This is a genomic window from Variovorax sp. GW821-FHT09D05 (genome assembly GCF_059416325.1).
Genome location: NZ_JBWKOZ010000009.1, coordinates 336,134 through 390,625, shown reverse-complemented (window position 1 = coordinate 390,625; position 54,492 = coordinate 336,134). Strand labels below are relative to the sequence as shown.

At 67.5% G+C, this 54,492-nt stretch carries 57 protein-coding genes (2 of these 57 only partly in view); 35 read left to right on the top strand and 22 right to left on the bottom strand.

Annotated features, from left to right (window positions below; all coding sequences use genetic code 11):
- Positions 1–1,624 carry the 3' portion of an acyl-CoA dehydrogenase gene (locus AC07O3_RS25465; RefSeq protein WP_495340622.1) on the top strand. 641 nt of this gene lie to the left of the window's left edge, so only the last 1,624 of its 2,265 coding nucleotides appear in the window; its start codon lies beyond the left edge, outside the window; its stop codon occupies positions 1,622–1,624.
- On the opposite strand, the gene AC07O3_RS25460 is transcribed toward AC07O3_RS25465, so the two are convergent.
- Positions 1,524–2,375 (bottom strand): helix-turn-helix domain-containing protein, encoded by an 852-nt coding sequence (locus AC07O3_RS25460; RefSeq protein ID WP_093050390.1) that lies wholly within the window; start codon positions 2,373–2,375, stop codon positions 1,524–1,526. The two genes, AC07O3_RS25465 and AC07O3_RS25460, sit on opposite strands and share 101 nt — an antisense overlap.
- Before the next feature lie 131 nt (positions 2,376–2,506).
- On the opposite strand from AC07O3_RS25460, the gene AC07O3_RS25455 reads away from it, so the two are divergent.
- Together AC07O3_RS25455 and AC07O3_RS25450 are read left to right on the top strand one after the other, a co-directional pair.
- On the top strand, positions 2,507–2,941 hold the full coding sequence (locus tag AC07O3_RS25455) for a hypothetical protein (RefSeq protein ID WP_495340621.1): 435 nt from the start codon (positions 2,507–2,509) through the stop codon (positions 2,939–2,941).
- Positions 2,942–3,100: 159 nt separating this feature from the next.
- The gene (locus tag AC07O3_RS25450) at positions 3,101–5,965 is read left to right on the top strand and encodes an aconitate hydratase (RefSeq protein WP_495340620.1); all 2,865 of its coding nucleotides are present in this window, start codon (positions 3,101–3,103) and stop codon (positions 5,963–5,965) included.
- A 27-nt stretch (positions 5,966–5,992) separates the two neighbouring features.
- On the opposite strand, the gene AC07O3_RS25445 is transcribed toward AC07O3_RS25450, so the two are convergent.
- A complete protein-coding gene (locus AC07O3_RS25445; RefSeq protein WP_495340619.1) occupies positions 5,993–7,459 on the bottom strand; it encodes a C13 family peptidase in 1,467 nt (488 codons plus the stop codon).
- A gap of 81 nt (positions 7,460–7,540) precedes the next feature.
- Here AC07O3_RS25445 and AC07O3_RS25440 point away from each other — a divergent pair, with 81 nt between their 5' ends.
- From AC07O3_RS25440 to AC07O3_RS25420, 5 genes are all read left to right on the top strand, one after another.
- Positions 7,541–8,035 (top strand): metallophosphoesterase family protein, encoded by a 495-nt coding sequence (locus AC07O3_RS25440; RefSeq protein WP_495340618.1) that lies wholly within the window; start codon positions 7,541–7,543, stop codon positions 8,033–8,035.
- Between the two features lie 143 nt (positions 8,036–8,178).
- Entirely contained in the window at positions 8,179–8,481 is a 303-nt protein-coding gene (locus AC07O3_RS25435) for a FeoA family protein (protein ID WP_093075538.1), read from the top strand.
- Positions 8,474–10,369, top strand: coding sequence for a ferrous iron transporter B (gene feoB / locus AC07O3_RS25430; RefSeq protein ID WP_093049588.1), 1,896 nt, complete (start codon positions 8,474–8,476; stop codon positions 10,367–10,369). The genes AC07O3_RS25435 and feoB overlap by 8 nt, the downstream gene beginning before the upstream one ends.
- A gap of 28 nt (positions 10,370–10,397) precedes the next feature.
- Positions 10,398–10,685 (top strand): DUF6587 family protein, encoded by a 288-nt coding sequence (locus AC07O3_RS25425; RefSeq protein ID WP_495340617.1) that lies wholly within the window; start codon positions 10,398–10,400, stop codon positions 10,683–10,685.
- Positions 10,686–10,690: 5 nt separating this feature from the next.
- Positions 10,691–11,875 carry an FAD-dependent monooxygenase gene (locus AC07O3_RS25420; protein ID WP_495340616.1) on the top strand — a complete coding sequence of 395 codons (1,185 nt, stop codon included), beginning with the start codon at positions 10,691–10,693 and terminating at the stop codon, positions 11,873–11,875.
- A 22-nt stretch (positions 11,876–11,897) separates the two neighbouring features.
- Here the strand turns inward: AC07O3_RS25420 and AC07O3_RS25415 are convergent, their stop codons facing one another.
- The 9 genes from AC07O3_RS25415 to AC07O3_RS25375 all read right to left on the bottom strand — a co-directional run bounded on the left by AC07O3_RS25415 (position 11,898) and on the right by AC07O3_RS25375 (position 20,710).
- Positions 11,898–13,148: an SMI1/KNR4 family protein gene (locus AC07O3_RS25415; protein WP_495340615.1), complete on the bottom strand. Its 1,251-nt coding sequence runs from the start codon at positions 13,146–13,148 to the stop codon at positions 11,898–11,900.
- Positions 13,149–13,218: 70 nt separating this feature from the next.
- Entirely contained in the window at positions 13,219–14,604 is a 1,386-nt protein-coding gene (locus tag AC07O3_RS25410; protein WP_495340614.1) for a reverse transcriptase family protein, read from the bottom strand.
- Positions 14,605–14,845: 241 nt separating this feature from the next.
- Entirely contained in the window at positions 14,846–15,694 is an 849-nt protein-coding gene (gene kynA / locus AC07O3_RS25405) for a tryptophan 2,3-dioxygenase (protein ID WP_495340613.1), read from the bottom strand.
- A gap of 16 nt (positions 15,695–15,710) precedes the next feature.
- A complete protein-coding gene (locus tag AC07O3_RS25400) occupies positions 15,711–16,196 on the bottom strand; it encodes a hypothetical protein (protein WP_093049603.1) in 486 nt (161 codons plus the stop codon).
- A gap of 13 nt (positions 16,197–16,209) precedes the next feature.
- Entirely contained in the window at positions 16,210–17,487 is a 1,278-nt protein-coding gene (gene kynU / locus AC07O3_RS25395) for a kynureninase (protein WP_495340612.1), read from the bottom strand.
- A gap of 10 nt (positions 17,488–17,497) precedes the next feature.
- Positions 17,498–18,148 carry an arylformamidase gene (gene kynB, locus AC07O3_RS25390; protein WP_495340611.1) on the bottom strand — a complete coding sequence of 217 codons (651 nt, stop codon included), beginning with the start codon at positions 18,146–18,148 and terminating at the stop codon, positions 17,498–17,500.
- A gap of 74 nt (positions 18,149–18,222) precedes the next feature.
- Positions 18,223–18,537, bottom strand: a complete 315-nt coding sequence (locus AC07O3_RS25385) for a YkgJ family cysteine cluster protein (RefSeq protein WP_495340610.1) — start codon at positions 18,535–18,537, stop codon at positions 18,223–18,225.
- A 26-nt stretch (positions 18,538–18,563) separates the two neighbouring features.
- Positions 18,564–19,505 carry an ornithine carbamoyltransferase gene (gene argF, locus AC07O3_RS25380; protein WP_093049615.1) on the bottom strand — a complete coding sequence of 314 codons (942 nt, stop codon included), beginning with the start codon at positions 19,503–19,505 and terminating at the stop codon, positions 18,564–18,566.
- Entirely contained in the window at positions 19,502–20,710 is a 1,209-nt protein-coding gene (locus AC07O3_RS25375) for an aspartate aminotransferase family protein (protein WP_495340609.1), read from the bottom strand. The genes argF and AC07O3_RS25375 overlap by 4 nt, the downstream gene beginning before the upstream one ends.
- A gap of 161 nt (positions 20,711–20,871) precedes the next feature.
- Between AC07O3_RS25375 and AC07O3_RS25370 the strand changes: the two genes are divergently transcribed.
- The gene (locus AC07O3_RS25370) at positions 20,872–21,201 is read left to right on the top strand and encodes a DUF3579 domain-containing protein (protein WP_093049621.1); all 330 of its coding nucleotides are present in this window, start codon (positions 20,872–20,874) and stop codon (positions 21,199–21,201) included.
- A gap of 145 nt (positions 21,202–21,346) precedes the next feature.
- On the opposite strand, the gene rpsT is transcribed toward AC07O3_RS25370, so the two are convergent.
- The gene (gene rpsT, locus AC07O3_RS25365) at positions 21,347–21,661 is read right to left on the bottom strand and encodes a 30S ribosomal protein S20 (RefSeq protein ID WP_007831346.1); all 315 of its coding nucleotides are present in this window, start codon (positions 21,659–21,661) and stop codon (positions 21,347–21,349) included.
- A 131-nt stretch (positions 21,662–21,792) separates the two neighbouring features.
- On the opposite strand from rpsT, the gene murJ reads away from it, so the two are divergent.
- The 7 genes from murJ to AC07O3_RS25330 all read left to right on the top strand — a co-directional run bounded on the left by murJ (position 21,793) and on the right by AC07O3_RS25330 (position 28,726).
- Positions 21,793–23,346: a murein biosynthesis integral membrane protein MurJ gene (murJ, locus tag AC07O3_RS25360; RefSeq protein ID WP_093049624.1), complete on the top strand. Its 1,554-nt coding sequence runs from the start codon at positions 21,793–21,795 to the stop codon at positions 23,344–23,346.
- A gap of 75 nt (positions 23,347–23,421) precedes the next feature.
- Complete coding sequence (locus AC07O3_RS25355; RefSeq protein ID WP_093049627.1) at positions 23,422–24,273, top strand: SirB1 family protein; 852 nt, start codon at positions 23,422–23,424, stop codon at positions 24,271–24,273.
- A gap of 1 nt (position 24,274) precedes the next feature.
- The gene (locus AC07O3_RS25350) at positions 24,275–24,703 is read left to right on the top strand and encodes a bleomycin resistance protein (protein ID WP_093049630.1); all 429 of its coding nucleotides are present in this window, start codon (positions 24,275–24,277) and stop codon (positions 24,701–24,703) included.
- 144 nt (positions 24,704–24,847) lie between these two features.
- On the top strand, positions 24,848–25,279 hold the full coding sequence (locus tag AC07O3_RS25345) for a YciI family protein (RefSeq protein WP_495340608.1): 432 nt from the start codon (positions 24,848–24,850) through the stop codon (positions 25,277–25,279).
- A 37-nt stretch (positions 25,280–25,316) separates the two neighbouring features.
- A complete protein-coding gene (locus AC07O3_RS25340) occupies positions 25,317–25,742 on the top strand; it encodes a YciI family protein (protein ID WP_093049636.1) in 426 nt (141 codons plus the stop codon).
- Between the two features lie 70 nt (positions 25,743–25,812).
- Positions 25,813–27,057 (top strand): RNA polymerase sigma factor, encoded by a 1,245-nt coding sequence (locus AC07O3_RS25335; protein ID WP_256328839.1) that lies wholly within the window; start codon positions 25,813–25,815, stop codon positions 27,055–27,057.
- 61 nt (positions 27,058–27,118) lie between these two features.
- Complete coding sequence (locus AC07O3_RS25330) at positions 27,119–28,726, top strand: M14 family zinc carboxypeptidase (RefSeq protein ID WP_495340607.1); 1,608 nt, start codon at positions 27,119–27,121, stop codon at positions 28,724–28,726.
- Positions 28,727–28,732: 6 nt separating this feature from the next.
- Here the strand turns inward: AC07O3_RS25330 and AC07O3_RS25325 are convergent, their stop codons facing one another.
- The 5 genes from AC07O3_RS25325 to purM all read right to left on the bottom strand — a co-directional run bounded on the left by AC07O3_RS25325 (position 28,733) and on the right by purM (position 33,190).
- Positions 28,733–29,734, bottom strand: coding sequence for a GlxA family transcriptional regulator (locus AC07O3_RS25325; RefSeq protein ID WP_495340606.1), 1,002 nt, complete (start codon positions 29,732–29,734; stop codon positions 28,733–28,735).
- Positions 29,698–30,327, bottom strand: coding sequence for a DJ-1/PfpI family protein (locus AC07O3_RS25320; RefSeq protein WP_495340605.1), 630 nt, complete (start codon positions 30,325–30,327; stop codon positions 29,698–29,700). The genes AC07O3_RS25325 and AC07O3_RS25320 overlap by 37 nt, the downstream gene beginning before the upstream one ends.
- A gap of 5 nt (positions 30,328–30,332) precedes the next feature.
- A complete protein-coding gene (locus tag AC07O3_RS25315; protein WP_093075520.1) occupies positions 30,333–30,893 on the bottom strand; it encodes a cysteine hydrolase family protein in 561 nt (186 codons plus the stop codon).
- A gap of 120 nt (positions 30,894–31,013) precedes the next feature.
- Positions 31,014–32,099 (bottom strand): AI-2E family transporter, encoded by a 1,086-nt coding sequence (locus AC07O3_RS25310; protein WP_176928696.1) that lies wholly within the window; start codon positions 32,097–32,099, stop codon positions 31,014–31,016.
- A gap of 50 nt (positions 32,100–32,149) precedes the next feature.
- Positions 32,150–33,190 carry a phosphoribosylformylglycinamidine cyclo-ligase gene (purM, locus tag AC07O3_RS25305; protein ID WP_097199763.1) on the bottom strand — a complete coding sequence of 347 codons (1,041 nt, stop codon included), beginning with the start codon at positions 33,188–33,190 and terminating at the stop codon, positions 32,150–32,152.
- A gap of 130 nt (positions 33,191–33,320) precedes the next feature.
- Here purM and hda point away from each other — a divergent pair, with 130 nt between their 5' ends.
- The 6 genes from hda to AC07O3_RS25275 all read left to right on the top strand — a co-directional run bounded on the left by hda (position 33,321) and on the right by AC07O3_RS25275 (position 38,712).
- A complete protein-coding gene (gene hda, locus AC07O3_RS25300; RefSeq protein ID WP_305367572.1) occupies positions 33,321–34,007 on the top strand; it encodes a DnaA regulatory inactivator Hda in 687 nt (228 codons plus the stop codon).
- A 27-nt stretch (positions 34,008–34,034) separates the two neighbouring features.
- Positions 34,035–35,669, top strand: a complete 1,635-nt coding sequence (gene pcnB / locus AC07O3_RS25295; protein WP_097199762.1) for a polynucleotide adenylyltransferase PcnB — start codon at positions 34,035–34,037, stop codon at positions 35,667–35,669.
- Positions 35,666–36,304, top strand: a complete 639-nt coding sequence (gene folK, locus AC07O3_RS25290) for a 2-amino-4-hydroxy-6-hydroxymethyldihydropteridine diphosphokinase (protein ID WP_093049659.1) — start codon at positions 35,666–35,668, stop codon at positions 36,302–36,304. Before pcnB ends, folK begins: the two co-directional genes overlap by 4 nt.
- 5 nt (positions 36,305–36,309) lie before the next feature.
- The gene (locus AC07O3_RS25285; RefSeq protein WP_093049662.1) at positions 36,310–36,918 is read left to right on the top strand and encodes a trimeric intracellular cation channel family protein; all 609 of its coding nucleotides are present in this window, start codon (positions 36,310–36,312) and stop codon (positions 36,916–36,918) included.
- Positions 36,919–37,043: 125 nt separating this feature from the next.
- The gene (locus tag AC07O3_RS25280) at positions 37,044–37,688 is read left to right on the top strand and encodes a DUF47 domain-containing protein (RefSeq protein WP_012746613.1); all 645 of its coding nucleotides are present in this window, start codon (positions 37,044–37,046) and stop codon (positions 37,686–37,688) included.
- Positions 37,689–37,701: 13 nt separating this feature from the next.
- Positions 37,702–38,712 carry an inorganic phosphate transporter gene (locus AC07O3_RS25275; RefSeq protein WP_093075515.1) on the top strand — a complete coding sequence of 337 codons (1,011 nt, stop codon included), beginning with the start codon at positions 37,702–37,704 and terminating at the stop codon, positions 38,710–38,712.
- Positions 38,713–38,715: 3 nt separating this feature from the next.
- On the opposite strand, the gene AC07O3_RS25270 is transcribed toward AC07O3_RS25275, so the two are convergent.
- Positions 38,716–39,162 (bottom strand): TM2 domain-containing protein, encoded by a 447-nt coding sequence (locus AC07O3_RS25270; protein ID WP_093049669.1) that lies wholly within the window; start codon positions 39,160–39,162, stop codon positions 38,716–38,718.
- Positions 39,159–39,683, bottom strand: a complete 525-nt coding sequence (locus tag AC07O3_RS25265) for a GNAT family N-acetyltransferase (RefSeq protein ID WP_093049672.1) — start codon at positions 39,681–39,683, stop codon at positions 39,159–39,161. Before AC07O3_RS25265 ends, AC07O3_RS25270 begins: the two co-directional genes overlap by 4 nt.
- Before the next feature lie 179 nt (positions 39,684–39,862).
- Here AC07O3_RS25265 and rpsP point away from each other — a divergent pair, with 179 nt between their 5' ends.
- The 8 genes from rpsP (at position 39,863) to AC07O3_RS25225 (ending at position 46,041) form a co-directional block, all read left to right on the top strand.
- Positions 39,863–40,126 carry a 30S ribosomal protein S16 gene (gene rpsP / locus AC07O3_RS25260; RefSeq protein WP_093049676.1) on the top strand — a complete coding sequence of 88 codons (264 nt, stop codon included), beginning with the start codon at positions 39,863–39,865 and terminating at the stop codon, positions 40,124–40,126.
- A gap of 15 nt (positions 40,127–40,141) precedes the next feature.
- The gene (gene rimM / locus AC07O3_RS25255) at positions 40,142–40,696 is read left to right on the top strand and encodes a ribosome maturation factor RimM (RefSeq protein ID WP_495340604.1); all 555 of its coding nucleotides are present in this window, start codon (positions 40,142–40,144) and stop codon (positions 40,694–40,696) included.
- A gap of 16 nt (positions 40,697–40,712) precedes the next feature.
- Complete coding sequence (gene trmD / locus AC07O3_RS25250; protein WP_495340603.1) at positions 40,713–41,459, top strand: tRNA (guanosine(37)-N1)-methyltransferase TrmD; 747 nt, start codon at positions 40,713–40,715, stop codon at positions 41,457–41,459.
- A 110-nt stretch (positions 41,460–41,569) separates the two neighbouring features.
- On the top strand, positions 41,570–41,953 hold the full coding sequence (rplS, locus tag AC07O3_RS25245; RefSeq protein WP_093172085.1) for a 50S ribosomal protein L19: 384 nt from the start codon (positions 41,570–41,572) through the stop codon (positions 41,951–41,953).
- Positions 41,954–42,082: 129 nt separating this feature from the next.
- On the top strand, positions 42,083–42,826 hold the full coding sequence (locus tag AC07O3_RS25240; RefSeq protein ID WP_495340602.1) for a CoA pyrophosphatase: 744 nt from the start codon (positions 42,083–42,085) through the stop codon (positions 42,824–42,826).
- Positions 42,827–42,888: 62 nt separating this feature from the next.
- Positions 42,889–43,890: a CobD/CbiB family protein gene (locus tag AC07O3_RS25235; RefSeq protein WP_093075510.1), complete on the top strand. Its 1,002-nt coding sequence runs from the start codon at positions 42,889–42,891 to the stop codon at positions 43,888–43,890.
- 19 nt (positions 43,891–43,909) lie between these two features.
- Positions 43,910–45,001, top strand: coding sequence for a histidinol-phosphate transaminase (gene hisC / locus AC07O3_RS25230; protein WP_426391855.1), 1,092 nt, complete (start codon positions 43,910–43,912; stop codon positions 44,999–45,001).
- 14 nt (positions 45,002–45,015) lie between these two features.
- The gene (locus AC07O3_RS25225) at positions 45,016–46,041 is read left to right on the top strand and encodes a hypothetical protein (RefSeq protein WP_495340601.1); all 1,026 of its coding nucleotides are present in this window, start codon (positions 45,016–45,018) and stop codon (positions 46,039–46,041) included.
- Positions 46,042–46,054: 13 nt separating this feature from the next.
- Here the strand turns inward: AC07O3_RS25225 and rsgA are convergent, their stop codons facing one another.
- Genes rsgA through AC07O3_RS25210 form a run of 3 tightly spaced genes read right to left on the bottom strand, consistent with a single transcriptional unit; the run spans position 46,055 to position 48,661 of the window.
- Positions 46,055–47,008, bottom strand: a complete 954-nt coding sequence (gene rsgA / locus AC07O3_RS25220) for a ribosome small subunit-dependent GTPase A (protein ID WP_097199757.1) — start codon at positions 47,006–47,008, stop codon at positions 46,055–46,057.
- Positions 47,009–47,020: 12 nt separating this feature from the next.
- Positions 47,021–47,371, bottom strand: a complete 351-nt coding sequence (locus AC07O3_RS25215; RefSeq protein WP_093049703.1) for a 4a-hydroxytetrahydrobiopterin dehydratase — start codon at positions 47,369–47,371, stop codon at positions 47,021–47,023.
- A 30-nt stretch (positions 47,372–47,401) separates the two neighbouring features.
- Positions 47,402–48,661: a M48 family metallopeptidase gene (locus tag AC07O3_RS25210; protein ID WP_097199756.1), complete on the bottom strand. Its 1,260-nt coding sequence runs from the start codon at positions 48,659–48,661 to the stop codon at positions 47,402–47,404.
- Between the two features lie 59 nt (positions 48,662–48,720).
- On the opposite strand from AC07O3_RS25210, the gene orn reads away from it, so the two are divergent.
- From orn to AC07O3_RS25185, 5 genes are all read left to right on the top strand, one after another.
- Positions 48,721–49,317, top strand: a complete 597-nt coding sequence (gene orn / locus AC07O3_RS25205; RefSeq protein WP_426391857.1) for an oligoribonuclease — start codon at positions 48,721–48,723, stop codon at positions 49,315–49,317.
- A gap of 254 nt (positions 49,318–49,571) precedes the next feature.
- Positions 49,572–51,482 (top strand): DEAD/DEAH box helicase, encoded by a 1,911-nt coding sequence (locus tag AC07O3_RS25200; protein WP_495340600.1) that lies wholly within the window; start codon positions 49,572–49,574, stop codon positions 51,480–51,482.
- A gap of 213 nt (positions 51,483–51,695) precedes the next feature.
- Complete coding sequence (locus AC07O3_RS25195) at positions 51,696–52,769, top strand: NAD/NADP-dependent octopine/nopaline dehydrogenase family protein (RefSeq protein WP_097199753.1); 1,074 nt, start codon at positions 51,696–51,698, stop codon at positions 52,767–52,769.
- A complete protein-coding gene (locus AC07O3_RS25190) occupies positions 52,759–53,763 on the top strand; it encodes a 3-hydroxybutyryl-CoA dehydrogenase (RefSeq protein WP_093049717.1) in 1,005 nt (334 codons plus the stop codon). Before AC07O3_RS25195 ends, AC07O3_RS25190 begins: the two co-directional genes overlap by 11 nt.
- Positions 53,760–54,492: the 5' portion of an alpha/beta fold hydrolase gene (locus tag AC07O3_RS25185; protein WP_495340599.1), read on the top strand. It continues 65 nt past the right edge of the window; the window shows 733 of its 798 coding nt (coding positions 1–733); the start codon lies at positions 53,760–53,762; its stop codon lies off the right edge, out of view. Before AC07O3_RS25190 ends, AC07O3_RS25185 begins: the two co-directional genes overlap by 4 nt.

Genomic DNA, 54,492 nt, shown 5'->3' with positions numbered 1-54,492 from the left:
CAAGCGCTACATCACGCTCGCGCCGGTCGCCACCGTGGTCGGGCTGGCCTTCCACGCCATCGACGAAAGCAGGCCCGAGGGCGAGCGCGAACTCGGCATTACCTGCGCGCTGATTCCAGTGCCGCACGAGGGCATGGAGATCGGCCGCCGCCATCGCCCGATGGACAGCGCCTTCATGAACGGCCCGATCCACGGCCGTCAGGTGTTCGTGCCGATGGACTGGATCATCGGCGGCGAGCAGCAGGTCGGGCAGGGCTGGCGCATGCTGATGGAATGCCTGGCCGCGGGCCGTGCGATCTCGCTGCCGGCGCTGGGCTCGGCGATGCAGCAGACCGCGCTCTACGTGAGCAACGGCTACGGGCAAATTCGCGAACAGTTCGGCATGCCAGTTGGCAAGTTCCACGCGGTCGCGGGGCTGGTGGCGCAGATGTCGGCCGAGCTGTATGCGACCGACGCGGCGCGCCGCTTCACGGCGGCTGCGCTCGACAAGGGCGAGCGGCCCAGCGTGGCCAGTGCCATCCTCAAGGTGCAGCTGACCGAAGCCGGACGCCGCGCGGTCAACCACGGCATGGACATCCTCGGCGGCAAGGGCATCATCTCCGGCCCGTCGAACCTGCTCGGCGTGTCCTACCGGCAGGCGCCGATCGCGATCACGGTGGAGGGCGCGAACATCCTCACGCGCGCGCTCATCGTGTTCGGGCAGGGGGCGGTGCGATGCCATCCGCATGTGCTCGACGAAATGGCGGCCGTGCAGGCGAAGGACGAGACCGCGCTCGGCAAGGCGCTCATGGCACACGGCAGGCACGTGGCGGTGAACCTGTGGCGCAGCCTCTTCGGCGCGCCGGTGTTCGGCACGCCGCCCGATGAGTTGATGCACGAAGCGCGGCTCGTCGCGCGCATGAGCGCCAAGTACGCGCTCACGGCCGATCTCGCGATGGGCATGCTCGGCGGCAAGCTCAAGCGCATGGAGCTGCTGTCGGCGCGCCTGGGTGACGTGCTCGCGCACCTGTACCTGGCCAGTTCGTGCATCTGGCGCTATCGCGTCGATGGTGCGCCCGAACTGTTGCCCTTCGCACGGGCTGCGATCCGCCTGCAGATCGACGAGGCCGGCAAGATTCTGCGCGATCTGTATGCCAACCTGCCGACGGCGGGCCGGCGCGTGATCGGTGCGCTGGTACTGCGCCGCACCGCGCACCTGGCGCCGCTGCGCGACGTGCAACTGCTCGAACTGGCCGACCTGCTGCGCAAGGACCCGCGCATCGTCGAACGCCTGGCGCCCGACCTGAGCGAGCCCGCCGCGGGTGGCCTGCGCGACCTGATGTACGCGATGGAGCTGGGCGCGCAGCTAGGCGATGCCACGGCTGCGCTCAACAAGGCGCTGCGCCGCACGAACTCGCTCGAAGAGGCGGCCCGCTCGGCACCCGACCCCGAACTGGCGCTCGCTTATCTGAAAGCGGCCGACAAAGTCATCCAGGTGGACGACTTCGAAGGCCCGCCGCGCGATGCAGACGGCAGGGCCGACCTCAGCCCGCCTGTTGCTGCTGCGCAGCCAGTGCCATCAGCGCCGCAGCCGTCTGCTCATCCGCCGGAAAGAACGACTCCACCGCGAGTTCCTGCAATGTGACGTCGACCGGCGTGCCGAAGATCGTGATGGTGCTGATGAAGCTCAGCACGCCGCTCGGCATGACCACCTGAAAGGGCACGGCCACCGCAGACAGCGCGGTGTCGATGACGGGCGCGTCATGGCTCACGGCGGGCGAGGGATAGGCCGCAAGTTCATCGTGCAGCGCTTGCAGCACCGCGTCGCCCGTGGCGGCAATCTGCTGTTGCAGCCGTTCGAGCAGGTGAGTGCGCCACTGCGCGAGATTGGCAATGCGCGGCGCCACGCCGTCGGGGTGCAGGCTCAGGCGCAGCACGTTGATGGGCGGCTTCAGCAGCTCGGGCGAGGCGCCTTCCATCAGCAGCGGCACCAGCGCGTTGTGCGCGACCAGGTTCCAGTGGCGGTCCACGGCCAGCGCGGGAAAGGGCTCGTGGCCTTTCAGCACCAGATCGACCGCGCGGCGTGCCGCGGCCATTGCCGGATCATCGAGCGAGCGCTGCCGATACATCGGCGCGAAGCCGGCGGCCACCAACAACGCATTGCGCTCGCGCAGCGGCACCTCGAGCCGCTCGGCCAGGCGCAGCACCATCTCGCGGCTGGGCGCGGCGCGGCCGGTTTCAACATAGCTCAGGTGGCGGGTCGAGACCTCGGCCTCCTGCGCCAGGTCGAGCTGGCTCAGGCGGCGGTGGGTGCGCCAGTGCCGCAGGTGGGCGCCGAACGGGTCGCGCGCGCCGGGCTGGCTGGCCTTGGTCGGATGGGAGCGGGTGGTGTTCATGAGGCGCATTCTGGCGTGGCGGCGGCGCGGCGCCATGACCTCCCAGGTCATCGACGCGATCCACGCTGGCCGGAATCATTGGCTCCAACGCGGCAGGACTGGCTTGCCGCGCAACCACCAAGGAGATCCTCATGTCCGTCTTCGCATCCCCCCGCTTCCTGCCCGCCGTGATGTGGGCCGACGCCGCCTCCTGCGCCGCGACCGGCGCGCTGCAGGTGGCATTCACCGGCGCACTGGCCGGGTTGACCGGGCTGCCGGCGCCGCTGCTCATGGGTACGGGCGTGTTCCTGCTGGTCTATGCCGCCGCCGCGGCCTTCATGGCCAACCGCAGCACGCCGCCACGCACGCTGATCGGCCTGGTCGTCGCCGGCAACTTCGGCTGGGCCGTGGCGTGCATCGCGCTGCTGGTGAGCGGCATGTTTGCGATCACTGTGCTGGGCATGGCCTGGGTGCTGGCGCAGGTGGCGTGCGTGGTTGTGCTGGCCGAGCTGCAATGGACTGGCCTGCGCCGCACCCGCGGCAGCGCAGGCGCGGTCACCGGGCTGACGCCCGCCGGTCGTTGGTGATCTGATCTCGCCCAAATGCCGGCGACACCCCTTTACCCGGCATTTTTCGCGATGAGGAACAGGGCGGCAGAAGGCGGGATCGGAGAAGACCGACTACAACGGCTGACATTGATCCCTGATATCTTTGAGAGGCTTCCACGAACAAACAGGAGTCTCTCCATGGCCAAAGCCCCGGCGCATGCGTTTGCGTCCACCCTCAAGACCTTCAAGACCCCGTCAGGCAAGTCCGGCAAATATTGGTCCCTGAAGGAACTGGCCAAGCAATACCCCACCATCGACCGCCTGCCCGTCTCCATCCGCATCGTGCTCGAATCGGTGCTGCGCAATTGCGATGGGCAGAAAGTCTCGGCCAAGCACGTCGAAGAGCTGGCCCACTGGGCGCCCAACGCCGAGCGCGTAGACGAAATTCCCTTCGTCGTCACTCGCGTGGTGCTGCAGGACTTCACCGGCGTGCCGCTGCTGGCCGACCTGGCCGCCATGCGCAGCGTGGCCGCCAAGCTGGGCAAGTCGCCCAAGACCATCGAGCCGCTGGTGCCCGTCGACCTGGTGGTCGACCACTCGGTGATGGTCGACTACTACGGCACGCCCAAGGCGCTCGACCTGAACATGAAGCTGGAATTCCAGCGCAACAACGAGCGCTACCAGTTCATGAAGTGGGGCATGCAGGCCTTCGACACCTTCCGTGTCGTGCCGCCGGGCTTCGGCATCGTGCACCAGGTCAACCTCGAATACTTTGCACGCGGCGTCTACAAGAGCCCGAGCGACAAGGGCGACAAACCAACGTATTACCCCGACTCGCTGGTCGGCACCGACAGCCACACCACCATGATCAACGGTATCGGTGTGGTCGGCTGGGGCGTGGGCGGCATCGAGGCCGAGGCGGCCATGCTGGGCCAGCCGGTCTACATGCTCACGCCCGACGTGGTGGGCTTCGAGCTCACCGGCAAGCTGCGCGAAGGCGTCACGGCAACCGACCTGGTGCTGTACGTCACTTCCATCCTGCGGGCTGAAAAGGTGGTCGGCAAGTTCGTCGAATTCTTCGGCCCCGGCGCCGCATCCATTGCCGTGCCCGACCGCGCGACCATCGGCAACATGGCGCCCGAATACGGCGCGACCATGGGTTTCTTCCCGGTCGACGACATGACCGTGGCGTATTTCGAAGGCACCGGCCGCACCAAGGAAGAGGTCGAGCGCTTCGCCGCCTACTACAAGGCGCAGGGCCTCTACGGCATGCCCAACCCGGGCGACATCGACTACACGAAGATCGTCAAGCTCGACCTGGGCACCGTCTCGCCCAGCCTGGCCGGCCCGAAGCGCCCGCAGGACCGCATCGACCTCGGCCACCTCTCCACCAAGTTCTCGGAGCTCTACAGCAAGCCCAACGACGCCAACGGCTTCAACCAGCCGGCCGACAGGCTCAAGCTGCGCTATCCGCTGGTCGCGGCCGGCAAGGCCGGTGACGAAGAAGCCGCCCCGCCGCCGGCAGGCGCGCCGCTCGACGTGGTCGAGATGGTGGCCAACCGCTCGACCAACGCCGCAGCGCACGTGAGCGCCACCGCGCCTTCGGCGCCCAAGGGCGAAGTCACCATCGGCAACGGCGACGTGCTGATTGCGGCCATCACCTCGTGCACCAACACCTCGAACCCGAGCGTGATGCTGGCCGCCGGCCTGCTGGCCAAGAAGGCCGTCGAGGCCGGCCTCACGGTCAAGCCGCACATCAAGACCTCGCTGGCTCCCGGCTCGCGCATCGTGACCGAATATCTCGAGAAGGCAGGCCTGCTGCCGTACCTCGAAAAGCTCGGCTTCTACCTTGCGGGCTACGGCTGCACCACCTGCATCGGCAACGCCGGCGATCTCACGCCCGAGATCAACGAGGCGATCACCAAGAACGACCTGATCGGCGCGGCCGTGCTGTCGGGCAACCGCAATTTCGAGGCGCGCATCCACCCGAACCTGAAGGCCAACTTCCTGGCCTCGCCGCCGCTGGTGGTTGCCTTTGCCATCGCCGGCAACGTAATGACCGACCTGATGACCGAGCCCGTTGGCAAGGGCAAGAAAGGCAAGGACGTGTACCTCGGCGACATCTGGCCCACGCCGAAGGAAATCGACGACAACCTGCGCTACGCAATGAATGCCAAGTCGTTCCGCTCCAACTACGACAAGGTCAAGACCGACCCGGGCAAGTTCTGGAGCAGCATCAAGGGCACCAATGGCCAGGTGTACGACTGGCCGAAGTCGACCTACATCGCCGAGCCGCCGTTCTTCGAGGGCTTCAAGATGAAGCCGCATGCGTCGGACGCGGGCTTCAAGGGCGCGCGCGTCATGGCGCTGTTCGGCGACTCGATCACCACCGACCACATCTCGCCGGCCGGCTCCATCAAGGAAAGTTCGCCCGCGGGCATCTGGCTCAAGGCGCACGGCGTGCCCAAGGCCGACTTCAACAGCTACGGCTCGCGCCGCGGCAACCACGACGTGATGATGCGCGGCACCTTTGCCAACGTGCGCATCAAGAACCTGATGATTCCGCCGGATGCCAACGGTACGCAGGAAGAGGGCGGCGTCACGCTGTTCCAGCCGGGCAACCAGAAGATGTTCATCTACGACGCCGCCATGAAGTACATGGAGCAGGGCGTGCCCACGGTGGTGTTCGGCGGCGAAGAGTACGGCACCGGCTCCTCGCGCGACTGGGCCGCCAAGGGCACGCAGCTGCTGGGCATCAAGGCCGTGGTGGCGCGCAGCTTCGAGCGCATCCACCGCGCCAACCTGGTCGGCATGGGCGTGCTGCCGCTGCAGTTTCGCGGCGCCGATTCATGGCAGACGCTGGGCCTCACGGGCGACGAGCAGATCGACGTGGTGATCGGCAGCGAGCTGAAGCCGCAGATGGACGTGAAGCTGGTGGTGCACCGCCCCGACGGCACGCACCAGGAGGTGACGGTGCGCCTGCGCATCGACACGCCTATCGAGGTCGACTACTACAAGCACGGCGGCATCCTGCCGTTCGTGCTCCGACAGCTCCTGGAATAACTCCCGGGAGCACGCCCGTCGGCGCTGCTACTTCGAGGCGGCGTCGAGTCGCTGCGCAAGCTGGTCGAGCAACGGGCGGATCTTTTCGCCGACGCTGATCTGCGGGTTCGAGAAGCCGTCTTCCTTGCCGGCCTCGATCTCGCGCTGCTTGATCAGCGGTACGGCCGCTGCGAAGGCGGTTTCGAAGGAGCGGGTCTTGCGCAGTTCCTCGTTGAACATCGCGCGGCCGAAGAAGGTCAGCTCCGACAGCCGGCCGCATCCGTACGAGGTGTGCGTGGCGTCGGCGGCGGTCATCACCAGCGTGTTTTCGTTGGCCAGCGGTTCGATCCACCCCCCTGAATAGCAGGCCGACACCGCCACCACCCGGTGGCGAATGCCGGCTTCGTCGAGCGCTTCGCGCAGTTCTTCCGGCGTGAGCCAGGGCACGGCCAGCGGCCAGTGCGCGGCGGCCAGCTGGTGGTCGCGCGCGCCGTGCGAGGTGAGGTAGACGATCAGCACGTCGTTCTCGCGGTCCATGCGCTCGGCCAGCGCGGCAATGGCACGCTGCAGGTTGAGCGGGGTGGCCCAGGGCAGCGTCTCGGCTGTGGTCGCGTGGTTCATCAGGTGGATCACGCGGCCCTTGGCGTCGAAGCGCTCTTCCAGCAACTGGGTGACCATGTTGCTTTCGCGCAGGAACACGTCTTCAGACGCGTAGGGCGCAAACACCAGCCCGTAGACGTTGGTTTGCCCCGGCTTGCCGGCGGGCAGGGCCGCGACCGTGCGCTCCCACAGCGCCTGTTGCTCCTCGAAGAGTTCCTGCGTCAGCTGCATGCGCGGACGCTCGGGCTGGGTGGATGCGCTGGTGGCATCGGGCTGCCACATGCGGTCTTGTGTGTTGAGCGATTGCCAGAAGGTCAGCGTCAGCAGGGCCACGAACGCGGGCGCGAAGATCGCAAGCCGCCAACGTGCGCCGGCTTCGCGCGCGGTGAACCGCACCAGCGCCAGCACCATCCACGCGCATCCCAGGCCGAAGACGACCCAGTAGCCGGGCGAGGTGGCGATCGCCGACGGCAACCAGCCGCGTGTGTAGCCCAGCGCCAGCATGCCGAGCGCCAGGTTGGCCGGGAACATCGCCCAGGTGGCCAGCACGAACCAGCGCGCCAGTCCGCCGCCGCGGGCCCGCCCGGACAGCGCGAACCAGCCCAGCCACGCGAGCACGCCGAGCACCCAGAGCGTGTTGAGGCCGACGGTTTCGTAGAGCCGTGCGGGGCCGGCGATTTCGAGGCGCGCCAAGCCAGTCCAGACGAGTTCGGGCAGCAGCACGAGCAGCAGCAACTGCCAGGGCGCGGGTCGTGCATCGACGCGCGGCTCCAGCAGGAGCGAGGCGCGCAGGCCGCCGACCAGCCAGTGCAACAGGCTCGCGCGCGGCGGGGTGTCCTGCGTGGGCGGAGGCGAAGCGGATGCTTCTTCGGTGTTCTCGGGAGGCTGCTGCGGTGCGATGATGTCTTCGGGCATGCCGTCGATCATGCCCTTGGGGGCCGTGCTTCTTGCCGGCTGTCGCCCCGGGTTTGCCTGAATAACTTTCTTCTCCTGCCCATGCTTCGCATCGGTCTGATCTCCGACACGCACGGGCTCATGCGGCCCGAGGCCATCGCCTTCCTGAAGGGCAGCGACTTCATCGTGCACGGTGGCGACATCGGCAGCGCCGGCATCCTCGAAGCGCTCGCGGCCATTGCGCCGTTGACGGTCGTGCGAGGCAACAACGACCGCGAACCCTGGGCAGATGCCATTGCGGAAACCGAACTCGCGAAGTTCGGCGGCGTGCACCTCTATGCCATTCATGACCTTGCGCAGCTCGACATCGACCCGCCCGCAGCCGGGGTGCGCGTGGTCGTCTCGGGCCATTCGCACAAGCCGAAAGTCGAAGAGCGCGCTGGTGTGCTCTACGTCAATCCGGGTAGTGCGGGCCCGCGGCGGTTCAAGCTGCCGATTTCCGTCGCCGAACTCGTTATCGACGGTGCGTCAGTAACTGCGCGCGTCGTCTCGATCGACCCGCAGGGTGGTCTTCCCTCTACCGGGGGAGGCACCTGAGACCCGGCCTTGAGCCGGTTTCTTGGTGTTTCTGGGTCGATAGAGCCTGATTTCGAGGGGTTGGTCAGGTATTTGTGAGTGAGAATTGCTAGCATCTAGGTTTTGCTTACCGGCGCGCCCGATATCCCGGGCGTCCTCTCACCGTGCGAACCAACGATTTCGGCGCAGCGCCGACCACCGCCGTCGCCCTGCGCCTCGACCAGCTTCCGAACAACCAGTGGGCCACCGTGCTCGACGTGGCGCGCCCCGACAACGCCGACGACCGGGAACTCGTCCTGCGCCTGACCGAAATCGGCTTCGTGCCGGGAGAGGCCGTGCGCATCGTCGCCAGCGGCATTCCGGGCCGCGAGCCGCTGGCGGTGCGCCTCGGCCACACCACCTTCGCACTGCGCCGCCACGAGGCCGCGCTGATCCACGTCACGCCGGGAGCCACAAACCATGGTTGAAGCCGTCATCCAGGGCCCCGGCCGCCTCGCCGCCACCGCGCAGCCGGGCCGCATCGCCCTGCTGGGCAACCCCAACTGCGGCAAGACCGCGCTGTTCAACCTGCTCACCGGCAGCCGCCAGAAGGTGGCCAACTACGCCGGCGTGACCGTCGAGCGCAAGGAGGGCACGCTGCGCACGCCCTCGGGCCGCCGCGTGTTCGTGCTCGACCTGCCGGGCGCCTACAGCCTGAATGCGCTGAGCGCCGACGAGGCCGTCACCCGCGACATCGTCACTGGCCAGAGCAAGGAAGCCCTGCCCGACCTGCTGGTGTGCGTTACCGACGCCACCAACCTGCGCCTGAACCTGCGGCTGGTGATCGAAGCCAAGCGGCTCGGCCTGCCGATGGTGGTGGCGCTGAACATGACCGACATGGCGAAGAAGCAGGGCATTGTGGTCGACACGGCCGTGCTCTCGCGCGAACTGGGCGTGCCCGTCATCGAAACCGTCGGCGTGCACACCGGCGGCGCGCAAGGCCTGCTCGCAGCGCTCGACACGCCCGTGGCCGCCGCCACGCCGCAGCCCTGGCAGGCGCCGGGCCTCGACGACGTGCTGGCCACGCAGCGCGAGGTGCGCCGCATCCTCGGTCTCACGGTGAAGGAGCCGGTCGGCAGCCTTGCCACCAGCGACCGCATCGACCGCGTGGTGCTGCACCCCGTGTGGGGCATGCTGGTGCTGGCCGTCACCATGTTCCTGATGTTCCAGGCCGTGTTCAGCTGGGCTAACGTGCCGATGGACGCCATCAAGGCCGGCACCGAGGGGCTCGGCAACCTGCTCAAGACGGCCATGCCCGAGGGCATGCTGCAGAGCCTGCTGGTCGACGGCGTGATCGCAGGCGTGGGCGGCGTCATCGTCTTCCTGCCGCAGATCCTGATTCTTTTCCTGTTCATTCTTGCGCTGGAAGACTCGGGCTACCTGCCGCGCGCGGCCTTCCTGCTCGACCGCGTGATGGGCACCGTGGGCCTGTCGGGCCGCTCGTTCATTCCGCTGCTGTCGAGCTTTGCCTGCGCCATTCCGGGCGTGATGGCCACGCGCACCATCAGCAACTGGCGCGACCGCATCACGACCATCATGATCGCGCCGCTCATGACCTGTTCGGCGCGGCTGCCGGTGTATGCGCTGCTCATCGCGGCCTTCATTCCGGCGCGCACCGTGGGCGGCGTGTTCAACCTGCAGGGCGTGGTGCTGTTCGCGCTGTATGTGTTCGGCATCGTCTCGGCGATGGCCGTGGCCTGGGTGATGAAGCGCTTCCGCGACAACACGCAGCATTCGCCGCTGCTGATGGAGCTGCCGGCCTACCGCTGGCCGAACCCGCGCAACCTGGCGCTGGGCCTGTACGAGCGCGCCTGGATCTTCATCCAGCGCGTGGGGACGATCATCCTGACGCTGACGATCCTGCTGTGGTTCCTGTCGACCTTCCCGTCGCCGCCAGAAGGCGCGACCGGTCCGGCCATCCAGTACAGCCTGGCCGGCATGATCGGCCGTGGGCTGGAGCACATCTTCGCGCCCATTGGCTTCAACTGGCAGATCTCGATCGCGCTGGTGCCCGGCATGGCGGCGCGCGAAGTGGCCGTGGGTGCGCTCGGCACGGTGTACGCGCTGTCGGCCACGGGCGACGACGTGGCGGGCCAGCTGGAGCCGCTCATCGCCGGCAGCTGGTCGCTGGCTACCGCGCTGTCGCTGCTGGTCTGGTACGTGTTCGCGCCGCAGTGCATCTCGACGCTGGCTGCGGTGAAGCGCGAGACGGGCTCGTGGAAGTACGTCTGGATCATGGCTGGCTACCTGTTCGCGCTGGCCTACATGGCCTGCTTCATCACCTACCGCGTTGCGGTGGCACTCGGAGCGGGTTAAAACCTGTCATGAAAGGTTTGAAGAAGAAATGGCACAGCAACTGATCGTCGGATTGATCGTCGCGGCCGCCGCGTTCTACGCGGTCTGGCGCTGGATGCCCGCAGGCTGGCGCCGCGGCGCGGCACAGAAGCTCGCGGCCGGCACGCATCGCGCGGGCTGGGTCGACGAAGAACGCGCCAAGGAACTGGCTGCATCGCTCGCCAAGACCTCGGGCTGTGGCTCGTGCGACAGCTGCGGAAGCTGTGCCCCCAAGACACCTCTCAAACAACCGGAAGCCGACCAGGCCACCATCAGCCCGTCCACGCACGGCCGCTGAGACCGATGCCCGCGCACATCCTCGTCGCCGGGGGCGGCATCGGGGGGCTGGCCACTGCGCTGGCGCTTTCCAAGGGCCGGCACCGGGTCGACGTTTTCGAGCAGGCCGCCGTCTTCGGCGAAATCGGTGCCGGCGTGCAGCTCGGGCCCAATGCCACGCGGCGTCTTCAGCAACTCGACCTGGGCCCCGGGCTCGCGGCCATCGCGGCGCGGCCCGATGCGCTGGTGGTGCACCGCGCAGAAAGCGGCTCCGAACTCGCCCGCATGCCGCTCGCCGACGCCATGCAGCAGCGCTACGGCGCTCCCTACTTCTGCGTGCATCGCGCCGACCTGCACGGCCTGCTGCTCGATGCCGTGCGTGCGCGCGGCACCGGCTCACTCGTGACTGGCGCGCAGATCAGGCAGGTGGAAACCAGCGATGACCTCGTCTGCCTGTCGAGCACCGACGCGCGCGCCTGGGAGGGCGAAGCCATCGTCGGAGCCGATGGCCTCTGGAGCATGGTGCGTCGGCAGCTCGATTGCGCGTCTGCCGCGCAGCCACCGCGCGTTACTGGCCACACGGCCTGGCGCGCGCTGATCGAACAATCGAGCCTGCCTGCCGCATTGCGCCGCAAGCAGGTCGATGTGTGGCTCGGCCCACGCCTGCATGCCGTGGCGTACCCGGTGCGCGGCGGCGACTGGCTCAACGTGGTGGTGATCGCCGAATCGGCCCCGGCCGGCGACGCGCGCGACTGGGACCAGTCCAGCAGCATCGCCGCCCTGAAGCAGGCCATGGGCCGCAGCTGCGCCGGCCTGCAGTCGTTGCTCGATGCCATGCCCGGCTGGCGCGCGTGGTCGCTCGGCGACCGCGCCCCCATGACCAGCGCAGCCGAGATGGCGCATGAGCGTGTCGCGCTGGTGGGCGATGCCGCGCATCCGATGGTGCCGTACCTGGCGCAGGGCGCGGGCATGGCCATCGAAGACGCGGTGGCGCTGGCCGATTCGTTAGCCGACGGCAGTGCGGCCGATGTGCCCGCTGCCTTCGCGCGCTATGCCGAGGCGCGCTGGGCGCGCAACGCGCAGGTACAGGCACGTGCGCGCCGCAACGGCGAGATCTTCCATGCCACGGGCGCCGTGCGCCTGGGCCGCGACATGGCGATGCGCCTGCTGGGTGCAAAGCTGCTCGACCAGCCCTGGCTGTACGGCGGCTGAGCGAACGGCGCGCCGGCGCCTTTCAGAGCCGGAAGGTCTGCAGGTGCTCGATGCGTTCCGCGAGCCCCTCTTGCCCGAGGTAGTGCCCGTGCGTGCCGTCCTGCATCTGCGCGAGCGTGGTCTCCAGTTCGAGCAGCATCGCATCGCGCTCCGCAACGAATGCGGGTGCCACATCGATGCCCGCCTGCGCGCAGGCATCCGCGATCAGGTGCGCGCTCGCGGGCGCTCCGCACGCCGCGCACTTGACGATGGCCGTCACGTTGGGCTCCGCGCCGTTGGCAAGCAACGCGCTCGTGAGTTCGGGAGCGATCTGCCCGTCGATGTTGCGCAGGGCGTCGGCCGCCACCGGCGCGCCTGCGCGCACCAGCGCCGCGGCTGCGGCGAAGGCGCCGTGCCCCACCGCGACGTCGGTCGCGAGCGCGCTGCCCTGATGCGGCCCGTCGAAGCCCACGCCCGAGGCGGCGAGTTCGGCGACCAGCCCGGCGTCGTCGGCCGCGATCGCATGGCGCAAGGCCACGCGCGCGATCGACGGATGGTGGCGCAGCGTGCCTTCGGCCAGCGGCGTGTGCCAGTCGACCACGGCGTGGCAATAGAAGGTCACCAGCTTGTCCATCAGGTCGAGGTCGAGCCCGTGGTCCTGGTGGCGGTCGTCGAGGTAGCCGAGCAGCGTCTGTCCCGAGAAGTAGTCGCTCGTGGGCGCCAGCGGGTCTTCGTCGAGCTGCAGCGCCGCGAATGCGCCGCGCAGGTCGGGCGCGATGGTGTTCACGCTGTCTTCATGCAGCGCGTGCGTCCAGGCCGGTGGCAGGCCCTTCTTCCACGCGACGATCTGCCCGTGCCCGGCACCGGGTTCGACCACCGCGTAGACGCGGTCGGTGTACTCGAAGCCGCCGAAGGGCAGGTGTGTGAGCTTGCCGCTCGATGGCTTGCCACCGTCCTCGGCGGCTTCCTTGACCAGTTCCAGTTCGTGCTCGATCCAGCCCTGCAGGTCGTGGTAGCCGTCGCTGCCGTTCCAGAACAGCTCGTTCCAGCTGATGGCTTCGAGGTTGCCGTTCATTTCGAGCGACAGGTCGTAGTCGAGCCGACCGCCCGCCGTCTGCTGCCACAGCGTGAGCAGCGCTTCGGGAATGGGGCCTGCGCACAGGGCCTGCACGGCGTCGATCTGCTGCGGCGGCATTGGCGGCTGCGCGTCGAAGATCACGCGGTCGGCGAACAGCACGACGCCATGTTCGCGCAGGGTGGAGAGCTCGTCGGGTGTGAACCGGATGTCGTGCATGGCGGGGGCCTCCGTTGTTTTCAAAACTGTAGCGCTTTGCGCCGACGGAACAATCAGGTCCACCCCAGCTTCATGAGGGCGTTTGCGTGGTACTCGTCCAGTCGATGCGGTCGAAAAGCCTCATCAGCCGGGCCTTGCGCGTCGGGCTGAACTGGCCGATCCATGCGATGTGGCCCAGCAGGTGACCGCGAAAGTCAGCCGCCTTTGCGTGGTTCTGGCCGGCGGGGCCGTCGAGCGCGCAGCGATGCAGCACGGCCTTGAGCCGGTCGAAGTCTTCGCGCGGCGCGTTTGCCTTGTCGTTGACGACCACGCCGGTCACGCGCTGCTGGCGGTGTTGAGGCATGCAGCGCACCTTGCGCGGGTGCAGCTCGAAGCCCTCGTCGGCCGCGATGCCGTCGACCCAGGCGCGCAAGGCGGTGAACCGCGCGCGCAGCGAGGCCGGCCCGGAGAACACCAGGTCGTCGGCATAGCGCGTGTAGGTGGCGCCGAAGACCCATGCCAGGCCTTCGAGCCGCAGGTCGAGCCGGAATGCGCAGAGGTTGGCCAGCGCGGGCGAGCAGGGCGAGCCCTGGGGCAGGTGCGGCGCGGCGAGGCGCTTGGCGCCCATCCAGTCGAGCCCGCCGTCGTCGCGCAGGCGCTCGATCACGGCGGCATCGGTGCGGTGCGTGCACAGTGCGGTGAGGGCGCGCGCCACGCCTTCGGGGTAGCCCAGCGTGCGCCACGTGGCATGCACGCGCGAGGCGCGAACCGCGGGGAAGAAGTCGCGCAGGTCGAATCCGATCACGACCTCCTTGCCGGCGTGGGCGGCCGCGTGGCTCGCGACCGAGCGGCCCGGCACGAAGCCGTGCGCCGCTTCATGCACGGGCACGTGCTGCAGAAGGTCGTCGAGGATGCGGCGCTGCGCGCGCTTCAGGCCGGCCTTGGGAATCTCGAGCAGGCGCAGGCCGCCGAGGAGCTTGGGCTGCAATTGGTAGCGGTAGTGCGATGAGAGCTGCACGCCGGGATCGCTGGGTGCGCGAAAAGCCTGTGCCGGCGATGTGAGCCAGGCCAGCCGGTCCGCGTCGAGCTCCAGCCACTGCGCGAGGTCGGCGAGCGTCGGGATGTTCGGCAGCGCGAAATGGTCCAGCCCCATCGGGCGGGGGAACATCTCCGCAGGCCGGAGGATGATTCGCCGCACGCGTGGCTCCTCGTCCTGCTCGAAGGCCGCATCGAACTCAGGCATTTCATGGATCGCCTTCGCCAGCGTGGGCAGGTCGGTGCGCCGCCAAGTGGCTCGCGACCGGTTGCCGAGCGCTTCCGCCAGCGGCTTCAGCCAGGGCGCGTCGGCGCCCAGCGTTGCCGCAGCCCGCGCACGTAACGCACCGGGCGCGGTGCCGCCGGGTTGCCTCGCATCGGCAAGCAATGCGCGCGCGAGGCTTTGGGCGATCCATTCGCTGTAGCTCAGTTCACGCGTCATGAATGAAGATGGCGAGGCCTGTGAAGGTGGGTGGCAACCAGCCCTTCAACCAGCCGGTGATGCGCTAGCTGGGCTGCGCGGTAGCGCAGGTCCGCTCACGCGCCGGAATGTGTAGCCATCCATCCACCACGGGGTTCCCCCGCAGTACAAGACCAGGCGACGGATCGCAGAGCCTTGTCGAGTCTTGAAGTGCTGGTGCCGCGCGGATTGTAGGAGCCAACTTCGCGCGCGGCCTCGCGGGCTACAGGTCGGTGCGCAGCTTCCAGATTTCCGGAAACAGCACCACGTCGAGCATCTTGCGCAGGTAGCTCACGCCGCCCGTGCCGCCGGTGCCTCGCTTGAATCCGATCACGCGCTCGACCGTCGTCACGTGGCGAAAGCGCCAGAGGCGGAACGCGTCTTCCAGGTCGGTGAGCTTTTCGCCGAGCTGGTACAGGTCCCAGTGATCGTGCGGATTGCGGTAGACCGTGAGCCACGCCGCTTCGACACCATCGCTCGATTCGTAGGGCTGTGTCCAGTCGCGTTCCAGCCGGTCGGCGGGCACCGGCAGGCCGTGGCGCGCCAGCAGGCGCAGCGACTCGTCGTACAGCGAAGGCGCGCGATAGGCCACCTCGACCTGCGCCAGCAGATCGGCGCGGTGCGCATGCGGCTTGAGCATGGCGGCGTTCTTGTTGCCGAGCGCGAATTCGATGCACCGGTACTGCGCACTCTGGAAGCCGCTGGAGTTCGCGAGGTAGGGGCGCATCGCCGTGTACTCGGGCGGCGTCATGGTCGAGAGCACGGTCCATGCGCTCACCAGCTGTTCCATGATGCGGCTCACGCGCGCGAGCATCTTGAATGCGTCGGCCAGCTTCTCTTCGGCGATGTGGGCGGTGGCGGCGCGCAGCTCGTGCAGCATCAGCTTCATCCAGAGCTCGCTGGTCTGGTGCTGCACGATGAACAGCATTTCGTCGTGCGCGGGCGAAAGCGGGTGCTGCGCGTTGAGGATCTCGTCGAGGTGCAGGTAGTCGCCGTAGCTCATGGACTTGCTGAAGTCCAGCTGCGCTTTTTCCTCGTGGACGATTTTCTCGGGGGACTTGTCGGTGCTCATGATGTTTGCTGGCGGGTCATCGCCAGACCACGGCGGTGTAGGAAGGAAGGCCCATGCCGGACTCCTTCTTCGGATAGACGAAGCGCACGACCTCGTTCTTGCGCTTGTATTCCTGGTAGGTCTCGCCGCCGGGAATGCGGCCCTTCTCGCCCGGCTTGTAGCCGGTGTCGCGTGCCTCCTTCACGAGGCGCTCGAAGGCGGCCTTGTCGGTCAGCGAGAGCTGCACGCCGTCCTCGCTGCGGCGGCTTTCCACGTAGGTGGACTTCATCAGGTGCGTGGTCTGGCCGTCGACGAACTTCTCGTACTCGATCATGCTGACCTCGTCGGTCACGGTCTTGTCGGCATACGAGAAGCCCTGGCTCTTGATCTGCTGGCGAAAGGCGTCGGGCGTCAGTTCGGCGAAGGCCTTCAGTTGCGGCAGCGTGAACGCCGGTTGCTGTGCAAGAGCGGGTGCCGCCAGCATCAGCAAGGCGGTGTACAGAATGATCAGTCGGGATTTCATGGCTGGCTTCGTCTCAGGTTACGGCGTTCTTGCGGTTGAACTCTTCGCGCTTCCACTCGCCCGTCTCCAGCACCTGCGCCAGGTGCTCGACCGAGTTCCACACGTCTTCGAAGCTCAGGTACAACGGCGTGAAACCGAAGCGCAGGATGTCGGGCATCTGCGAGTCGCCGGCGCGGTAGTCGCCGATCACGCCGCGTGCGATCAGCGCCTGCACGATGGCGTAGGCGCCTTCTTCTTGGCTCAGGCAGACCTGCGAGCCGCGCAGTGCGTGGTCGCGCGGGGTGACGAGCGAGAGGCCTTGACCGGCGCAGCGCTCTTCGACCAGTGCGATGAACAGGTCGGTGAGCGCGAGCGACTTGGTGCGCAGCGCGGCCATCGCGCCGTTCGTGCCGTTGAAGGCTTCGGCCGCGAGCACGGTGTCGAGCCCGCATTCGAGCCCGGCCAGCGCGATGATCGGCTGCGTGCCGCAGAGGTAGCGGCCGACACCTGGGGCAGGCCGGTAGTGCGGCGTGAACTCGAAGGGCGCCGCATGGCCCCACCAGCCGGACAGCGGCTGCTCGAACTGGCCCGCATGCTTCGTGTTCACCCACGCGAACGCCGGCGCGCCGGGGCCGCCGTTCAGGTACTTGTAGCCGCAGCCGATGGCGTAGTCGGCCTCGCTGTCGTTGAGCGCGACCGGCACGGCGCCCGCACTGTGCGCGAGGTCCCACACGGTCAGCGCGCCCGCGGCATGCGCGGCGGCGGTGATGGCCTTCATGTCGTGCATGGCGCCGGTGCGGTAGTTGACGTGCGTGAGCATCAGCACGGCCACTTCGTCGGTCAATACTCCGGGCAATTCGCTCGCGTCGATCAGCTTGAGCGTGAAGCCGCGCTCGCGGCACAGCGATTCGGCGATGTACAGGTCGGTCGGGAAGTTGCTGCGCTCGCTGATCACCAGCTTGCGGCCGCTGTCCTTCTGCTGGGACAAGGCAGCGAACAGCACCTTGTAGAGGTTGACCGAGGTGCTGTCGGTGCACACCACTTCGCCGGGCGCGGCGCCGATCAGTCGGGCCACCTTGTCGCCCAGGCGCTGCGGCAGGTCGAACCAGCTCGCGGTGTTCCACGAACGGATCAGGCCTTCGCCCCATTCCTTGGTCACGACTTCGGCGATGCGCGCGGGCGCGGCCTTGGGCATCACGCCGAGCGAGTTGCCGTCGAGGTACAGCACGCCCTCGGGAATGGTGAATTGGTCGCGCAAGGCGCGCAGCGGGTCTTGCGCGTCGAGCGCGCGGCAGTCTGCAAGTGTCGTCATGGTGGAGGTTTCAGCGGGGGAGTTCGCGCAGCACGGCGCGAACGGGGGAGGCATCGGCGCTGACCAGCTTGAGCGGCAGCGCGATGAGTTCGTAGTCGCCCTCGGGCACGTCGTCGAGCACGAGGTTCTCGAGCACGCGCAGGTCGAGGCGGCGAATGCGTTGGTGGCTTTCCAGCGTCTTGCTGTCGGCCGGGTCGATGCTGGCGGTGTCGATGCCGATGAGCTTCACGCCCATGGCCGCGAGGCGCTCGACGGTGGCGGGGGCGTAGGCTGCGAGCTGCGGGTCCCACTGGCCGACCGGCATGGTGGTGTAGGTGCGCACCAGCACGCGCGGGGGCAGGGTGCTGTCGACGGCGTGGGCGATGTGATCCCACTCGACGAGCGGGCCCTTGTCGATCGCGTGGATCACGCGACAGGGGCCGAGAAAGGGCGTGAGGTCGACGTTGCCGATGGTCTGGCCCTCGGGGTCGTAGTGCAGCGGCGCATCGGCGTGCGCGCCGACGTGGGGCGAGAGCTTGATCTCGCTGACATTCACCGGGCAGTCCGGTGAAATGGTCGCCGCCCAGCGCTGCTGGTAGGGCGTGTCGCCAGGAAAGACCGGCGCGCCTTCATACACGGGCGGCGAGATGTCCCAGATGCGTTGCTGATGTGATGGAGCCATGGCGCGAAGTTAGCGCCGGGCGAGGGGTCGTGGTGTCGGTTATTTCCAACACCGAACGTGACGAGTTGAACGGATCAGTGCAACGACGACAGCGCTGGCAACCCGTGCCGTGCCCGCGCCCGCTCGCATGCGTCGCTGCCAGCTTGAAGCTCGTGGCACGGATTGGGGCGCCATTCGTAGATGCCGCAGCCCACGGACTGGCCGACCTTGCCGGTGAGCGCGGCGCAGCGCATGGGCGTGTGGTCGGTGCCGCGCATGCGGCAGATGGCGTCGTTCACCTCGACGGCGAGGCCCGAGGGCACCTTGCCGCCGTTGTCGTCGAGCTCATGCACGCTGAAGTCGACGCGATAGCTGGCGCAGCAGGCGCCGCATTGCTGGCAATCGGACATGCGGCTGCGCCTTGTGCTTCAGGGAGTCAGAGCCTGCCGAGGAGCAGGAACTCCATCAGCGCCTTTTGTGCGTGCAGGCGGTTCTCTGCCTCGTCCCACACCACCGACTGCGGCCCGTCGATGACTTCGGCCTGCACTTCTTCGCCGCGATGGGCAGGCAGGCAGTGCATGAACAGGGCGCCGGGCTGGGCGATACGCATCATGTCCTCGTCGACACACCAGTCGGCAAAGGCCTTGCGGCGCGCCTCGTTCTCGGCCTCGTAGCCCATGCTGGTCCAGACGTCGGTGGTCACGAGGTCGGCGCCGCGGCAGGCTTCCATCGGGTCCTTGAAGACCTTGTAGCTGTCGCCCGAGCGGATGCCAGCGATCGACTGGTCCACCTCGTAGCCGCTGGGCGTGCTCACGTGCACCGTGAAGCCCAGGATCTCGGCCGCCTGCAGCCAGGTGTTGGCCATGTTGTTGCCGTCGCCCACCCACGCCACCGTCTTGCCCTGGATGGAGCCGCGGTGCTCGATGTAGGTGAAGATGTCCGCGAGGATCTGGCAGGGGTGGAACTCGTTGGTCAGCCCGTTGATGACCGGCACGCGCGAGTGCGCGGCAAAGGTGTCGATCTTGGTCTGCTCGTAGGTGCGGATCATCACGATGTCGACCATGCGGCTGATGACCTTGGCGCTGTCCTCGATGGGCTCGGCGCGTCCGAGCTGGCTGTCGCCGGTGGTCAGGTGGACCACGCTGCCGCCGAGCTGGTACATGCCGGCCTCGAAGCTTACGCGGGTGCGCGTGCTGGCCTTCTCGAAGATCATGGCCAGCGTGCGGTCGACCAGCGGCTGGTGCTTTTCGTAGGTCTTGAACTTCTTCTTGATGATCGCCATGCGATCGAAGAGGTAGGCGTACTCGTCGGCCGTGAAGTCCGAGAACTGCAGGTAGTGCCGGATGGCGGCGGGTGCGGTCGTCGTGGCGGTCGTCATTGGGCGGCAGGCTCCGACAGGAAGTTTTTGACGATGGGCGCGAGGATGGCAACGATCTCGTCGGCCTCGGCAATGCTCAGGATGAGCGGTGGCACGAGGCGGATCACCTTGTCGGCCGTCACGCTCAGCAGCAGGCCGGCGTCGCAGGCGCGGTTCAGGATCACGCCGCAGGGACGGTCGAGCTCGATGCCCAGCATCAGGCCCTGGCCGCGGATTTCCTTCACGCCGGACAGGCCGCCGATTTCGCGCTCCAGCGCGGCCTTGAGGTGGGCGCCGACGGTGGCGGCGTTTTCGAGCAGCTTGTGCTCTTCCATGATGCGGATGGTTTCGATGCCGGCGCGCATGGCGAGCGGGTTGCCGCCGAAAGTGGTGCCGTGGTTGCCCGGACCGAAGATGTTGGCGGCCTTGGGGCCGGCCACCACGGCGCCGATCGGCACGCCCGAGCCCAGGCCCTTGGCCAGCGGCATCACATCAGGCTTGATGCCCGCCCATTGGTGGGCGAACCACTTGCCGGTGCGGCCCATGCCGCACTGCACTTCGTCGATCATCATGAGCCAGTCGCGCTCGTCGCAGAGTTGGCGCACCTGCTTGAGGTATTCGACGCGCATCGGGTGGATGCCGCCTTCGCCCTGGATGGTTTCGAAGAACACGGCAACCACGTTGGGGTTGCCTTCGGTGGCCTTCTTCAGCGCCTCGATGTCGTTCAGCGGCACGCGGATGAAGCCCTCGACCAGCGGGCCGAAGCCGGCCTGCACCTTGGGATTGCCGGTGGCCGACAGGGTGGCGATGCTGCGGCCGTGGAAGGCGGCTTCGTAGACGACGATTTCGGGGCGCTCGATGCCCTTGTCATGGCCGAACTTGCGCGCCAGCTTCAGGGCGGCTTCGTTGGCTTCGAGGCCGGTGCAGCAGAAAAACGCGTTGGTGAGGCCCGAAATCTCGGTCAGCTTGGTGGCGAGCTGTTCCTGGCCGGTCACATGGTAGTAGTTGGAGCTGTGGATCAGCTTGGTCAGCTGGTCCTGCAGGGCGGGCACCAGCTCGGGGTGGTTGTGACCCAGCGTGTTCACGGCAATGCCGCCGAGGCCGTCGATGTAGGCCTTGCCCGTGGTGTCCCAGACTCGGCAACCCTGACCGTGCGACAGTGCGATCGGCAGGCGACCGTAAGTGTTCATGACGTGGGGCGAGGTGGGCTGGGCGGTAGCGCTCATTCGGGTTCTCCAGATAGGGAAGGCGGATTCTAGGCGTGCCGTTTGACGGCTTCGTTGAGGATTCCGCATTACAGCAATGCCCCATGTTCAGGATGCAAAAAGTGCCGCGGATAGAATCGCTTGCTGCACCGCAGCACCCGCTCCGGTCGCCTCATTCAACGATGATTTCCCCCACTGCCAAAGAAATCTTCATCCAGGGCATCACCAAGGATGGCCGGACATTCCGCCCCAGCGATTGGGCCGAGCGTCTGGCCGGCGTGATGTGCTCTTTTCGCCCCGGTGGCGCCTATCCGGGCAGCCACCTGAGCTACTCGCCCTGGTGCATTCCGACGACCATCAACGGCGTGAAGTGCGTGATCGTGAACCGCGAGCTGCGCGATGCCGAGCCGATGGCCTGGGATTTCTGCGTGAACTTCGCGAGAGACAACGACCTGCAGGTGGCCGAGGCCTGTCTGGTGCCCGACACGCCCATCCCCCCCAAGAAGGCCTGAGCGGCCTTTTTTCTTGCCCGTCGCCCTGGGGCGCAAATCGAATGGGCATGAAAAAACCGCCCGAAGGCGGTTTTTCACTTTGCTGCAGCGCACCCCGATCAAACGGCGGACTGGAGAATTCCGGTCCGGGCTTGCCTGACAGGTGTCAGGCGGCGGCCTTTTCAGGCGCGAGGGCGAGGGCCTTGACCTTGGCCGACAGGCGGCTCTTGTCGCGGGCTGCCTTGTTCTTGTGGAAGATGCCCTTGTCGGCGACGGTGTCGACGATGCTCTGGGCCTTCGCGAACAGTTCGCTTGCCTTGGTCTTGTCGCCAGCCAGAACAGCCTTTTCGACGTTCTTGACAGCGGTACGGTATTTGGAGCGCAGCGAGGTGTTCGCAGCGTTGAGCTTGGTGTCCTGGCGGACGCGCTTACGGCCGGAGGCGAGGCGCGGGTTCTTCTTCTTGGGCTTGGCGGATGCCATATTTAATGTTCCTTAGGTGTCTGAGGATGATGCAGCAAAGCCCTCCATTATAGGCCGGGTTGGCCCTTTTGCCCAATTCGCGCCCGAATCGGCCCGTTTCGGCACCTTCGCGGGCCCTACACTCGGCCCCCGTGTCCCTGCTCAAATCCGCCTCCACCGTCTCCCTGCTGACTCTCGCTTCGCGGATCACGGGCCTTGTGCGCGACGTGCTGTTTGCCTCGGTTTTCGGCGTCAGCGCGCTGACCGACGCCTTCAACGTCGCATTTCGCATCCCCAACCTGTTCCGGCGGGTCTTCGGCGAAGGCGCCTTCAGCCAGGCCTTCGTGCCGGTGCTGGCCGCGCGCAAGGCCGAAGACGGGGAAGAGGGCGCCCGGCAGCTGATCGACCATGTCGCCACGCTGCTCACCTGGACGCTGCTGGTCGTGTGCGTGGCCGGCGTGGCCGGCGCGCCGCTGCTGGTCTGGGCCATGGCGAGCGGACTGCCCGGCTTCGACCCGGCCGTGATCATGACGCGCTGGATGTTCCCGTACATCGGCTTCATGTCGCTGGTGGCGCTGGCGGGCGGCATTCTCAACACTTGGCGCAAGTTCGCGGTGCCGGCGGCGTCGCCGGTGCTGCTCAACATTGCGCTGATTTTGGCGATCGTGGTCGGGGCGCCGCTGTTCCGCCGGTGGGGCATCGAGCCGATCTATGCGCAGTGCGTGGGCGTGCTGGTGGGCGGTGTGCTGCAGCTGGCCCTGCAGATTCCGGCGCTGCGCAAGCTCGGGCTGATGCCGCGTGTCGGCGCGAGCTTCCGGGCGCTGCGGACCGCATGGACCGACCCTGCCACGCGCAAGGTGCTCAAGCTGATGCTGCCCGCGCTGCTGGGCGTGAGCGTGGCGCAGATCTCGCTGCTCATCAACACGCAGATCGCCTCGCACCTTGCAGTGGGCAGCGTCACCTGGATCACCAACGCCGACCGGCTGATGGAATTCCCCACCGCCATGCTCGGCGTCGCGCTCGGCGTGGTGCTGATGCCGCAGCTGGCCGGCGCCCGCGCCGCCAAGGACGACGCTCGCTATTCGTCGCTGCTCGACTGGGGCCTGCGCCTCGTCGTGCTGCTTTCGGCGCCTTGCGCCATCGCGCTGCTGCTGTTCGCCAAGCCGCTGGTGGCGGTGCTCTTCCACAACGGCGCGTACACCGGCGAGGACGTAGGCCGCACGACCCTGGCGCTGATGGGCTACGGCGTCGGGCTGGTCGGCATCGTGGCCGTGAAGGTGCTCGCGCCCGGCTACTACGCAAAGCACGACACGCGCACGCCGATGCTCATTGCCGTGGGCGTGCTGGTGCTGACGCAGGTGCTCAATATCTTCCTGGTGCCGGTGCTGCAGCACGCAGCGCTGACCCTGACCATCGCCATCGGCGCGCTGGTCAATTCGACCTGGCTGCTTGTCGGCCTGATGCGCCGCGGCAGCTACAAGCCCGAACCGGGTTGGGGCAAGTTCGCGCTGCAGGTGCTGGCGGGCACGCTGGTGCTGGCCGGCCTGCTGTTCTGGGGCTCGGGCCATTTCGACTGGGTCGGCCTGCGCGAGCAGCGCCTGCTGCGCATCGGCCTGCTCGCTGCGCTGATCGCCGGCTCGGCGCTGCTCTATTTCGCCGTGCTGGCGGCCGTCGGCGTGCGGTTGCGCAGCTTCCTGCGCCGCTGAAGCCCGCGCGCAGGGCGTTGGCAATACGCACGTGTTCCGCCTTGACGCTCCCTGAATGCTCCTCTACAAAGACACATGACGTTCAGCTTTCAGGTTCCTACCGCACTGGAGTATTTCGAATCGCTGGTTCGCAGCGACGATCAATTTCCGTTGCTCGAAGCTGCCGCCAGCCTGGCGCAGGACGAATACCCCGATCTCGACGTTCAGCAGGTGCTTGGCGATGTAGACCAGCTCCTGGCCCGCCTGAAGCGCCGCCTGCCGGCCGACGCCGCACCGCTGGCCCGCCTGCGCGCCCTGAACCAGTTCTTCTTCAATGACCTGAGCTTCGGCGGCAACGTCAACGACTACTACGACCCCGACAACAGCTACCTGAACGCCGTGCTGCGCACCCGCCGCGGCATTCCGATCTCGCTGGCCGTGCTGTGGATGGAACTGGCGCAGGGCCTGGGCCTGCAGGCACGCGGCATCGGGTTTCCGGGGCATTTCATGCTCAAGGTGACGCTGCCCAAGGGGCAGGTGGTGATCGATCCTTTCACCGGCAAGTCGCTGTCGCGCGAGGAACTCGGCGAGCGGCTCGAACCCTACAAGCGCAGCAATGGCCTGGTCGGCGATTTCGACGTGCCGCTGGGCCTGTACCTGCAGCCCGCAAGCCCGCGCGAAATCATCGCGCGCATGCTGCGCAACCTGAAGGAAGTGCACCATGCGCAGGAAGACTGGCAGCGCGTCATCGCCGTGCAGGACCGCCTGATCGCCCTGCTGCCCAGTGCCTGGGGCGAGTACCGCGATCGCGGCATCGCGCACGCCGAGCAGGGCAACACGGCGCAGGCCGTGCGCGACCTGGAAACCTATCTGGGGAAGGCCGAGGACGCCCTAGACATCGACGCGATCGCCGAGCGCGTCGCCATGTTGCGCCGAATGGCCAGCTGAAATGAACACCAAGGCCGGTGTGAGCCCGGCGCCCGACCTGGGCACCCTGCATGAATTCCACGGCGTGCAGCCGGTGCTGCCGGTGTCGGACGTGTCGCGCGCCGCGCGCTGGTTTCGCGACGTGCTGGGCTTCGAGCTCGACTTCATCGCGGGGGAGCCGCCCAGCTACGCCCGGGTGAAGAAGGGCGACCGCAGCTACGGCGACCCGGTCTACCTGAGGCTGTGGCAATGCAACTCGCGCGAGGCCAAGCCCTGGCGCGGCGAAATCGTGATCCACGTGGGCAAGGACATCGACGGCCTGCACGCCGCCTACGTGAAGCGCGGCGTGACGGTCATCGAGCCGCCAACCTCCCAGCCCTGGGGACTGCGCGAATTCGCGATCCGGGAGCCCGACGGCCACGTGCTGCGCTTCTGCGGCTACCTGCCCTGAAGCCTCAATTTAAGAAACACAAAATTACAAATAGATCGATGCGATCGTGTCGATCCGTCTTCCGCTCGTCCGACGTGTGAACAGGAGCAGGCAAATTTCATTCGTCAGCCGCTCCCAGTCTCATCAACCTTCAGGAGAAACGACATGCGATTCATGATTCTGGTCAAGGCCAACGCCGATTCCGAAGCCGGCGTGATGCCCAGCACCGAGATACTCACCGCCATGGGCAAGTTCAACGAGGAACTGGTCAAGGCCGGCGTGCTGCTGGCGGGCGAAGGCCTGCACCCCAGCTCCAAGGGCGTGCGCGTGCGCTGCGAAGGCCCGACCAAGCGCACCGTCATCGACGGCCCCTTCGTCGAAACCAAGGAGCTGCTGGCTGGTTTCTGGCTGTTCCAGGTCAAGTCAAAGGAAGAAGCCATCGAGTGGATCAAGCGCAGCCCTTTCCAGGAAGGCGAGATCGAGATTCGCCAGGTGTTCGAGGCCGCCGACTTCGGCGATTCGATGACGCCCGAGCTGCTCGCCCAGGAAGACCGCCTGCGCGCCGAGACCGAGGCCCGCGCGAAGGCCGGCAGCTGAAGCAGCCGCAACCGAATCGAACCCAAGGAGATCCACCATGCGATTCATGCTGCTGATGATTCCCCACGGCTACGAAACCGCCGCGCCCGGCACCATCCCCGAAGACGTCGATGCGGTGTCGGCCATGATGGCCTACAACGAATCGATGCAGAAAGCCGGCGTGCTGATCAGCTGCGACGGCCTGCATCCGCCCTCGATGGGCGCGCGCGTGAGCTTCAAGGACAAGAAGCCCAAGATCGTCGACGGCCCCTTCGCCGAGGCCAAGGAAGTGCTCGGCGGCTTCTGGGTCATCGACGTGCCCTCGCGCGCCGCCGCCATCGAATGGGCTGCCCGCTGCCCCGGCTCCGACAACGAAGTCATCGAGGTGCGCCAGATCCAGGAAATCGGCGACTACCCGCCCGATGTGCAGGCGCTGACCAGCGAGTTCGCGTCGATGCAGACGGTCAAGAAGACCGAGCCGTAAAGCTGTGATCAGGGAAGAGGGCCGCGCGGACGTCGCCGCCATCCACCGCACCATCGAGGCGGTGTGGCGCATGGAGTCCGCGAAGATCATCGCCACCGTCGCGCGCATGGTGCGCGACGTGGGCCTGGCTGAAGAGCTGGCCCAGGACGCGCTGGTCTCGGCCCTCGAGCAATGGAGCGAATCCGGCGTGCCCGACAACCCCGCGGCCTGGCTCACGGCAGTGGCCAAACGCCGCGCGCTCGACCGCCTGCGCCACCTGCAGCTGGCCGAGCACAAGGCCGGCGAAATCGGCCGCGAGATCGACGCGCAGCACGAAATGGCACAGGACGATTTCGCCGAGGCGATCGATGCCGCGCTGGACGACGACATTGGCGACGACCTGCTGCGGCTGGTGTTCACCGCCTGCCACCCGGTGCTGTCGACCGAGGCTCGCGTGGCGCTCACGCTGCGGCTGATGGGCGGCCTCACCACCGATGAAATCGCGCGCGCCTTTCTCGTGCCCGAGGCCACCGTGGCGCAGCGCATCGTGCGCGCCAAGCGCACGCTGGCCGAGGCGCGCGTGCCCTTCGAGGTACCGCGCCGGCACGAGCTCGAAGCCCGGCTCGCCTCGGTGCTCGAAGTGATCTACCTGGTCTTCAATGAAGGCTACTCGGCCACCGCCGGCGACGACTGGATGCGCCCCACGCTGTGCGACGAGGCCCTGCGCCTGGGCCGCATCGTGGCCGAGCTGGTGCCGAAGGAGGCGGAGGTGCACGGCCTCGTGGCGCTGATGGAAATCCAGGCCTCGCGCACCGCCGCGCGCATGGGGCCTTCCGGCGAGCCGGTGCTGCTGCTCGAACAGAACCGCGCGCGCTGGGACCAGATGCTGGTCCGTCGCGGCCTTGCGGCGCTCGCGCGTGCTGAAGCACTCGGCGGCGCGCTAGGCCCCTATGCGCTGCAGGCCGCCATCGCCGCCTGCCACGGCCGCGCGCGCACCGCCGACGAAACCGACTGGGGCCGCATTGCGGCGCTCTACGACGCGCTGGCCGAACTCACGCCATCGCCCATCGTCGAGCTCAACCGGGCGGTCGCGTTGTCGATGGCCTTCGGGCCGGCGACGGGGCTGGAGGTGGTCGATGCGCTCATGGACGAGCCCTCGCTGAAGGGCTACCACCTGCTGCCGACCGTGCGCGGCGATCTGCTCTTCAAGCTAGGCCGCCGCGATGAGGCGCGCAAGGAATTCGACCGCGCCGCAGCGCTCACGCGCAACACGCGCGAGCGGGCCCTGCTGCTCGCGCGTGCGCGGGCCTGCCTCCTCGATGGCCCCGCCGGGTGAGCTGAACGCCGGCTGAAGCTGCGCTGGCCCGCGCGGCCGGTGCCGGGAGAAAATGCGCGCCATGCTGCGCACCCCCTCCCTCCGCCTCCTGTGCGTTTCCTGCCTGGCCCTGCTGCCAGCCCTTTCGGCCCAGGCCCAGTTCGACCCCGCCAAGGCGTGGGTCGAGCCGCAGGCCATCGCCGCGCGTTTCCCCAATCCGCCGGTGAGCTACGCCACGCCGGGCTTTCGTGCCGGGCGCACCGACTTTCCCTCGCACGTCGAGGTGCTGGCCTTCCTGAGCGACCTTGCGCGCCAGTCGCCGAACGTTCGCGTCGAGCGCCTGGGCCTGACGCAGCAGGGACGCGAAATGCCACTGGTGGTGCTGGCCGACCAGGGGCGAATCGATCCCGCGCGGCCTACCGTGATGGTGATCGGCCAGCAGCACGGCAACGAGCCGGCCGGTGGCGAAGCGGTGTTGGCATTGGCGCAGCAGTTCGCCAGCGAGCCCGGCGCCGCGCTGCTGAAGAAGGTGAACCTGGTGCTGGTGCCGCGCGGCAACCCGGACGGCGCCGAGCGCTTCACCCGCGTCACCGCCAACGGCATCGACGTGAATCGCGACCACCTGCTGCTGCGCACCCCCGAGGCGCGCATGCTCGCGGCCGCCACCTTGCGCTACCAGCCGCAGGTGGTGCTCGACCTGCACGAGTTCACCGTCGGCGGCCGCTGGATCGAGAAGTTCGGCGCGGTCATGAAGTACGACGGCCTGCTGCAGCCTGCCACCGTGGGCAATCTCGACTCCGCCATCGCCCTGAGCGCGCAGCGCGACTATGTCGACGCCATCCAGGCCGCATTCACGCAGGCCGGCTTGCAGGGCTTCAAGTACCACACCACCTCCGGCGGCAAGAGCGAAGACCGCACCGTGTCGATGGGCGGCGTGCAGCCCGACACCGGACGCAACGTGAGCGCGCTGCGCCAGGCCGTGAGCCTGCTGCTCGAAGTGCGCGGCGTGGGGCTCGGGCGTGCGCACTTTGCGCGCCGCGTGCACACGCAGGTACTGGCCGCCACCACCGTCATCGAGACGGCCGCGAAGCAGGGGCCGGCGCTGATGCAGCTCACCGCGCAGGCTGGCCAGCGCGCCAAGGCGCAGGCCTGTCATGGCGATCTCGTGGTTGAGGCCTGGCAGACGCCGACGCGGCAGCGCCTCGAATTCCTCGATGCGAAGACCGGGGAAGACAAGACCGTCGACGTCGAATGGCGCGCCGCCGAGCCGCTCAAGATTGCCAACGCGCGCCCGCGCCCGTGCGGCTATCTGCTCGCGGCCAGCGAGACCACGGCCGTGCAGCGCCTGCAGATGCTGGGCGTGCGCGTGGAGCGCATCGACAGCGCGGCGCCCTGGCAGGTGGAGCGCTACGAGATCCTGTCGCAGACCGACGGCCAGCGGCAGGATGCGCGCGGCGCCATCGAGGACGGCGAGGCGATCCGCGCCTTCCGCGTGCGGCCGCGGGCCGGTCGCGCGGTGGTGCAGCCGGGGAGCTTCTACGTGTCGCTGGCGCAGCCGCTGTCGCCGCTGGTCAGCGCGGCGCTGGAGCCCGACTCGCAGAACAGCTATGCGGCCAACCGGCTGCTGGAGATCGGCGACGACAGGCTGCTGCGCGTGCCCGGGCCGGCGCCCGTCGGCGTCTGGCACTGAGCGTTTTTAGGCCTTGAAAGCCGAGCCCGCCTCCGAAGGCGAGCCCGGCAACCCGAACTGGTGCCACGCGCGGCGCAGTTGGGTGTCCGAGCCGAAGCCCGATTGCTCCGCCGCCCGCGTCACGCTCGCGCCCGAGGCCAGCGCGAGTTGCGCAGCTGCGAGCCGCAGCCGCCGCAGATAGGCCAGCGGCGCCACGCCCGCATGCTCGACGAACAGCCGCGTGAGATGCCGCGCCGAGGTGTGCCCCACCTCGGCCATGCGCGGCACGCTCCAGTCCGCCTGTGGCTGTTCGCTGACCGCGTCCTGCACGCGATGCAGCGCGGCATGCAGGTGGTTGCGGTAAGCGAGAAAGGGCGACAGCTCCGGGTCGTGCGGGCCGCGGCGCAGCGCCACCACCATGGTCTGCGCGACCTGCGCTGCGAGCGCTTCGCCGCACAGCCCGGCGATGCGGTGCAGGACGAGGTCGATGCCGGTCGTCACGCCCGCGCTGCTGTACAGCGGCGGATCGATCACGAACACGCGGTTGCTGACCACGTCGCAGCGCGGCTCCACGGCACGAAGTTCGTCGAGGTGCTGGTGGTGCGTGGTGGCGCGCCGGCCCGCCAGCGCACCGGCATGCGCGGCCAGCACCGCGCCGGCGCAGATCGTCAGCAGCTCCAGCCGGTCGCGTTCGAAGCGCAGGCCGCGCAGCCAGTGCAGCAGGTCTTGCGTCTCGGGGTTGTCGATGGCGATGGTGTCGCCGGGCAGGCCGACCAGCACGATCCAGCCGGGGCCGTCCCACTGCGTCGGCAAGGGCGAAAGCCCGGCCAGCGCGACGCCGACCGAGCCCATCGTCGTCGGCCGGGGGCTCGCGAACTCGATGGCAAAACGCTCGGGCTGGCCCATTGCGCGCAGCCGCTGGTTGGCGATGCGCAGCGCCTCGGCCGGGCCGGCCCAGTCGAGCACGATGCTGCCGGGCAGGAGGACGAAGACTACGCGGATGGGTCGTGGCCGGGGTTGCGGGTCCATGCGTAGTCCATCTGGCGCGCGGTGCGCTCGGCCAGTTCGCGTCCGGCCAGCCGCTCGACGAGGTGCAGGCTCATGTCGATGCCGGCGCTGATGCCCGCGGAGCTGACGATGCGGCCGTTGTCGACCCAGCGCACTCCGTCGCGCACGTCGAGCGAAGGAAAGCGCTCGCGCAGGTCGGCGATGTCTTCCCAGTGGGTGGTGACGGTGTCGTTCGTGATCACGCCGCTTTCGGCCAGCAGGAAGGCGCCGGTGCAGACCGAGGCGACGACCTGCGCACCGGCTGCGCTGTGGGCGATCCAGCGCAGGGTGTCGGGGCTGGCCATCGGCGCGTCGACCACGCCGCCGGGAACGATCAGCACGTCGGCCTTCGGGCTGTCGGCCAGCGTGTGGTTGGCCAGCAGCTGCAGACCGGCGCGCGCCTGCACGGGCTGGCCGTGTGCAACGTGGGCCACCGATGCGACATCGAACGGCGCCGCGGTGCCCGGCTGCATCCGCTGGCTGACCCGGCTCGCGGTGGTGAGCACTTCGAAGGGGCCGGCGAAGTCCAGCGCTTCGACGCCGTCGAAGGCGAGGATGAGCACGCGCAAGCTCATGCCGCTCACGCCACGGCCCGCTCGAGCGCCTGCGCCACGGTGCAGACGGTGGCGAAGCGGCCCTGCAGCACGGTGGCGGTGCGGGCCTTGATGTCGGCGGCTGAAAGCGGCTGGCCGTTCGGCTGCACCATGTCGAAGGTGAGCGTGGCGTCGGTCACGTAGTCGACCTCCCAGCCCAGGTCCGAGGCGTGGCGGGTTGTGGTTTCGCAGCACTGCTCGGTGCGGATGCCGCTCACGATCAGCCGGCCGATGCCGTTCTGCGTGAGCCAGATGTCCAGCCCGCTGTTGACCAGCGCGCTGTGGCGGTGCTTGGTGAAGGTGGCTGCTGCGGCAAAGTCGGCAAGCCCGCCGATGGGGCGCACGTGGCCCGATTCGACGGCAAACGGGTTGCTCGCATCGGAGGGCTCGTCGGTGTGAAAGACCCGCGCGATCGGCACGCCGGCGGCGGCGCAGCCTTCGATCAGCGCGTTCTGCGCGGCGAAGTAGGGAGTGGCCTGGCTCTCGGACCAGTACGCGCGCTGGCGGAACGATTCCTGGGCGTCGATCACAATCAGACAGGTTTTCATGGCGGGGCTCGCAGAGGCAAAGTGGATGATGCCGCCTATTCTTCTGCCTTGCCAGCCCGCAGTCCGCTCGCGGCCGGACCAAAACCGATCAGATCAGGACATTGCTGCCCGACGGTTGCCTCAGACCAGCGATGCCGCCTGCAGCTCTTTCTTCAGGTACGCGTAGTACAGCGGCGCCGCCACCAGCCCGGCTGGCCCGAACACCGCCTCGGCCACGAACATCACAGCCAGCAGCTCCCACACGCTCATCTGCGTGCGTGCACCGACCACCTTGGCGTTGATGACGTACTCGGCCTTGTGGATCACGATCAGGAAGATCAGGCACGCCGCCGCCGTGACCGGCGACACCGACAGCCCCACCAGCGTGATCACCGAGTTGCAGACCAGGTTGCCCACGATCGGCACCAGCCCCGCCAGGAAGGTGAGGGTGATGAGCGCCGGCGTGTACGGAAGGTGAGCCCCCCACGTCGGCATGATGAACAGCAGAAAGATCGCCGTGAGCAGCGTGTTGAAGGCCGCGATCCAGAACTGGGCGGCCACGATCTGGCCGAAGGCTTCGCCGAAGGTCCGCACGCGCTGGTGTAGCTGGTCGGCCAGCGGCAGGCGGCGCAGCGGCGCGTGCGCCACGGCGGCCAGGCCGCCCACGATCAGGCCCACGTACGAAAAGAGAATGCCGTGCAGCCAGGCGCGCCCAGCCACGGCCAGCGAGCCGGCCTGCGCGCGCAGGTAATTGGCGATCACCCGCTGCACCTCGGCCGCGCCCTCGGGCAGGTAGACAGCGATCTCGACCGGCAGCTTGGAGCGCAGCTCCAGCACCGTGCGCGCCGTGTAGTCGAGCAGTTCGCGGTACTGGTCAGGCGCGTCGACGATGTATTCGCGGGCCTGCGACAGCAGCAGCGTGATCAGCGCGATCGGCCCCACCAGCACGAGGATGACGGCCAGCACGCCGGCCCAGCCATCGGCGCGCTGGCCGCCGAGTGCCGGAATGCGCCGCATGCCCGCACTCAGCACCCGTGCGAACCACCGCGTGGCCAGGAAGCCGATGCAGACGCACAGCAGCCCCGGCAGCAGGTGCTCCCACATCACCAGCAGCAACGCGGCCAGCATCAGCAGGTAGCTTGCGATCATCACGCCGCGCGAGGCGGCCGGGCGGTGGACGGGGGCCGTTGTCACGGCGGGGCTGATGGGTTGTGGCTTCTTGGCCATCCGGTGCGTCGCGTGCTCTGTTCAGGACATTGTGGATGGGCAGCCGGCGCTCAGCCGACGACTACCGCGGCGCCTTCGCCGCGCTCGGCGATCACGCCGATCTCGTGCACCGATTCGCCAGCGGCGCGCAGCGTAGCGGCGCAGGCGGCGGCTTCAGCCGCGTCGATCACGACCACCATGCCGATGCCGTTGTTGAAGGTGCGGTTCATCTCGATGTCGTCGATGCCGGCCACCTTCTGCAGCCAGGCGAACAGCTCGGTCTGCGGCCAGCTGCCCTTCTTGAGGTGGGCGGCGGTGCCTTCGGGCAGCACGCGCGGGATGTTCTCGAGCAGGCCGCCGCCGGTGATGTGGGCCAGCGCCTTGATCGGGTGCTTGTCCAGCGCTTCGAGCACCGGCTTCACGTAGAGGTGGGTGGGCTCCATCACGGCTTCGCGGAAGGGCTTGCCGTCGAGGGTGGCGGGCAGGTCGGCCCCGGCGCGTTCGATCACCTTGCGCACCAGGCTGAAACCGTTGGAGTGCACGCCGGCCGAGGCCAGGCCCAGCACCACGTCGCCGGGCTTGACGTTCTGGCCCGTGAGGATCTTCGACTTTTCGACCGCGCCGACCGCAAAGCCCGCCAGGTCGTACTCGCCGGCCGGGTACATGCCGGGCATTTCGGCGGTTTCGCCGCCAATGAGAGCGCAACCCGACAGTTCGCAGCCGCGGGCGATGCCGCCGACCACGGCAGCGGCCGTGTCCACGTCCAGCTTGCCGCAGGCGAAGTAGTCGAGGAAGAAGAGGGGCTCGGCGCCCTGCACCAGCACGTCGTTGACGCTCATTGCCACCAGGTCGATGCCGACCGTGTCGTGCATGTTCCATTCGAAGGCCAGCTTGAGCTTGGTGCCCACGCCGTCGGTGCCGCTCACCAGCACCGGCTCCTTGTAGCGCTTGGGCACCTCGAACAGGGCGCCGAAGCCGCCGATGCCGGCCAGCACTCCTTCGCGCATGGTCTTCTTGGCCAGGGGCTTGATGCGGTCGACCAGCGCGTCGCCGGCATCGATGTCGACACCGGCATCCTTGTAGCTGAGAGGAGTGGGCGTAGGGGAAGTCATGGGTGGTCGAGGTCAGGAAGGACGCGAAGAGTAGGAGCGGAAGGCGGCGCCGGTAACCATGGTGGCCGGGCCGATAGAATTCCTCACGATTTTAAGGGCCCTCGCGGCCCCCTCCATGAACCTTCCCGGGATGAAACAGCTCGCGCTCGATATCGGCATTGCGACGGGCCCCAGCTTCGACGCCTTTTTTGCCGGCCCCAACGAGGCGGCGCTGCGGCACCTGCAAGTGTGGGTGGGCGGCGCCGGCAGCCCCGCGCTGCACTCGCCGGTGCCAACCTATCTGTGGGGCGAAGGCGGCAGCGGCAAGAGCCATCTGCTCGAATCGGTGCGTGTCGCACTGCGCGAGCAGGGCGCCAGCGTGGGCTGGCTGCACGCCGGCCTGCTGGAGCCGCCCGAGTTCGACGAGCGCTGGGGCGCCGTCCTGCTCGACGATGTGCACCTCTACACCGCCGTGCAGCAGCACGCGGCCTTCAACTGGTTCGTCAACGCCCAGACCCTGCAGCGTGGCGTGGTCGCCGCTGGCGCCTTGCCGCCGGCCGACCTGCCGCTGCGCGAAGACCTGCGCACCCGCCTCGGCTGGGGCCACGTGTTCCACTTGCAGGTGCTGAGCGAAAGCGAACGCCGCGCGGTGCTGCGCCAGGCCGCCGATGCGCGCGGCGTGATGCTGTCCGACGACGTGCTCGACTACATGCTGCACCGATTCAGCCGCGACCTCGGCAGCCTGATGGAGCTGCTCACACAGCTCGACGGCTATGCCCTGCAGACGCAACGCGCGATCACCATTCCGCTGATCCGCTCCATGCTCGAGAACGAATAAAAGAGCGAACTAGGCTTTCAACCAATAATGATCAAGAAATTCATCGACAAGCTGCTCGGCAAGACCGCCGGCGGCACGCAGGGCAAGAGCCGCTTCGGCAAGCGCCAGGAGGTGCCGGCAGAGGTTCACAAGATCGATCCGGCCCTGGTCGACGAACGCGCGAAGAACGTGGTCACCACACTGCAGCAGGCCGGCTACGAGGCGTACGTGGTGGGTGGCGCGGTGCGCGACCTGCTGCTGGGGCTGCGACCCAAGGACTTCGACGTGGCCACCAATGCCACGCCCGAGCAGGTCAAGTCGCTGTTTCGCCGTGCATTCATCATCGGGCGGCGCTTTCGCATCGTGCACGTGGTGTACGGCCGTGGGCGCGAGCACGAGGTGATCGAGGTCTCGACCTTCCGCGCCTACATGGACAACGCCGCGGCCGAGCAGGTGGCGGGCAACGAGCGCACCAGCAAGGGCGAGCTTGCCAGCATGAAGCACGCCGTGGACGCCAGCGGCCGCGTGCTGCGCGACAACGTCTGGGGCCCGCAGGAAGAAGACGCGGCGCGCCGCGACTTCACCGTCAACGCCATGTACTACGACCCGGCCAACCAGGTCGTGGTCGACTATCACAACGGCATCAAGGACGCCCAGAAGCTCACGCTGCGCATGATCGGCGACCCGGCCACGCGCTACCGTGAAGACCCGGTGCGCATCATTCGCGCCATCCGCTTCTCGGCCAAGCTCGCGGCCCTGGGCTTCAAGATGGAAGCCAAGACGGCGGCCCCGCTGGTCGAATCGAGCAAGCTGCTGGCTGACGTGCCGCAAAGTCGCCTGTTCGACGAAATGCTCAAGCTGCTGCAGACCGGCCACGCGATTGCGACCGTCGAGCAGCTGAACAAGCTCGGCCTCGCCCGCGGCATCTATCCGTTGCTCGACGTGGTGGTGGAGCGCGCCGACCAGCCCTTCGTGAAGGCCGCCCTGCAGGACACCGACCGCCGCGTGGGCGAAGGCAAGCCCGTGGCGCCCAGCTTCCTGCTGGCCTGCGTGCTGTGGGCCGACGTGCGCGACGGCTGGGCCCAGCGCCAGGAAGGCCGCCACGGCCAGCGCCCGCAGCCGCCGTTCCCGGCGCTGCAGGACGCCATCGACGATGTGTTCAACGCCCGCATCGGCGATGTCTCGGGCCGCGGCAAGCTGGCCGCCGACATGCGCGAGATCTGGATGATGCAGCCGCGCTTCGACAAGCGCACCGGATCCACGCCCTACAGCCTGGTCGAGCAGGCGCGTTTCCGCGCCGCCTTCGACTTCATGCGCCTGCGCGCCGACGTGGGCGAGGTGAGCGAGGCGATTGCCGAGTGGTGGCAGGAATTCAGCACCGCCGACGACGTGCGCCGCCAGGACCTGCTGGAGCAGGTGCGTGAGGAGCAGAAGGTGCGTCAGCGCGTGCGGGTGCGCGAAACCCCGGCGCCGAAGCCGCGCGGCGGTGAACCGGCTGCGCGCAAGAGCCAGGCCCCCGATTCGGAGCAGGACGACGAAGTCGAAGAGGTTGAAGTAGAAGCCGGCGCCGTGCCGCCCGATGGCGAGGCGGTACCGCGCAAGCGCCGGCGTCGCCGCAAGCCCCGCACCGGAGGTGGTGGCGGTGCTGGTGGTGGGGGCGGCGGGAGCGCCGGAGGCGCATGAGCACGCCCAACCGGCCGAAGGACGGCAAGCCAGGCCCCAAGGCCAAGGCTGCACCGCCGCGTGCGGGCGGTGGTGCCAAGCCACCGTCTGCAGGCGCCAAGAGCGGACCGCCCGCGCGCCGCGCGCCCACCCGTGCTCCTTCGCGCAGCCCGCGCGGCCCGCGGGAGGACTACCCCACGGCACAGGCTTTCATCGCCATCGGCGCCAACCTGGGCGATGCCGAGGCAGCCGTGAAGGCCGCCATGGCCGACATCGGCGCGCTTCAGCGAACCGTGGTGACGGCCCGTTCGTCGCTCTATCGCAGTGAGCCGGTGGATGCCGAAGGCCCCGATTTCATCAACGCCGTGGTGGCGGTGCGCACCGGCCTGGATGCCGAGCAGTTGCTCGTGGCGTTGCAGCGCCTGGAGGCGCTGGCCGGCCGCGAAAGGCCGTTTCCCAACGCGCCGCGCACGCTCGATCTCGATTTGCTGATGCACGGCAACTCGGTGATCGACACGCCCACGCTGACCTTGCCGCACCCCCGCATGCGCGAGCGCGCCTTCGTGCTGAAGCCGCTCGCCGAAATCGCGCCCGACAAGGTGCCGCGCGCGGCGCTGGCGCGCGTTACGGGCCAGGTGGTCAAGCGCATCGTCTGAAGGCTGTGCTGCTCTACGTCCTCGATCTCGCCGGCGTGGCGGTCTTCGCGGTCAGTGGGGCGCTGGGGGCCGGCCATGCGGGCCTCGACTGGCTGGGCGTGGTGGTGATCGCTTCGGTCACCGCGGTGGGCGGCGGCACGCTGCGCGACCTGCTGCTCGACCGCCATCCGGTGTTCTGGATCCGCGACACCCGGTATGTCTACGTGATCCTCGCGGCTGCGGCGCTCACCATCGTCTGGGTGCACCTGTTGCCAGTGCCGGAGCATGCGCTGGCCGTTGCCGACGCCCTGGGGCTCGGCCTGTTCGCCATCACCGGTGCGCAGGTGGCCGAGGAGCGGCGCCTGCCGGCCGTCATCGTGCTGCTGGTCGGCACCATGACCGGTGCGGCCGGCGGGCTGCTGCGCGATGTGTTCACCGCCCGCGTTCCGCTGCTGCTGAGCAGCGGCATCTACGGCTCGGCCGCCATCGCGGGCATCGCGGCCTACCTTCTGCTGCAGGCGGCTGGAACGCCGCGGCGCTGGGCCTTTCACGCCGGCGTGCTGCTGATCGTGGCGCTCCGCCTGGGCGGAATCTACGGCGGCTGGCACCTGCCGGTGCTGCGCTTGCCAGCCTGAATTGAGGGGGGGCCGGCGGCCCCGAAAAGCCGGCCGGGCCGGGCAGGGGCCGCGCGCCCGTTAAACTTCGCCGGTTTTTCATCAAGGCGTCATGAAACTGTGATTGGCGCTCCCCTGGAGTTTTCATGTTCGGCAAGCTGCTGCCCCGCGAGGGCAATTTCTTCGAGATGTTCAACCAGCACGCCGAGCGCATCGTGGAGGCGGCGAGGGCCTTCGAGCAGCTCGTTGCCAACTACAGCGACGTGCATCTGCGCGAGCAGTACAACCGCGACGTCGACAACGCCGAGCGCGCCGCCGACCGCGTGACGCACGACGTCAACCGGCTGATCCACAAGACCTTCATCACGCCCATCGACCGCGAGCAGATCCACAAGCTCATCAACACGATGGACGACGTGGCCGACCTGATCCAGGACTCGGCCGAGACCATGGCGCTGTACGACGTGCGCCACATGACCGACGAGATCGTTCGCCTCACGGCACTGAGCGTGAAGTGCTGCGACCGCCTGAAGGACGCCGTCAAGTTCCTGGGCAAGATCGCCGACCCGGCCGTGGCCGAGGCCACGCTGAAGACCTGCGAGGAAATCGACCGCCTCGAATCGGACGCCGACCGCGTGATGCGCAGCGCCATGAGCAAGCTGTTCCGCGAAGAGCCCGACGTGCGCGAGGTGATCAAGCTCAAGGCGATCTACGAGCTGCTCGAGACGATCACCGACAAGTGCGAGGACGTGGCCAACGTGATCGAGGGCATCGTCCTCGAGAATTCCTGAGCGGGCAGCGCTGATGGCAACGGTTCAGGTCGCCCTCTGGGTGGTGATAGTGCTGGTCGCGCTGGCGATCCTGTTCGACTTCATGAACGGGTTCCACGACGCCGCCAATTCGATTGCGACGGTGGTGTCCACCGGGGTTCTCAAGCCGGGGCAGGCCGTCGTGTTTGCGGCCTTCTTCAACCTGATCGCGATCTTCATCTTCCATTTGAGCGTGGCCGCCACCGTGGGCAAGGGCATCGCCCAGCCGGGGGTGGTCGACGTGCACGTGGTGTTCGGTGCGCTCGTCGGCGCCATCAGCTGGAACCTCGTGACCTGGTACTACGGCATTCCGAGCAGCTCGTCGCACGCGCTGATCGGTGGCATCGTGGGCGCGGTGATCTCCAAGACCGGTACCAGTGGCCTGGTGGCCTCGGGCATCTGGAAGACGGTGGCCTTCATCTTCGTGTCGCCGCTGCTGGGCTTCCTGCTGGGTTCGATGATGATGGTCGTGGTGGCCTGGGGCTTCCGGCGCGCCACGCCGTCGCGCGTGGACCGCTGGTTCCGCCGGCTGCAGCTTGTTTCGGCCGGCGCCTACAGCCTGGGCCATGGCGGCAACGATGCGCAGAAGACCATCGGCATCATCTGGATGCTGCTGATCGCCACCGGCTATGCCAATGCCGGCGACGCGAGCCCGCCGACCTGGACCATCGTGAGCTGCTACGCCGCGATCGCGCTGGGCACGATGTTCGGCGGCTGGCGCATCGTGAAGACGATGGGCCAGAAGATCACCAAGCTCAAGCCCGTGGGCGGCTTCTGCGCCGAGACGGGCGGGGCGCTGACGCTGTTCCTGGCGACGGCGCTGGGCATTCCGGTGTCGACCACGCACACCATCACGGGCGCCATCGTCGGTGTCGGCTCGACGCAGCGCGCGAGCGCGGTGCGCTGGGGCGTGGCGGGGAACATCGTGTGGGCGTGGATCTTCACGATCCCGGCCTCGGCGTTCGTGGCGGCGATTGCCTACTGGATCAGCATCCAGCTGTTCTGACGGCTACTGCGAGATCTTCCGGCCCTCTTCGACCTGGTGCTCGAAGTAGCGCTGGAAGCTGAACACGATGCTGGCCATCAGGATCGTGCTGCCGAAGAAGAGCGAGAGCACGACGGCACCGATGGTGAACCAGTTCGTGCGGCCGGGTTCCGCGTCGGCCGGCGCGCTGGCGTTGAAGCGGGCATTCCACTTCTCGGGCGTCATGAGGCCATAGATGATGGCCATCAACGCGCAGCCTGCGATGGTGAAGCCCAGCAGCGGGATCAGCGCCCAGCTAACGCCGTCGTCCACGCCGTACATGCGCACGCGCTCGATGCCGTAGATGCCCAGCGCCGTGGGAATGGGCAGCAGCCAGCCGAGCAAGTCGCCCATGCCGCGCAGGTAGAAGCGGTGCAAGCCGAGCGGGCCGCCGAGGAAGGAGAGCCAGGCGGCAACAGTCTTGTTTTTCATTCGGGTTTGGTGGTGCTGCCTTCGCCGAGCACTTTTTCCATCAATACGACATCACGCCATTCGCCGAACTTCCAGCCGCAGTCTTTCAGCACGCCCACGTGCGTGAAGCCCTGGCTGCGGTGCACGCCGACGGAGCCGGCGTTGGCCGAATCGCCGATCACCGCGATCAGCTTGCGCACACCGGCCGCCTCGGCAGCCTGCGACAGCGCTGCCAGCAGCTTGGCGCCCAGACCCTTGCCGCGTGCTGACTCCGACATGTAGATCGAGTCTTCGGCCGAAAAACGGTAGGCCGGGCGCGGCTTGAACCAGTTGCAGTAGGCAAAACCCAACACTTCGCCATTTTCTTCGGCAACCAGATACGGCAGGTTCTTGCCCAGTACGTCGGCCCGGCGGGCGGCCATGTCGGCGGGGGAAGGAGGCTCCGTTTCGAAGGTGCCGGTGCCGTGCAGCACGTGGTGGGCGTAGATGGCGGCGATGGCCTCGACGTCTTCGTCGCGGCTGGGGCGGATGGTGAGGGGCATGCGGTGGAAACGGGTGGCGCAAGGCCGGAATTCGGAGAAAACGCGGGTCGGGCTATAATCGCGGGCTTTTCAGCGTGTCGCTGGCCGGGTGGCCATGTCGCGTGTCTCGACGCTGGAAGAACATTGTGAGCGGGCCTCTTCTTCATCCATAAGGCCTGCTGACCACCCAAGGATAAATCATGGTCGTCATTCGACTCTCCCGCGGCGGCTCCAAAGGCCGTCCGTTCTTCAACATCGTCGTGTCGGACAAGCGCGTTCGCCGCGATGGCCGTTTCATCGAGCGCCTGGGTTTCTACAACCCGACCGCCAAGGAAAACGAAGAAAGCATCCGTATCGCCCAGGACCGCCTGGCCTACTGGAAGAGCGTCGGCGCACAAGCTTCGCCCACCGTTCTGCGCCTGATCCGTCAAGCCGCCTCGGCAGCTCCCAAGGCGGCGGCCTAAGCCGTCCGCACGGCGATGCTGCCCGCACTCGAAACCGCCGAATTGCCGGCGGATGCGATTGAAGTAGGGCGCATCGCCGATGCCTGGGGCATCAAGGGCTGGTTCAAGGTCCTGCCCCACAGCGCCCAGCCCGAGGCGCTTTTTTCTTCCAAGCGCTGGTTCCTGCAGGCTCCCGGAGCCTCGGCAAGCACCGCTTTCCGGCTCGCGATCCGCGAGGCCAAAGAACATTCCGACTGCATCGTCGCCACATCCGAGGACGTGCCCGACCGCAATGCGGCCGAGGCGCTGCGCGGTGCGCGCGTGTTCGTGCCGCGCTCGAGCTTTCCTACGGCCGGCGACGACGAGTACTACTGGGTCGACCTGATCGGCCTGTCGGTGGTCAACCGCGAAGGCGTGGTGCTCGGCACCGTGCGCGAGCTGCTCGCAACCGGCCCGCAGACCACGCTGGTGCTCACCGCCGAAGAAGACGGCAAGGCCATCGAGCGCATGGTGCCCTTCGTCTCGGTCTTCGTCGACAAGGTCGACCTGGCCGGCCGTCTCATCACGGTCGACTGGCAACCCGATTTCTGATCCGGACCTTGCGCGCATGCGCTTCGACGTCCTCACGCTTTTTCCTGAACTGTTCGCTCCTTTCATGGCCAGCGGCGTGACGCGCCGTGCCTACGAGTCGAAGCAGGTCGAAGTCGTCTTCTGGAATCCGCGCGATTTTGCGCAGGGCAATTACAAGCGCGTGGACGATCGCCCCTTTGGCGGCGGTCCAGGCATGGTGATGATGGCGGAGCCGTTGGCGGCCTGCCTTGATGCGGCGCTGGCTGCACGCGGCGCAGAGGCGCCCGTCGTGTTGTTTTCTCCGATCGGGGAGGCGCTGCGCCATGAGGCGGTCGAGAAGTGGTCGGCCAGCGAAGGCGCGGTGCTGATCTGCGGCCGCTACGAAGGCATCGACCAGCGCTTCATCGACGCGCGCGTCACTCACCAGATCAGCCTCGGCGATTTTGTTCTCTCCGGCGGCGAGATCGCAGCCATGGCGCTGCTCGATGCCGTGGCCCGGCTGCAGCCGGGCGTGCTCGGCGACGAGGCCAGCCACGTGCAGGACAGCTTCAATCCCGCGCTCGACGGTCTGCTCGACTGTCCGCACTACACGCGGCCCGAACAGTGGAACGGGCAGGGCGTGCCGGCGCCGCTGCTCTCGGGTCACCACGCCCAGATCGAGCGCTGGCGGCGTGACCAGCGGTTGGTCATCACGGCCGCACGGCGCCCCGACCTGATCGACGCCGCCCGCGCGGCGGGTCGTCTTGGCAAAGCCGATGAGGCCGCGCTGAAAAAAAAGCTATAATCCTCGGTTCCCCGATCCTCTGCCCGGCCGCGCCCGGTCTTTTCCCGGTCATCCCGTGAAAGCCCAAGGCGCCTTTTGTGTAGCCCGACACGATCGACTTTCAGGAAATCATGAACCTCATCCAGACCCTCGAGCAGGAAGAAATCTCCCGTCTCGGCAAGACCATCCCCGATTTCATGCCCGGTGACACGGTCATCGTCAGCGTGAACGTCGTCGAAGGCACCCGCAAGCGCGTGCAGGCCTACGAAGGCGTTGTGATCGCCAAGCGCAACCGTGGCCTCAACAGCGGCTTCACCGTGCGCAAGATCTCCAGCGGCGAAGGCGTGGAGCGTACGTTCCAGACCTACAGCCCGCTGATCGCCGGTATCGAAGTCAAGCGCCGTGGCGATGTGCGCCGCGCCAAGCTGTACTACCTGCGCGACCGCAGCGGCCGTTCGGCACGCATCAAGGAAAAGCTGCCGAGCAAGTCGACGGCTGCAGCGGCTGCCAAGTAAGCAGCTCGCCTGTCGTGCAAAAAAGCCGCCGCTCTGGCGGCTTTTTGCATTGTTGCCCCCGCTCAGCGACAACCTTCCTTTTTTCCGCTCTACTTCTTTCTTTCCTCCGCCTCAGGTACGTTTCATCTCTTGACCAACTCATCCATTCCTCCGCAGGCCGTATCCGTCGAACCCGTCAACGCCGTGGCGCCGCCCACGCTGCTGCAGTTCGACCCGCGCAAAGTGCCGTTTGTGGCCGGAGGAGTCGAGGGATTGCCGGCGGTGTCGGCCGTGCAGCTGACGGCACAGGCATTGCGGACGCGCTTCGCGACACCGCCTGCCTGGACGCCGGAGCTGCGGCGTGATCCGCGGATGACCGACCGCGTTCCCGCGCAGGCTGCGGTGCTGGTGCCGATCGTGCAACGCCCCCAGGGCGCGACCGTGCTGCTGACCGAGCGGACCTCGAATCTGTCGACGCATTCGGGGCAGGTTGCGTTTCCCGGTGGCCGCGTCGACCCGGAGGACGCCAACATCGCGGCTGCCGCTTTGCGCGAGGCCTGGGAGGAGGTCGGCCTCTCGGCGCAATACATCGAGGTTCTGGGCAACCTGCCGACCTACACGACGGTGACCTCATTCATCGTGACGCCGGTGGTTGCGCTGGTGCAACCTGACTTCGAGCTCACCATCAATCCTTATGAGGTCGCGCAAGCCTTCGAGGTGCCGCTCGCATGGCTGATGGACCCGGCCAATCACCGCCACCACACCGTGCCCGCGCCCGATGGCACCCGGCGCCAGTGGTACTCGATGCCCTACCAGGACGGGCCCGACGAGCGCTTCGTGTGGGGCGCGACCGCGGGCATGCTGCGCAATCTCTATCGTTTCCTCGCGGCCTGACTGAATCCGCGGCTCGAATGAAGATGGCCTGAACCTTCAGGCGCTCTCGCTATCATCGAAGGATGAGCTTTTTTGCCATCCTGTGCGCGCTGCTGATCGAACAGGTGCGGCCCCTGGGCCCGCACAACCCCGTGTACGGCGCGGTGCTGGCGTGGACACGCTGGACCAGCCGCAACTTCGACGCGGGCAAGCCGCATCACGGATGGATCGCTTGGGGCCTCGCGGTGTTCGTGCCCACGCTCGGCGCGCTGGGTGTGCACTGGCTGCTGGTGCTCACGCTCGGCCTGCCGTTCGCGGTGCTCTGGAGCATTGCGGTGCTCTACGTCACGCTGGGCTTCCGGCAGTTCAGCCATCACTTCACCGACATCCGCGACGCGCTCGACGAAGGCGACGAGCCGCTCGCGCGCTCGCTGCTCGCGCATTGGCAGGGCGTTGATGCGGCCAACCTGCCGCGCAGCGAGATCGTGCGCCACGTGATCGAGCATTCGGTGATCGCAGCGCATCGCCATGTGTTCGGCGTGCTCGCGTGGTTCTCGATCATTGCGGCCATCGGTCTTGGGCCTGCGGGCGCAGTGTTCTATCGCATGAGCGAGTTCGTCTCGCGCTACTGGGCGCACAAGAACGGCGCTGCCGTGCAGCCGTCGAGTGTTTCGGTGCAACAGGCCGCGGATCGCGCCTGGCACATGATCGACTGGCTGCCCGCGCGCATCACGGCGCTGGGTTTCGCGGTGGTCGGCAGCTTCGAGGAAGCGATCGATTGCTGGCGCAATGACGCACAGCGTTTCCCCAATGAGAACGACGGTGTGATCCTCGCGGCCACGTCGGGTGCGGTCAACGTGCGCCTGGGCGGTGGTTCGCTGCGCCCGATTCCGGTCACCGACCCGCTGCCGCGCGCCCAGGCCGGCGAATCGCTGGCCGACGGCCGTCGCACCGACACCGGCAGCACGCCGGGGCGCGAGCCCGAGCCCGGCCACCTGCGCAGTGTGGTGGGTCTGGTCTGGCGCTCGGTCGTGATGTGGATGGTGCTGCTGGCCTTGCTCACCCTGGCTCGCCTGCTCGGTTGAGCGAAGCGGCGAACGAACCATGACACATCCCGTGCCGGCCTTCTGGAGCCCGCGCATCGGCGCGCTCGAACCCTACGTGCCCGGCGAGCAGCCGCGCATCGCGAACCTTGTCAAGCTCAACACCAACGAGAACCCGTATCCGCCGTCGCCAGTCGCCATCGAGGCCATCCGGCGTGCGGCCGAGAACGGCCTGGAGCGCTATCCCGACCCCACCTCGCTCGCGCTGCGTGAAGCCGTAGCGCGGCGGCATGGCCTGCGGGTCGACGAAGTGTTCGCGGGCAACGGCTCGGACGAAGTGCTCGCGCACGCCTTCTTCGCGTTCTTCCAGCAGGCCGAGCCGCTGCTGATGCCCGACGTGAGCTACAGCTTCTACAAGGTCTACGCGCAGTTGTACGGCATCGTCTGCGAGCAGCAGCCGGTGGACGAGGGCCTGCGCATCGATGTCGACGCCCTTGCAGCGCGTGCCCGCCAAGGTTGCGCAGGCATCGTCATCGCGAATCCGAACGCGCCGACCGGCATCGGCCTGCCGCTGTCGCGCATCGAGCAACTGCTCGAAGCCTGCCCCGATCGCGTGGTGCTGGTCGACGAGGCATACGTCGATTTCGGTGGCGAGAGTGCGTTGCCGCTGATCGACAAGCACCCGAACCTGCTCGTGGTGCAGACCCTGTCCAAGTCGCGTTCGCTGGCTGGCCTGCGGGTCGGCTTTGCCTGCGGCCAGGCGCACCTCATCGACGCGCTGGTGCGCGTCAAGGACAGCTTCAACTCGTACCCGCTCGACCGGCTGGCCTCGGCCGGCGCCGTCGCCGCGCTCGAAGACGAAGACTGGTTTCGCAGCACCCGCGACAAGATCGTCGACACCCGGGAGGGCCTCGGCCTGCAGCTCGAAGACCTGGGCTTCGAGGTGCTGCCGTCGCAGGCCAATTTCGTCTTCGCACGCCATCCGCAGCGCGACGCTGCCGAACTGGCGGCCCTGCTGCGCGAGCGTGCGGTGCTGGTGCGGCATTTCAAACAGCCGCGCATCGCGCAGTACCTGCGCATCAGCATCGGCACGCGCGAGCAATGCAGCACGCTGGTCCAGCGCCTGCAGGACATCCTCACTCCAAACCCCTGAAGGAACCCCTGGCGATGCCAACCCACGACACCGATCCGCGCACAGCGGCCTGCACAGGCTTCTGGCAAGCAGTGAGCGCCCGGCTCGAGAGCCTGCGCGCCTTGCCCGCTCGCGAATTGATGGAAGGGTTGAACGAACTGCTCGAACCCTTCTTTCCGCGGCTGGCGGCCGAAGTGGCTGGCGAGCCGCCTGAGTTCAAGCTGGTGCTGACGGCGCACGGTTCGGTAGACGACTTCGAGGATCTGATGGCGCTGGTGCAAAGCAGCCCCAAGCTGCCGCAGGTCGAGGTGGAAGCCTTTCGTCAGCGTTCGAGCGATGGCTTCGGCATGCGCATGAACGACTTCGAATTGGCAAGCTCCGAAGTTCTTGTGAAGCACGAGCTCTACCGGGGGCGGGTGGCGCTGGAGATCGGCTTCGCCAAGCCCATCCCGATGGACATGCAGGACCATGCGCGCCACATGAGCCTCATCATGCTCGACCATATCCTGGGCGAGTACGACTTCGCGGTGAAGGTCGGGGCGGTCGACTACGTCGAGGCCGACGCGCACGCGGATTTCGATGGCGTGCCGCTCGACGATTTCGTGCCCGTGTTCGACGCCTGCTGGCGCGACGAACTCGGCCACACCGGTGTGTTTCCCCAGGGTGAACACGCCTGGTCGGGCATGAACGCGACGCGCATGGCCGAGGACGACCGCGAGATCGAGGTGATCGTCATGCGCAATGACGCGGCCACTGCCTTGGTGGGGCGCGCCGACCTGTGCCATCGCCTGTCGACGGCAGTGCCGGTCGAATCGGGTGAGGAGTTGGAAGAGGCACGCGTCTACGAAGACCGGCTGACGGCGCGGCTGCAGACGCACGAAGCAGGCTGCTGCACGCACGTGGTGTTGGAGGAGGGCGTTCGCACCGTCCACTTCCAGGTGTCCGACCCTGAGGCAGCGATTTCGCATGCTCAATCGCTGCAGGACGACATGGACCTGCCGGTGACGTTGGACCTTGTCTTCGACCCGACCTGGAAGTCCTACCGCATCTGGCTCGGCTGAAGCTGCCTTTCGGTCAGTACCGCTTCTGGCTCAACTCGGCGAACAGCTCGCCATAAATCTTGTAGCGGCTCGCGCTGATGGCGCCTGGTCCGCTGCTTGCTGTTTCCACGTTCGCAATCACGCCGCAGCCCGGCTCGTGCAGATGCGTGCAGTTGTAGAACTTGCAGTCGTTCGCATGCTCGGCGATGTCCGGCATGAGCCCGGCGAGCTGCATCGGCGCGATGTGGTTCAGGCCGAACTCCTGGAAGCCCGGCGAGTCGATCAGGCCGGTGGTGCGGGCTTCATCGATCCAGTACCAAGTGGTGCTCGTGGTGGTGTGCTTGCCCGAGTTCAGCGCCTGCGAAATCTCCTGGGTCAGCACGGTCGCGCCCGGCACCAGCAGATTGGTCAGCGTGCTCTTGCCCGATCCGGAAGGGCCGAGCACCAAGGTGGATTTGCCGGCCAGAAGCTTCATCAGCGAGGCGTAGTCCGCCTCGCCTGACGCCTTCAGCGACAGGGGCAGCACGCCGTGGTGCATGCGGCGGTAGGGTGCCAGCTTGGTCCATGCGCGCTCGAAGGGCTCGACAAGGTCGCTTTTGTTGAGCGCGATGATCGGCGTGATGCGCTCGGCCTCCGCCGCGATCAGCGCGCGGGCCAGCTGATGTTCGGAAAACTCCGGCTCGGCCGCGATCAGGATCAGCACATGGTCGAGGTTGGCAGCGAACGACTTGGTGCGGATCTCGTCCTGCCGATAGAACAGGTTGCGCCGCGGCAGCACCTGCTCGATGGTGCCTTCGTCCTCGCTGGCCTGCCAGTGCACGCGGTCGCCGACCACGGCCTGGCTCTTCTTGCCGCGCGGGTGGCAGATCAGCCGCTCGCCCGTGGGCGTTTCGACGAGGCAATGACGCCCGTGGCTGGCAACGACAAGGCCGTCGTGGAGTGCCTTCGCAGCAGCGGCTGCGGGCGTGGCGCGGCCGGGCTTAGCCAAGGGCTCGTTCCGTCATGCGGCGGGGGGCGCGACCAGCGCGTCGGCCTGGCGGGCGCAGTCGAAGTCGGTGACCGACAGGCCGCCCACGTCGTGCGTGTTGAAGCGCACTACGCAGCGGTTGTAGTGCACCGCCAGGTCGGGGTGGTGGTCTTGCGTGTGCGCCACGAAAGCCAGCGCGTTCACGAAGGCGATGGTCTCGAAGTAGTTGGCGAAGCTGAAGGTTTTCTCGATGGCGACGTTGGCGCCGTCGCCGGTGAGCATCCAGCCGTCGAGGCGCGCCAGGCCGGCCACGATCTCGGTGGCGCTCAGCGCCTTGCGGGGAGGGAGGTTCTTCCAGTCCTTGGGCTTGAACATGCTGCTCATGATGGGCTTCTTCGAAATGAGGGGGTCGGGTCAGGCGGCCGTCATGCGCGCAAGGCGCTCTGAGGCCGGCGGGTGCGAATAGTAGAACTTGACGAACACCGGGTCGGGCGTGAGCGTCGAGGCGTTGTCCTGGTAGAGCTTGAGCAGGGCGGCCGACAGGTCGGCGCCGCTGGTTTGCGCCACTGCGTAGGCGTCGGCCTCGAACTCGTGCTTGCGCGACAGTCGTGCGGGCAGCGGAGCAACGAAGAAGCCGAACACCGGCACGGCAATCATGAACAGCAGCAACGCCAGCGCGCTGTTGGGTGCCGTCATGTTGGGCTGCACGCCCAGGCCCGTGTAGAACCAGACCTGCGTCGACACCCAGCCCAGCAGCGCGAAGCCAGCCAGGCTCAGGGCGAACATCGCGACCAGCCGCTTCACGATATGGCGGTGCTTGAAGTGTCCCAGTTCGTGCGCGAGTACGGCCTCGACCTCGCCGGCGTTGAGCTGGCGCAGCAGCGTGTCGTAGAACACCACGCGCTTGCTGGCGCCGAAGCCGGTGAAATAGGCGTTGGCATGGGCGCTGCGCGTGCTGCCGTCCATCACGAACAGGCCCTTGGCCGCGAAGCCGCAGCGCTTCATCAATGCCGTCACGCGCTCCTTGAGCGTCGGGTCGTCGAGCGGCTTGAACTTGTTGAACAGCGGTGCGATGAAGGTCGGGTAGATCAGCATCAGCAGCAGGTTGAATCCCATCCACGCGCCCCAGGACCACAACCACCACAGCTGCCCGGCCGCGCCCATGAGCCAGAGGATCAACGCCGCGATCGGCAGGCCGATCACCGCGCCCAGCAGCGTCGACTTGAGCGTGTCGGCCAGCCAGAGCTTCCAGGTCATCTTGTTGAAGCCGAAGCGCTCTTCGAGCCTGAAGGTCTGCCAGAGCGTGAAGGGCAGTTCGAGCAGGCCGCCGATGGCCGCGAAGGCTGCCAGCAATGCCAGCTGCTGCGCCATGCCGCCGCCGATCCACGCCAGCAGAAGCTTGTTGAGCACGTCGAGGCCGCCGAGCAAGGTCCAGCCCAGAAGCAGCGCTGCGCCCCAGGCCATCTCGACCAGGCCGAAGCGCGCCTTGGCGATGGTGTAGTCGGCCGCTTTCTGGTGGGCGGCGAGGGTGATGGTCTGCGCGAAAGCGGCCGGCACGGTGCCGCGGTGCTGCGCCACATGGCGCACCTGCCGCGTGGCCAGCCAGAACTTCACGAGCAGGCCTGCGACCAATGCTGCCGCAAAGGCGATGGTGAAGATGAGCGAATAGGACATGGAGCGGTGAGTTTAGTCCCCGCTATCTGGGGCCGCAGCCCTTCGACGACAATCCTGCGATGCCTGAATCCCTTGAACCGACGCCCCCCGCAGCTGCGCCCACCCTGAAGAAAAGCGACCAGAACCTGGTCTGGCTGGACTGCGAAATGAGCGGCCTCGACCCCGAAAAAGAGCGCCTGCTCGAAATCGCCGTGGTCGTTACCGGCCCCGACCTCACGCCCGTCATCGACGGCCCCGTGCTAGTCATTCACCAGAGCGACGCCGTGCTCGACGCCATGGATGCCTGGAACAAGGGCACCCACGGCCGCAGCGGCCTGATCGACAAGGTCAAGGCATCCACCCTCGACGAAGCCGCCGCCGAGCAGCAACTGCTGGAATTCATCGCCAAATACATCCCGCGCAGCGGTTCGCCCATGTGCGGCAACACCATCGGGCAGGACCGGCGCTTCCTGGTCAGGTACATGCCCAAGCTGGAGGCGTACTTCCACTATCGCAACCTGGACGTCAGCACCCTCAAGGAGCTGGCCAAGCGCTGGAAACCCACGGCCTACAGCAGCTTCAAGAAGCAGCAGGCGCATACCGCGCTGGCCGATGTGCACGAATCCATCGAGGAACTGGCGCACTACCGTGAGACCTTTCTGCGCCTGACGGATTGAGCAAAGCCGGGGATTAGGTAAAAACCCGAATCCATGCCATAATCGCAGGCTTCGCTGATCGGGAAGGTATTTCAAGCCCGGCCAGCGTCTCTTGCATCTCCCTATCTTGCACACCGCGCCCGATCGCATTCGCTGATCAAAAAGGGCCGCAACCTCAGGCGTCAGCCCGAAGTTGAATGTCGTTGGATGGTTGATGTTTTTAACCACCAACGGGGCGCCGCCTACGGCAGCGCTCGCGTTTGAGATTGATATTCATGACCGACGCTTTTGAAGCGCAGGGCGAGTTCGCGCCTGTGCAATCCGCTACCCACAACGAATTCACCGCCGCCACGGACACCATGTCCGAGGCGCCCATCCTCGAGGCGCTGGATGCAGCTGCCCCCGAAGCTGCCGCGGCCGAAGAGCCCGCCAAGCCCAACGGCTTCATCAAGCTGGGCCTCGCGCCCGAGCTGATCGCCGCCGTGGCTGACCTGGGCTTCACCCAGCCCACCACCGTGCAGGAAAAGGTCGTGCCGATCGCCATGGGCGAAGAGGGCGCTGCCCGCTTCGTCGACCTGATGGTGTCGAGCCAGACCGGCTCCGGCAAGACCGCCGCCTTCCTGCTGCCCGTGCTGCACACGCTGCTCAAGCGCCAGGCCGAGGCAGAAGCCGAAGCCAAGGCCGAGTTCCAGCGCCTGGCCGCCGAAGCTGCTGCCCGCGGCGAAGCCCCGCCCAAGAAGCCGAAGCGCAAGGATCCGACCAACGCCCGTCATTTCAAGGCCGCCACGCCCGGCGCCCTGATCCTGTGCCCGACGCGCGAACTCGCGCAGCAAGTCGCGCACGACGCCATCGAACTGGTTCGCCACTGCCGCGGCCTGCGCATCGCCAACGTGGTGGGCGGCATGCCTTACCAACTGCAGATTGCCAAGCTGCAGAACGCCGACCTCGTGGTTGCCACGCCCGGCCGTCTGCTCGACCTGCAACGCTCGCAGCAACTCAAGCTCGACCAGGTCAAGTTCCTGGTGGTCGACGAAGCTGACCGCATGCTCGACCTCGGCTTCTCCGACGACCTGGCCGAAGTCAACCAGCTCACCATCGAGCGCCAGCAAACGATGATGTTCAGCGCCACCTTCGCGCCGCGCATCCAGCAGCTGGCCCAGCGCGTGATGCGCGAACCGCAGCGCATCACCATCGACAGCCCGCAGGAAAAGCACGCCAACATCAAGCAGGTGCTGTTCTGGGCCGACAACAGCCAGCACAAGCGCAAGCTGCTCGACCACTGGCTGCGCGACACCAGCATCAACCAGGCGATCGTGTTCGCGAGCACGCAAGTCGAGTGCGACGGCCTCGCCAACGACCTGCAGCAAGAAGGCTTCAGCGCCGTGGCGCTGCACGGCGCCCTGAGCCAGGGCCTGCGCAACCGCCGCCTGATGGCGCTGCGCCAGGGCCAGGTGCAGATCCTGGTGGCCACCGACGTTGCCGCCCGCGGCATCGACGTGCCGACCATCACCCACGTCTTCAACTTCGGCCTGCCGATGAAGGCCGAGGACTACACCCACCGCATCGGCCGCACCGGCCGTGCCGGCCGCGACGGCCTGGCCGTCACGTTCGCCGAGTTCCGCGATCGCCGCAAGATCATGGACATCGAGCACTACAGCCGCCAGCAGTTCAAGGCCGAAGTGGTGCCGGGCATGGAGCCGCAACAGCGCATGCCGCAATCGCGTCCGCCGCAAGGCGAATTCCGCGGCGGCCGTGGCGACAACCAATCGCGCGACCGCAAGTTCGGTGGCGGCGGTGGCGGTGGCTACCGCGGCGGTAATGGTGGCGGCAACGGCGGCAACGGCGGCAACGGCGGCTATGCCGGCGCCAGCGGCTTCAACGACCGCAACTCGCGTGGTCCGGCCGCACCGGGCCCGCGTGGTTTCCAGGGCGGCCAGAATGCCGGTTTCGGCGGCGGCCGTGACGAAGGCGGCAACGGCGGCGGTGCCGGCTACGGCCGCAAGCCGGGCTGGGGCGACAGCGCTCCGCGCGGCGGCCACGGTCACGGCGGTGGCCGCGGCGATGGCGGCTTTGCACCGCGCGAGGGCTTCGCGCCCCGCGGCAATGGTGCTGCCGGTCATGGCGGCCCGGGCAAGGTGTTCGTGCCCCGCGACGCGCAAAAGCGCGCGTTCAAGCCCAGCCGCTGATCCTGCTTCCCGAGCGGCCTGACGGCCGCCTCGCCCCCAGAAAGCCCGCGCTTCTAACGAACGCGGGCTTTTTCATTTCGGGTTTCCGAGCAATCAGGTGACGTCGAATTTGATTGACATCTGAATCGATGAAAAGTAATGTAATAAGGCATTATTTCCCCGGATCCGTCCTGCGGCCGCCGGCTCATCGACACCTGCTTTTCGACTTTCGACATGAAAATTGCGATTCTTGGGGGTGGCCACGGCGCCTATGCGGCCGCCGCGGACCTGTCTGAAACCGGCCATGAAGTGCGCCTGTGGCGCCGCGACGCCGCCGCGCTCGAGCCGCTGGTGCGTGCCGGCTCGATCACACTGAAGGACGCCGACGGCGCGCGCGAGGTGCCCATTGCGCTGGCCACCGCCGACATCGGCGCAGCCCTGAAGGGCGCCGAGCTGATCGTCATTCCCACCCCCGCGATCGCCCAGCACGACATCGCACTCGCGATGGCGCCGCATCTGGTCGACGGGCAGGTCGTGTTCCTGCCGCCGGGCACCTTCGGCAGCTACGTGATGGCGAAGACGGTGAAAGAGGCCGGCAGCCGTGCCGACGTCGCCTGGGCCGAGACCGGCACCCTGCCTTACCTGGCGCGCAAGCACGGCGAGCGCGAAGTCAACGTCACCATCCGCGCCATCCGCCTGCCTACCGGCGTCTATCCGGCCCGCAAGGAGGCGCAAGCCATCGAGGTGATCCGCAAGGCTTATCCGTCCGTGCACGGCTGCGGCGATGCGCTCTCGGGTGCACTGATGAACGCCGGCCCAGTCATCCACCCGCCGTTGATGGTGATGAACGCCGCGCCGCTGCAGCACTTCGAGCGCTGGGACATCCACAACGAAGGCACGCAGCGCGCCGTGCGCGACGTGACCGACCGGCTCGACCAGGAACGCATTGCCGTGCGCGAAGCCTTCGGGCAGGGCGCGCCGCACTATCCGCTGGCCGACCACTACAACAACGACCAGTGGATGTACGGCGACGCGCACAAGCAGCTCGTCAAATCGGGCGACTGGCGCGAGAACATCGACCTGCACACGCACCGCTACATCACGGAAGACACCGAGCTCGGCCTGGCTTTTCTGGCTTCGGCCGCGCGCCACGCGGGCGTGGATGCACCCATCGCCCACGGCCTGCTGGCCATCGTCGGCGGCTTTCTCGGGCGCGACCTGCGGCGCGGGCCGCGCACCTTCGAAAGCCTGGGCCTCGCCGACCTGAGCGCGGCGCAACTCAAGCAGAGGCTGCACGATGGCGAATGACGCCGCGCTCCCCCGGTTCGCGGCGGTCGGCGCGGGCCGCATGGGGCGCGGCATCGCCATCGCATTCGCCTATGCCGGCCACCGCATCTCGCTGATCGACCTGCGCCCGCGCAGCGACGAAGCCTGGCAGCGCCTGCGCGATGAAGCAAAGGCCGAGATCGAAGCCAGCCTCTCGGGTCTCGCGCAACTCGGCGTGATCGACGCATCGCAGATCGAGCGCATCGCCGCGCGCGTGGACTTCGTCAACGCCGCGGCCGCCCCGCAGGCGCTGGCCGCAGCCGAACTCGTGTTCGAAGGCGTCCCCGAAACCATGGAAGCCAAGCGCGAGGCCTTCGAGCAGCTCAACCGCCATTGCCGCGACGACGCGATCCTCACCTCGACCACCAGCAGCATCCTCGTGACGCAGCTGGCGTCATTGGTGCGGCTGCCCGGGCGCTTCCTCAACATGCATTGGCTCAACCCGGCCTACGTGATCCCCGTGGTCGAGCTGAGCTGCCACCCCGGCACCGACGCCGCCGTGCTCGCTCGCACCAAGACGCTGATGGAAGAGATCGGCAAGCTGCCCGTGGTTTGCGGTGCCTCGCCAGGCTACATCGTGCCGCGCCTGCAGGCGTTGGTGATGAACGAAGCCGCGCGAATGATCGAAGAGGGTGCCGCCACCGCCGAAGAAATCGACAAGGCCACGCGCTACGGCCTGGGCCTGCGCTTCGCCGCGCTGGGCGTGGTCGAGTTCATCGACTTCGGCGGCTGCGACATCCTGCATCACGCGAGCCGCGAGATGTCGGCCTCGCTCGACGCCGGCCGCTACACCGCGCCTGCCATCGTCGGCCGCATGGTCGAGCAGGGCCGGCTGGGCCTCAAGAGCGGCAGCGGCTTCTACGACTACGAAGGCCGCGACATCGCGGCCTACCGGCGCGACGTGCTCTCGCGCACGCTCGGCGAACTGCGGCATGCGGGCCTTTGGCGCGCGCCTGCGGACGAGACCTTGCCATGAGCATCCGCCGCGCCTTTGCCGACCTGTCGGTGGGGCAGGTGCACTACGCGGCGTGCGGCGACCACCAGGCGCCGGCCGTGCTGTTGCTGCATCAGTCGCCGCGCAGCTGGGCCGAGTACCGCGCAGTGCTGCCGTTGATCGGCGCGCATCGTCGGGCCATCGCGATGGACACAGCCGGCTTCGGTGATTCGGTCGACGGCGGAGTGCCGGCGAGCATCGGGCAATGGGCACGCGTGGCCTGCGAACTGCTGGATGCGCTGGGCATCGCGCAGGCCGACGTGGTGGGGCATCACACAGGCGGCGTTATCGCAGTCGAGCTCGCGGCAGCGTTTCCTGAGCGCGTTCGCAGCCTGGTGCTGTCTTCGACGCCGTACACCGACGAGCCCTTTCGCAAGGCACGGGCGCAACGTCCACCCATCGACGAAGTCGCGCCGAGCGAAGACGGCTCTCACCTCGCAGCGCTGTGGCAAAAGCGCCAGGGTTTCTATCCGCTAGGACGTCCCGACCTGCTCGAAGCCTTCGTGCTCGATGCATTGAAGGTCGAGCGTGTCGAAGAGGGCCATCGCGCCGTCGCGTCGTACCGCATGGAAGAGCGCATCAATCGCGTCACGCAGCCCACGCTGATCGTTCGCGCCACCGCCGACCCGTTCGCGGCGCCGCATGCCGAGGAGCTGCAGCACCACCTGCCGCAAGCACGCATCGTCGACATCGAAGGCGGCATGGTGCCGC

Bases quoted from the DNA above. Each gene is read 5' to 3' on its own strand.
- AC07O3_RS25460 (WP_093050390.1), bottom strand. From the start codon at position 2,375: ATGAACACCACCCGCTCCCATCCGACCAAGGCCAGCCAGCCCGGCGCG.
- AC07O3_RS25455 (WP_495340621.1), top strand. From the start codon at position 2,507: ATGTCCGTCTTCGCATCCCCCCGCTTCCTGCCCGCCGTGATGTGGGCC.
- AC07O3_RS25450 (WP_495340620.1), top strand. From the start codon at position 3,101: ATGGCCAAAGCCCCGGCGCATGCGTTTGCGTCCACCCTCAAGACCTTC.
- AC07O3_RS25445 (WP_495340619.1), bottom strand. From the start codon at position 7,459: ATGCCCGAAGACATCATCGCACCGCAGCAGCCTCCCGAGAACACCGAA.
- AC07O3_RS25440 (WP_495340618.1), top strand. From the start codon at position 7,541: ATGCTTCGCATCGGTCTGATCTCCGACACGCACGGGCTCATGCGGCCC.
- feoB (WP_093049588.1), top strand. From the start codon at position 8,474: ATGGTTGAAGCCGTCATCCAGGGCCCCGGCCGCCTCGCCGCCACCGCG.
- AC07O3_RS25425 (WP_495340617.1), top strand. From the start codon at position 10,398: ATGGCACAGCAACTGATCGTCGGATTGATCGTCGCGGCCGCCGCGTTC.
- AC07O3_RS25420 (WP_495340616.1), top strand. From the start codon at position 10,691: ATGCCCGCGCACATCCTCGTCGCCGGGGGCGGCATCGGGGGGCTGGCC.
- AC07O3_RS25415 (WP_495340615.1), bottom strand. From the start codon at position 13,148: ATGCACGACATCCGGTTCACACCCGACGAGCTCTCCACCCTGCGCGAA.
- AC07O3_RS25410 (WP_495340614.1), bottom strand. From the start codon at position 14,604: ATGACGCGTGAACTGAGCTACAGCGAATGGATCGCCCAAAGCCTCGCG.
- kynA (WP_495340613.1), bottom strand. From the start codon at position 15,694: ATGAGCACCGACAAGTCCCCCGAGAAAATCGTCCACGAGGAAAAAGCG.
- AC07O3_RS25400 (WP_093049603.1), bottom strand. From the start codon at position 16,196: ATGAAATCCCGACTGATCATTCTGTACACCGCCTTGCTGATGCTGGCG.
- kynU (WP_495340612.1), bottom strand. From the start codon at position 17,487: ATGACGACACTTGCAGACTGCCGCGCGCTCGACGCGCAAGACCCGCTG.
- kynB (WP_495340611.1), bottom strand. From the start codon at position 18,148: ATGGCTCCATCACATCAGCAACGCATCTGGGACATCTCGCCGCCCGTG.
- AC07O3_RS25385 (WP_495340610.1), bottom strand. From the start codon at position 18,537: ATGTCCGATTGCCAGCAATGCGGCGCCTGCTGCGCCAGCTATCGCGTC.
- argF (WP_093049615.1), bottom strand. From the start codon at position 19,505: ATGACGACCGCCACGACGACCGCACCCGCCGCCATCCGGCACTACCTG.
- AC07O3_RS25375 (WP_495340609.1), bottom strand. From the start codon at position 20,710: ATGAGCGCTACCGCCCAGCCCACCTCGCCCCACGTCATGAACACTTAC.
- AC07O3_RS25370 (WP_093049621.1), top strand. From the start codon at position 20,872: ATGATTTCCCCCACTGCCAAAGAAATCTTCATCCAGGGCATCACCAAG.
- rpsT (WP_007831346.1), bottom strand. From the start codon at position 21,661: ATGGCATCCGCCAAGCCCAAGAAGAAGAACCCGCGCCTCGCCTCCGGC.
- AC07O3_RS25355 (WP_093049627.1), top strand. From the start codon at position 23,422: ATGACGTTCAGCTTTCAGGTTCCTACCGCACTGGAGTATTTCGAATCG.
- AC07O3_RS25350 (WP_093049630.1), top strand. From the start codon at position 24,275: ATGAACACCAAGGCCGGTGTGAGCCCGGCGCCCGACCTGGGCACCCTG.
- AC07O3_RS25345 (WP_495340608.1), top strand. From the start codon at position 24,848: ATGCGATTCATGATTCTGGTCAAGGCCAACGCCGATTCCGAAGCCGGC.
- AC07O3_RS25340 (WP_093049636.1), top strand. From the start codon at position 25,317: ATGCGATTCATGCTGCTGATGATTCCCCACGGCTACGAAACCGCCGCG.
- AC07O3_RS25335 (WP_256328839.1), top strand. From the start codon at position 25,813: ATGGAGTCCGCGAAGATCATCGCCACCGTCGCGCGCATGGTGCGCGAC.
- AC07O3_RS25330 (WP_495340607.1), top strand. From the start codon at position 27,119: ATGCTGCGCACCCCCTCCCTCCGCCTCCTGTGCGTTTCCTGCCTGGCC.
- AC07O3_RS25325 (WP_495340606.1), bottom strand. From the start codon at position 29,734: ATGGACCCGCAACCCCGGCCACGACCCATCCGCGTAGTCTTCGTCCTC.
- AC07O3_RS25320 (WP_495340605.1), bottom strand. From the start codon at position 30,327: ATGAGCTTGCGCGTGCTCATCCTCGCCTTCGACGGCGTCGAAGCGCTG.
- AC07O3_RS25315 (WP_093075520.1), bottom strand. From the start codon at position 30,893: ATGAAAACCTGTCTGATTGTGATCGACGCCCAGGAATCGTTCCGCCAG.
- AC07O3_RS25310 (WP_176928696.1), bottom strand. From the start codon at position 32,099: ATGGCCAAGAAGCCACAACCCATCAGCCCCGCCGTGACAACGGCCCCC.
- purM (WP_097199763.1), bottom strand. From the start codon at position 33,190: ATGACTTCCCCTACGCCCACTCCTCTCAGCTACAAGGATGCCGGTGTC.
- hda (WP_305367572.1), top strand. From the start codon at position 33,321: ATGAAACAGCTCGCGCTCGATATCGGCATTGCGACGGGCCCCAGCTTC.
- pcnB (WP_097199762.1), top strand. From the start codon at position 34,035: ATGATCAAGAAATTCATCGACAAGCTGCTCGGCAAGACCGCCGGCGGC.
- folK (WP_093049659.1), top strand. From the start codon at position 35,666: ATGAGCACGCCCAACCGGCCGAAGGACGGCAAGCCAGGCCCCAAGGCC.
- AC07O3_RS25280 (WP_012746613.1), top strand. From the start codon at position 37,044: ATGTTCGGCAAGCTGCTGCCCCGCGAGGGCAATTTCTTCGAGATGTTC.
- AC07O3_RS25275 (WP_093075515.1), top strand. From the start codon at position 37,702: ATGGCAACGGTTCAGGTCGCCCTCTGGGTGGTGATAGTGCTGGTCGCG.
- AC07O3_RS25270 (WP_093049669.1), bottom strand. From the start codon at position 39,162: ATGAAAAACAAGACTGTTGCCGCCTGGCTCTCCTTCCTCGGCGGCCCG.
- AC07O3_RS25265 (WP_093049672.1), bottom strand. From the start codon at position 39,683: ATGCCCCTCACCATCCGCCCCAGCCGCGACGAAGACGTCGAGGCCATC.
- rpsP (WP_093049676.1), top strand. From the start codon at position 39,863: ATGGTCGTCATTCGACTCTCCCGCGGCGGCTCCAAAGGCCGTCCGTTC.
- rimM (WP_495340604.1), top strand. From the start codon at position 40,142: ATGCTGCCCGCACTCGAAACCGCCGAATTGCCGGCGGATGCGATTGAA.
- trmD (WP_495340603.1), top strand. From the start codon at position 40,713: ATGCGCTTCGACGTCCTCACGCTTTTTCCTGAACTGTTCGCTCCTTTC.
- rplS (WP_093172085.1), top strand. From the start codon at position 41,570: ATGAACCTCATCCAGACCCTCGAGCAGGAAGAAATCTCCCGTCTCGGC.
- AC07O3_RS25235 (WP_093075510.1), top strand. From the start codon at position 42,889: ATGAGCTTTTTTGCCATCCTGTGCGCGCTGCTGATCGAACAGGTGCGG.
- hisC (WP_426391855.1), top strand. From the start codon at position 43,910: ATGACACATCCCGTGCCGGCCTTCTGGAGCCCGCGCATCGGCGCGCTC.
- AC07O3_RS25225 (WP_495340601.1), top strand. From the start codon at position 45,016: ATGCCAACCCACGACACCGATCCGCGCACAGCGGCCTGCACAGGCTTC.
- AC07O3_RS25215 (WP_093049703.1), bottom strand. From the start codon at position 47,371: ATGAGCAGCATGTTCAAGCCCAAGGACTGGAAGAACCTCCCTCCCCGC.
- AC07O3_RS25210 (WP_097199756.1), bottom strand. From the start codon at position 48,661: ATGTCCTATTCGCTCATCTTCACCATCGCCTTTGCGGCAGCATTGGTC.
- orn (WP_426391857.1), top strand. From the start codon at position 48,721: ATGCCTGAATCCCTTGAACCGACGCCCCCCGCAGCTGCGCCCACCCTG.
- AC07O3_RS25200 (WP_495340600.1), top strand. From the start codon at position 49,572: ATGACCGACGCTTTTGAAGCGCAGGGCGAGTTCGCGCCTGTGCAATCC.
- AC07O3_RS25195 (WP_097199753.1), top strand. From the start codon at position 51,696: ATGAAAATTGCGATTCTTGGGGGTGGCCACGGCGCCTATGCGGCCGCC.
- AC07O3_RS25190 (WP_093049717.1), top strand. From the start codon at position 52,759: ATGGCGAATGACGCCGCGCTCCCCCGGTTCGCGGCGGTCGGCGCGGGC.